This window comes from Pararhizobium sp. DWP1-1-3, from assembly GCF_049896125.1.
Classification (GTDB): Bacteria; Pseudomonadota; Alphaproteobacteria; order Rhizobiales; family Rhizobiaceae; genus Pararhizobium.
This window is the reverse complement of the sequence record NZ_JAFCTR010000004.1, coordinates 218,765-275,362: the sequence shown is the minus strand read 5'-3', so window position 1 is coordinate 275,362 and position 56,598 is coordinate 218,765. Positions and strand designations below refer to the sequence as shown.

Here is a 56,598-nt window from a genome sequence, read left to right as displayed (position 1 = left end):
ATCTTCAGCAGCCTTCTGCTCGGCTGCCTGCTGTTCCTGCTGGCGCAACTGCTCGGCTTCCTGCGCAGCCTGTTGCTCGGCGGCCTGTTGCTCGGCGGCGGCCCTTGCAGCTTCTTCGGCCTGCTGTTGCTGCAGCCGCAGCAGTTCCTCTTCGTTCGACTGTCCTTCGCCCTGCGGCGCTTCCTCTGCCTGCGCGACCTCGAACGAGGCAGCGAGGTTAGCCGCCAACGCCGGATGCACAACGATCGAAGCCGCCAGCACGGGCATGGCGACAGTGGCGAAAAGTTTGGATCGGATGCTCATATATTTCCTCCTTCAGAGGTCCCGTTTTGTTGTTTTTCGACCGGAATCACGCCCGGTCCTCCACTTTCGTCTGTTTGGACAGATCGAAGCGGTGAAAAGAAGGCGCATTGGCCCAAATCAATGAGAGACGATTATCGAAACCTGCATTAACTCAGGATGAATGTTGCGTTCATCTTCGCCAGACATAGGCCTGTTTCCGCGTGGAACCAGTGTAAACGCATCAGGATGTGCAGACTTTTCATCAGGCAACCCATGCTTTCCTGTTGATTTTTTCATTTAAAGCGTAGGAATATCCCCCCAGCCCGATCGCAACGACGGTCGGCGTACCGGCGGCCGTAAAGAACAAGAAACCGGCTGACCGCCAACAGAGAGGATCACAATGCGTATTTCCAGACGTCTCGCCATGGCCGCTTCGGCTGCCGTTTTCGCGCTGATGGCAGGCACTGCCATGGCCGATGGCGAAAAAATCGTCATCGGGACGGAAGGCGCCTACCCGCCCTTCAACAATCTTGAAGCCGACGGCACCCTGACGGGGTTTGATGTCGATATTGCCAAGGCGCTCTGCGTCGAGATGAAGGCAGAATGCACCTTCGTCACCCAGGATTGGGACGGCATCATTCCGGCTCTGGTTTCCAAGAAATTCGATGCCATCATTGCGTCGATGTCGATCACGCCGGAACGCTTGGAAAAGGTCGATTTCACCAACAAATATTACAACACGGGACCGGCCATCGTCGTTCCGAAGGATTCGCCAATCACCGAAGCGACGGAAGCTGGCCTTGCCGGCAAGTCGCTGGGCGCGCAGGCATCGACGACTCATTCCAATTATGGCGAGGCCTTCTTCAAGGAATCAGAACTCAAGCTCTATCCGACCCCGGACGAATACAAGCTTGACGTCGCTAACGGCCGCGTCGATGCCGTCATCGACGATGTCGTTGTTCTGACCTCCTGGCTGAAGACTGCAGACGGTGCCTGCTGCAAACTTCTGAAGGCCCTCAAGCCCGATCCGGTCATCAACGGCATCGGCGCCGGCATTGCTGTCCGCAAGGGCGATACGGCCTTGAAGGACAAGTTCAACACCGCCATCGCGGCGATCCGCGCCAACGGCAAGTACAAGGAAATCAACGACAAGTATTTTGAGTTCGACGTTTACGGCGATTAATCTTTACCTGTTGCTGAAATACGATGGCGGAAGGCTTGCCCTTCCGCCATTCTTGTCTGACACACAGAATAACAATAAGCGCACCAAGACGCCGTACCGGGGAAATTTGACGCATGCAGGCTGCTTTTGCTGCCCTCTCTTCCGCTGTCTCGTGGTTTGCCGGCATGATCGATCCGATGTGCGGCCCAATCGGCATCTTCCGGCTTTTTGCGCAACACACGCTCTTGTCCTGCGGCGACACAGGTTGGGGCGACGAGATCGCCTACGGCTTCCTGATCACCGCCAGCTTGGCGATCTGCACCTTGCCTATCGGACTTTTCGTCGGTTTTTTTATCGCGCTGGCAAAGCAGTCCGAAGAAAAATCACTGCGGCTGGCCACCAACATCTACACCACCATCTTCCGCGGGCTGCCGGAGCTTCTAACGCTGTTCATTGTCTATTACGGTCTGCAGATCGTCGCGCAGCGGGTGATGGCAGCCGTCGGTTACGAGGGCCCAGTTGAGATCAACGCCTTCATCGCCGGCATGGTCGCACTGGGCGTCGTCTTCTCGGCCTATTGTTCGGAAGTGCTGCTGTCCGCCTTCAAGGCCATTCCGCGTGGGCAATATGAAGCCGGCGACGCGCTCGGCCTTCACCGAGGCAAGACCATGCGGCTGATTATCCTGCCGCAGCTGGTGCGCATTGCCCTGCCCGGCCTTGGCAATCTCTGGATGGCGCTGTTGAAAGATACAGCGCTCGTTTCGGTCATCGGGTTGCCGGATATTCTGCGCCAGACGGGTATTGCCGCCCGAGTTACAAAAAATGCCTTCGAATTCTTCTCCATCGCCTGCCTGCTCTTCCTGATCCTGGCAATGCTTTCCTCGCTGGTGTTTTCCGCACTTGAGCGTTGGACCAAACGTTCGGAGACCGTCCGATGAGCCACGCTGAAACCATGCTCCCGGCACTGCCGGCGCCGCCTGAAGCGCTGAAGCGCTACACGTTTTCCCGCCTGATCGGTCATGTCCTGCTCGGTGTGTGGCTCGCCGCATCCGTCGGCATTTTCATGTTCGCCGTCGATTCGTGGAGCCCGGAAAAATTCGCCAAATACGGCCCGAGTTTCCTGTCCGGTCTGCGCGTCACGCTGACGCTGGTGGCCATCTCCGTCGTGCTTGGCGGCATTCTCTCCCTGCCGATCGCCTATGGCCGGATGACCAAGAACAAGGTGCTCTCCTGGATCGCCTATGGCTACGTCTACTTCTTCCGTGGAACGCCGCTGATCACACAGCTCTTCCTCGTGTATTACGGCCTGGGCAGTTTCCGTCCCTACCTTGAGGCAGCCGGGCTGTGGTCGCTGTTCAAGGAGGCTTGGTTCTGTGCGCTCTTCACCTTCACGCTTAACACCGCCGCTTACCAGGCCGAGATCCTGCGCGGCGCAATCGAGAGCGTGCCACGCGGCCAGCACGAAGGGGCGGCGGCCCTTGGCCTTCCCAAGGCTGTCGCATTCTTCAAGATCATCCTGCCGCAGGCAATGATCGTCGCCCTTCGCCCCTATGGCAACGAGATCATCCTGATGATCAAGGGCTCGGCCATCGTTGCGATCGTCACCGTGTTTGACCTGATGGGTGAAACCCGCCGCGCCTTCTCGCGTACCTATGATTTCCAGATGTATCTCTGGGCAGCCGTTCTCTACCTCATCATGGTCGAAATACTGCGCAATCTCTGGGCGTGGATCGAAACCCGGCTGACCCGCCACCTCAAACGCTGATCTGCGAACGAGTTTGGCAGCACTCGATGTGCATTGCTGCCAAACCTTTGTTTCTGAACGATATTTTGTTTTCGTGTGAGATATTGTTAATATCGCATTAAGCATTCGCGTGCTTCAATTGCAGGGACCATCATTGAACAAAATGAGGTCCGACATGACAAACGAAATGGAACTGCAGCTCAAAGGATACGGTCTGACAACGGCACAGATTCTCTACCGGATGCCCGATCATCCTGCCTTTCTGCAAACCTATATCTGGCAGCACTACGACCTGGCGCCGGAGTTTCCGGAAATGAAGAGTTTTCTAAAATTCTGGCAGGAAAAGCTGGAAGGTCCGCTGCATTCGGTACGCTATGTGCACCGCACGCTGATCTCGGCAACGGACTGGCGCGCGTTGAAGGGCGAGTTCATCATCAATTGATGCCTCGCCCCCACGCTTTGGAACTCACACCGACCGGGTGATGCCGCCATCGATGCGGATGTTCTGGCCGGTGATGTAACCGCCGCGGTCGGTCGCCAGGAGCGCCACCAGTTCGGCCACTTCCTGCGACGTGCCGTAGCGCGCCATCGGGATGCGCAGGCGCCGCTCCTCGGTCTCCGGCAGGCTGTCGATGAAGCCCGGCAGGACATTGTTCATGCGGATGTTTTCGGCAGCGTATTTGTCGGCAAACAGCTTGGTGAAGGCGGCAAGCCCAGCACGGAAGACGCCGGATGTCGGAAACAGCGGGTCGGGCTCGAAGGTGGCATAGGTCGAGATATTGACGATGCTACCGGATTTCTGCTCCAGCATGATCGGCGTCACCAGCCGGGTCGGGCGAACGACATTGAGGAAATACACGTCCATGCCCTTGTGCCAATCGTCATCGCTGAGATCAAGCACGGCCGCGCGCGGCCCGTGGCCGGCCGAATTGACCAGCGCATCCACACGGCCCCATTTGCCATAGGCCGCATCCACCAGCCGCTTCAGGTCGTCATTCGACTGGTTCGATCCGGTGACGCCGATACCGCCGAGTTCCTGCGCCAAGGCTTCACCCTTGCCGGACGAGGAGAGGATCGCGACGCGATATCCTTCCGCCGCCAGCCGCCGCGCCGAAACGGCACCCATGCCGGACCCGCCCGCCGTGATGATTGCAACCTTCTGATCCGTCATTATCGTCTCCCTCATGTCAATGAAGGCGCGATAAGACCAGCAGCGGGAAAAGATCACAATCAAGAAATCCTGTATATGCCATCAGCGCACCTGTTTTAAGGCCGCAAACCCACGGCCGCGCACCGCCAGCCTGCCCCGGCTGCCCGCGCGCCCTGTTGTTGCTGTGGCGGATGGAACGTGCTGCCTCCATGCGCGATGACCACGACATGGGATGGTGCTACGCTGATGAAAGGCCGATGGCTGGCAGCCGCGGGTTCCGGCGACAGTTTCGCCACGGGGCTTCTTTTCCGCTTGCGGCCGGAAGACCATGATGTCGGGCGAAAGTTTTGTTGGCGACCCCTGCAGGGCTCGAACCTGCGACAACCTGCTTAGAAGGCAGGTGCTCTATCCAGCTGAGCTAAGGGGCCGCTTGAAGGAGGGTTCCCTCCTTGAACCGGCAAACCCGGATCAATGCGTCCAGGGCTGCGTGCGGCTAAACCGGAAATTATCGCTGTAGGACACGCTCTTGCGGGTTGGTTCCTTGGGCGCGATGACGCGGTACTCGATACCGTTGCGCTCGGCATAGGCAACAGCCTGTTCTGCCGTTTCGAATGTCAGCTTGACCTGCTGGCGCGTGTCGGCAGAGCTCGTATAGCCCATGATCGGGTCGATGGTGCGCGGCGTTTCCTGATCGAACTCAAGAACCCACAAATTCGTCTTGGCCTTGCCAGACTGCATGGCGGTTTTTGCGGGTCGATAGATTTTCGCGGACATCTTTTGGGCGGCTCCACCATGGTTCACTGCTGACGGCGGCGCAATGCGCTGCCGGTCTCTGCGCACTGCCATAGCGCAGAACGAATTAAAACGAAATGACCTTGCAGCGATATATCCGCCAATTTTGCCGCTTGTGCCATTTCGCCACGGAAAGCCGGCGCACCAAGCCGAGCACGTTGCCCCGAAAAGCATGAGCTTCGTTCAATATTGATGCCGTAGAATTGGGAAAGTCGATGGTCGGAGTGGAGAGATTCGAACTCCCGACCCTCTGGTCCCAAACCAGATGCGCTACCAGGCTGCGCTACACTCCGTGACCCGTCGATGTCGGGGAGATACACGCTTCCCCCTGCCCCTGCAACACTTAAATTGAACAATTCCACAGACGCAGCGAAAGGAATCGATCCCGCAATCAAGGCTTCAAATCGGAGATGCGGGCGCTATCGACAATATCACCCGGCGCGATGCCGAGGCGGTTCACCGTTCCACCGTTCAGTTCGAGAACGAAAGCGACGGGAACGCGGGAATCGATGATCGATTCCGACAGCGGGACGGCATTCTCCCGAATCGTTTCGATCTTGCCATCCTTGGCGATGAACAGCATATCGAGCGGAAGATAGGTGTTCTTCATCCACATCATCACCTGACGCGTCACGCCGAAATCAAACAGCATGCCGTGATCGCGCGCCATATGGCGGCGGTTCATCAGGCCTTGCGATCGTTGATCATTGTCCACCGCCAGCTCGACGGTGAATTTATGCACCTTGCCGCCGGTCGCAATGATCTGCAAAGGCGCCGTTTCGAAGGTGACGTCGGCAGCGGCGGCCGAAAAGGGTACAAGCCACAAAAAAAGCGCCACGAGGGCGCTTCCGGCGAGGCGCGGGAGATGCGCCGCGCTCATCAATGCGCCCTGCCCACCGGAGCCGGCACGTCAGGATGGATTTCCGCAGCCATCAGCCCCTTGTCCCCATCGCCGAAGCGCACCAGAACGGTCTGCCCGGGACGCAGCTCGGTAAGCCCGAAACGACGCAGCGTTTCCATATGGATGAATATATCCTCGGTACCATCGCCCCGTGTCAGGAAGCCGAAGCCCTTGGTGCGGTTGAACCACTTGACCAGGCATCGCTCCAGCCCGCTGGTCGGCGTCACCTGAACATGGGTCTTGACCGGTGGAAGCTGAGAAGGATGGATCGCCGTCGACTGGTCCATGGAGAGGATGCGGAAAGCCTGATAACCCCGGTCGCGGCGTTGAATGAGGGCAACCACGCGAGACCCTTCCAGCACGGTCTGATAGCCGTCGCGGCGCAGGCATGTCACGTGTACGAGGACATCCTGCATGCCATTGTCCGGGATGATGAAACCAAATCCCTTGGCAACGTCGAACCATTTGATGACGCCGGTGATTTCAACCAGATCGAGTGCGTCGCTGGCAAAATCGTCATCCGGCGTGACGCCCTTCGCTGAAATTCTGTCCGCCATTGCCTGTCCAGCCCCTCGATTACGCGTCACATCATTACGGTTAACTGATTCTTGACGATCAGAATAACATCGTCCCGCCGCTTATGTGCAAGCCCCCGGATGAAATTTGCTGTCGAACCAAACTAGCCGTTGAGCCTTGCCTCAGGCTGGTTGTCGGCTAAATATAATCCATCTTCCGCAAAACAAGGATATACCAATGCGTTATCTGCACACGATGGTTCGCGTCAAAGATCTGGACGCTTCGCTTCACTTCTGGTCCAAGCTGTTCGGCCTTGTCGAAATTCGCCGCTACGAGAATGAAAAAGGCCGGTTTACCCTGGTTTTCCTTGCCGCACCCGGTGATCTCGATCACGCCAAGACCGCGTTATCGCCTTGCCTGGAACTCACCTACAACTGGGACACCGAGGATTATACCGGCGGCCGCAATTTTGGCCACCTCGCCTACGAGGTTGATGACATCTATGCGACCTGCCAGCATCTGATGGACAACGGTGTCACCATCAACCGGCCGCCGCGCGATGGCCACATGGCCTTCGTTCGTTCGCCGGACGGCATTTCGATCGAAATCCTGCAGAAGGGCGAGAACCTCGCGCCGCAGGAACCCTGGGCTTCGATGGGCAACACCGGCGCCTGGTAAGCTCCGCACAATGCGATCGGGCGATATCTGGTACGGCTTTTCAGCGCCGGTGGTGGCTGAGCTCCAACAATCGCCTGCGTCAGCGCAGGTTTACAAATAACCGGACGTTCTTTAATGTTTGAACGAAACGTTATTGGGATGCAGGTGCAGAATGCGTCACGCTGGCGAGCACCCTTTCCCGGTTGAACCGGTCAAACCGCATTGGAGGACGCGTGGCAATCCCTGAAAAGGGGCTACGCCGATTGTGCGGTTTGTCACGTCTGATGAAAGGCCATGACGGCAAATGCCGTCCGGCCCGCATAGAGTGGGGATCCAACGTTGCGTCCTATTTTGCAGAAAGCGGCGATGATTCGCGGCCTTGGCTGCTTCCTTGCGCTGAGTGTTTCGGCGATGATATTGTCGGGTTGCGTCACCGCCGCAAAGGACACGGCGGACGCAGCATCGGCTGCAGACGCGGTGGTCCCGGAAATCGCCGGCGCGGCCCAAGCGGCGCCCGGTTCCCATGAGGATCGGCAGGTCTCTGCCGTTGGCGTCAATGGGCAACAACAGGCTGGAGCCCAGGCAAACGCAATGATGCCTGCACCCAACAACGGCCAGCCGTCATCACTGACAATGCAGAGCACCGGCCTCAACGCCACGTCGAACAGCATCTTTGCGGTCCAAAGGCCGAACCCGGTGCCGGTTCAGGGGCACGCGACGGTCTCAGGCACCGCGCCGCTGCCGGCCGGCCAGGCAACCGGCGTCAATCCGGCGACAAATAGTCTTTTCAACCGCGGCCAGCCGGCAGCCAACCAGCTGCAATTGCCGCTCGAAGGCGCGAGCAATGCCGATAGCGCGGCGGCCGCCCAACAGGTGGCAAGCGCCGAAATCGGCACGGACGGCACGCCGCTGCCCGTTGCCGTGCCGATTCCTTCAAGCGGGGACAGCTTGCGCGGCGGTGATACCCAGCAGTCTGCCGCCGTTCAAACCGCGTCCACGCAAGGTCTCAACAGCGCGACGGCAGTGGTACCCGGTTCCGGAAATTCGCAAAATGACCAGAATAAACCGGAAGAAGCGGAAAAAACTCTGACGCTTGCCGGTCTGTTCGCTGCCAAACGCAAGAACCGGAGCCAGTTCGACAAAGACCGGTTCGCCAAGACGCCGGCGAAAAAGTCACTTTCAAGCGACCTGAAACCGCAACAGATTGCTGCGCTCGGTTTCACCGCCCTGCCCGGCGTGCGCACCACGTCGATGTTTGCCACCGTCGATGATTCGCAACCGGGACACGACGACGATAGCGCTACCGTCGAGATGGCATCGCTGCCCGGCCTTGCCCGTCTCGCACCGAACGGGCTCTGGCTGCAAACGGAGAAAGTTGAAACGGGCTGTTTCGAACCGGAACTGTTGCAGGTCCTCAAGGTCGTGGAAACCCATTACGGCCGCAAGATCATGGTGACATCAGGCCTGCGGGACCTGAAACACAATGCAAGCGCCGGCGGAAGCAAGCATTCGCTGCACACGACCTGCCAGGCCGCCGACATTCAGGTGCCAGGCGTCAGCAAATGGGAGCTTGCCGAATATCTACGCACCATTCCGGGCCGCGGCGGGGTCGGAACCTACTGTCACACGGAATCGGTTCATATCGACACCGGAGAGTCCCGTGACTGGAATTGGCGTTGCCGGCGCCGCAAAGGCTGAACGCAACCAGCTGTTTTAATTGATTAATTCATCAAAAAACTGAAAACTGCGCTTTACCGGAACTTTTTTACAGGAAAATGAACTTTGCCGCTTGCGGTATTCAAAACCCCTGACTATAAGACGCCCACACAACGGCTGCGCCCTTCGTCTATCGGTTAGGACACCAGATTTTCATTCTGGGAAGAGGGGTTCGACTCCCCTAGGGCGTACCATTGTGAACCTCCCCGACAGCAAAAATATGCCCCATTCGCCCGCGAAAACGCTTCGGCGCGGGCCGGTTTGAGCGACATAAACTCCCTTTGTTTTACTGCTGTTTTTACTGCGAAAAATCCTTGAAAAAACGTGATTTAGCGCTTGCAGCATTCGGCATGTCTGACTATAAGACGCCCACACCACTGATGCGCCCTTCGTCTATCGGTTAGGACACCAGATTTTCATTCTGGGAAGAGGGGTTCGACTCCCCTAGGGCGTACCATGGTTCTCCAATTTCCCGACATTCAACTATAGACGTGAGACGCCGGTAGCGGACGCTCAGAACGCCTTTGCTGCGTCGATGACCCGCAACTGCACGCGGCGCGTTCCCTGCCACATGTCCGCCGATATCGAGGCTGCCACATGCAGCGACATGCCACGTTCAGACAGCAATAGGTCACCCAGCGGCGTTTCCAGCGCCCGGAATGCGATGCCTTCGATCCTTGAGCCATCCTGGCCTTCCAGCGTCACCTTCACATGGTTGACGCCAACCTGGCGCGAATCGCGCAAGCGATGCGCCGGCAGTGCAAAGATCGGCTGCGGATGCCCTGCCCCATACGGGCCTGCCTGCTCAAGCTGGTCGATCAGCGCCAGATTGGCACCGGCAGCACCCAAAGCGCCATCGATCTTCAGCGTTTCGGCCGAGACGAGGTCCTTGACGATATTCTGGGCCTTCTCGTCGAAGAAATGCCGCAGCTTGCCGAGATTGGCGCGCTCGACAGTCAAGCCTGCCGCCATCGCATGACCGCCGCCCTTGATCAGCAGGCCGTTATCAACAGCCGCGCGAACGATCTTGCCGATATCGAAGCCGCTGATAGAGCGCCCCGATCCCGTTCCCTTGCCGTTGGCATCGAACGAGATCGCAAAAGCTGGACGGCGAAACTTTTCCTTCAGGCGCGCAGCCAGAAGGCCGACAATGCCGGGATGCCAGTTCTCGCGGGCCGTGACGATGATCGAGGCCGATTCACCGGTGCCGTATTCCGCCAGCGCTTCGGCTTCCGCCTCGGCCAGCATCGCGACTTCCATCACCTGGCGCTCGCGGTTCAGTTCGTCGAGTTTTGCGGCGATTTCTTCGGCAGCGCCTTCATCCTCCAGCGTAAGCAGGCGGCTACCAAGTGCGGCATCACCGATACGTCCGCCCGCATTGATTCGCGGGCCGATCAGGAAGCCGAAATGATAGGGCGTCACCGGCCCGCCAAGGCCTGCCTTGCGAAACAGCGCCGACAGGCCCGGGTTCTGCATATGCCGCGCGGCGACCAGTCCCTTGACGACATAGGCTCTGTTCAGGCCCTTGAGCGGCACCACGTCGCAGACGGTTGCCAGCGCCACGATGTCGAGCAAGGCGAGCAGATCGAACGAGGCAGCGCGCTTGTCACCGGCTTCTCGCAGTTGGCGCACGGCGTTGACAAGAACAAGGAAGACGACACCAGCCGCGCAGAGATGCCCCTGCCCCGACAGATCATCCTCGCGGTTTGGATTGACCAGCGCCACGCAGGGCGGCAGTTCCGCGCCGACCTGATGGTGGTCGATGACGACGACATCGATGCCGCGCGCTTCGGCAGCAGCCAGCGATTCGTGGCTGGTCGAGCCGCAATCGACCGTGACGATCAAGCGGGCGCCATTGTCGATCAGTTGATTGATGGCCGTGGGGTTGGGGCCGTAGCCTTCGAAAATACGGTCTGGAATATAGATTTCCGCATCGACGCCGAGATGACGCAGGAACCGGAACATCAGCGCCGACGACGCTGCCCCATCAACATCGTAGTCGCCGAAGATGGCGACCTTTTCTCGCGTCTTGATGGCGGTGATGATGCGGGCTGCGGCCTTGTTGCAATCGGTCAGCGTATCGGGATCCGGCATCAGCGAGCGGATGGTCGGATCGAGGAATGCCACCGCATCGTCCATCGTCACGCCGCGCCCGGCCAGCACACGGGCGATGAGATCGGAAAAGCCGTGAACCTGGCTGATCGCCAGCGCGCGATTCTGCCCGGCCTGATCCAGCCGCGACACCCAGCGCTGGCCGGTGACCGAACGCTCCACATTGAGAAACGCCCGCTGGACGGGATCTGGCACATCACTCATCGTACACCCATGACTTTTGACCGTTCGTACGCGGGTTTTGCATCAGGCGCAAACCGCAACGAAAACGGCCCCACCCGGAGATAAGCCGGATGGGGCCGCAAGACATTCATCTGCGATTTCGGATCAAGCCGTCTTCGGCCGTTCGATCCGGATTACCTGCGGTTCGCCGACCAGATAGCCCTCGCCCTTGATCGAGGCGACGGCCTTGCGGACCGAATCCTCGGTCGTTGCATGGGTGACAAGAATGATCGTCTGCGGACCGTCGGTATCGACAGGCTGCTTGGAATGCTGGACGATCGATTCCAGCGAAATCCGGTTTTCCGCCATGCGCGTTGCAATGCTTGCGAACACGCCGGTCTTGTCGAGAACCTTCAGGCGAATGAAATATCCGCCCTCATGGCTCTGGATCTGCGCCTGCTTGTAAGGCAGGAGCGCGGTGACCGGACGGCCGAACGCTGGCACGTGCTGGGCGCCCGGACGGCTCTTGGCAATATCGGCGATGTCGCCAAGCACTGCGGATGCCGTTGCGTTGCCGCCGGCGCCTGGACCGACCATCAGCAATTCGCCGAGAATGTCGGATTCGATTGCCACCGCATTGGTGACGCCATCGACCTGCGCAATCACCGAATCGAGCGGCACCATGGTCGGGTGCACGCGCTGCTCGATACCGCTGTCGGTGCGCTGGGCAACGCCGAGCAGCTTGATGCGGTAGCCGAGATCGGCGGCTGCGTGGATATCGTCGATCGAGATATTGGTGATGCCTTCGAGATAGATGTCATCGGCAGCGATCGCCGTTCCGAAGGCAAGGCTGGTGAGGATCGACAGCTTATGGGCCGTATCGTTGCCCTCGATGTCGAAGGCCGGATCGGCTTCGGCATAACCCAAGCGCTGCGCCTCTTTCAGGCAGGCCTCGAACGACAGGCCTTCCTTTTCCATCTTGGTCAGGATGTAGTTGCAGGTGCCGTTCATGATGCCGTAGACACGCGAGATCGTGTTGCCCGTCAGCGATTCTCTCAGCGCCTTGATCACCGGAATGCCACCGGCGACCGCAGCTTCGTAGTTCAACAGCGCGCCATGCTCTTCAGCCAGACCGGCCAGTGCAATGCCGTGGGAGGCCAGCAGCGCCTTGTTGGCAGTGATCACATGCACGCCGCGCGACAGGGCAGCCTTGACGGCGGAGAGCGCCGGTTCGCCAGCACCGCCCATCAATTCGACGAATACGTCAATATCGGCGGTCTGTGCTAGCGAAAGCGCATCCTCATGCCAGTCGATGGCGGAAATATCGACACCGCGATCGCGGTTCCGGTCACGTGCGGTGACAGCGGTAATTTCGATGGCCCGGCCGCATGTCGTCGCCAGCGCCTCGTGACGCTCCTGGAGGATGCGCACGAGCGAGGCACCAACAGTTCCCAAGCCCGCAATGCCGATTTTAAGGGCATCTGCCATACAATATTTCCTAACATATCGAGAGCGCTCCGCCTGAAACGGCGGAGCAGATTGAGGGGTACCGGAAAAATCCGGTGCCTCAGCGGTGAGCGTTCAGCGAGATGACGTTGTGCAACGTATCGTCGGCTGTCGAGAGAAACTTCTTGAGGCTACGGGCGGCCTGACGAATCCGGTGTTCGTTTTCGACCAGCGCGATGCGGATATAGTCATCGCCCTGCTCACCGAACCCGATACCAGGTGCCACGGCGATATCGGCCTTTTCGACCAGAAGCTTGGAGAATTCCAGCGAACCGAGATGACGGAATTTTTCCGGAATCTTTGCCCAGGCAAACATCGTGGCTGCCGGCGGCGGCACGTCCCAGCCGGCCTTGCCGAAGCTTTCGACCAGCACGTCGCGGCGGCGCTTGTAGATGTTGCGGACTTCGGCAATATCCGAGCCATCGCTGTTCAGCGCATGGGTCGCCGCCACCTGGATCGGTGTGAAGGCACCGTAATCGAGGTAGGACTTGACCCGCGTCAGGGCGGCGATCAGGCGTTCGTTGCCGACGGCAAAGCCCATGCGCCAGCCGGGCATGGAGAATGTCTTCGACATCGAGGTAAATTCGACCGTGTTGTCCATCGCGCCTGGAACTTCCAGAACGGACGGCGGCATCACGCCGTCGAAATAGATTTCCGAATAGGCCAGATCCGACAGGATGACGATGTCATGCTTCTTGGCGAAGGCGACGACTTCCTTGTAGAAATCCAGCGTTGCCACATGCGCCGTCGGGTTGGACGGATAGTTGATGACCAACGCGATCGGCTTGGGGATCGAATGGCGGATCGCCCGCTCAAGCGGCGGGAAGAAAGTGTCATCCGGTTCGACCGAAATCGAGCGGATGACGCCGCCGGTCATCAGGAAGCCGAAGGCATGGATCGGATAAGTCGGGTTCGGGCACAGGATCACATCGCCAGGTGCGGTGATCGCCTGCGCCATATTGGCGAAGCCTTCCTTGGAACCGAGCGTCGCCACAACCTGGGTATCGGGATTGAGCTTGACGCCGAAACGGCGGGCATAATAGGCGGCCTGCGCGCGGCGAAGGCCCGGAATGCCCTTGGAGGACGAATAGCGGTGGGTGCGCGGGTCCTGAACGACTTCACACAGCTTATCGACCACGGATTGCGGTGTCGGAAGGTCCGGATTGCCCATGCCGAGGTCGATGATATCAGCTCCACCCGCTCGCGCGCTGGCTTTCAAACGGTTGACCTGTTCGAAAACGTAAGGCGGCAGACGCCGGACTTTGTGAAACTCTTCCATTTCTAAACCTCGTCTTGCGCCGTCCCCGTGCAGGATTCATGCGTGCAAGGAAACGCGCGCGGTGCAATCAGGCCCACGCGGCCATGAAACGCTTTGCGTCCAAATCAGCCGAAACGCAAGCGCTATTTCTGTATCTGCTTCAGCGTATTGGCACCGTGATTGGCGGCCAGCTGCTGCAGCTCCTTCAGGCGGCGCTGATATTCCGCTTCGGAGATTTTTCCCGACGAGCGGGCAGCCCCAAGCGCCGTCAGCCGCGCCGATTGGCTTGCAGCCTCTTCATTGCTCATCTGGGGGCCGGCAGCCGGCAGTTTTCCTTCGATGACGGGATAAACATCCGTGGGAATGGGTTTGGCCATGGTGGCGGAATAGATCGACGGCTGCTCTTCGACTTTTGCCGAGCTGCACGCGGCAAGAGCAAGCACCAAACCTGCCATTCCAAAGGCCGTCACCATCCGCGTCATCACTGCTTTCCCCGACTTCGTCATCTCGCCCCTGCCCGGCACTTTGGTTGAACTCTAACCGAAACCGGCGGACAGCCAATGTGCCCCGAGTCCAACATGCGCTGGCACTTGTAATCATTTTAAGGCAGAATGTAAAAAGACAAAACAAACAAACATCTGTGGAGGAAACTGGGTGGCAGAAGACAGGAAGGCCGAGGGCCAGACCGGCGCCAGCACGGATGGTTTTCCCGGTTTCGACCCGAAATCCGTCGATCCCTACATCGTCAAGGACCCTGAAGCCTTTACGATCAATCTCGCCCGCACGGTCGAGCAGCTCGGCAAGGCGGCGTCCGCCTGGCTTGCGCCCCGCGAAAGCGGCGAGAAGATTAACATGGCCGCCGACCCGATGGTCGACATGGTCAAGACCCTCTCCAAAGTCTCCGAATATTGGCTATCCGATCCGCGGCGCACGCTTGAAGCCCAGACCTACCTGATGGGCAGCTTCTTCTCGATGTGGACCCGCACCCTGCAAAGAATGGGCGGCGAGACGGTCAGCGATCCCGACGACGTACCGCGCAATGACAAGCGGTTTTCCGATGCCGACTGGGTCGCCAATCCGTTCTTCGATTTCCTGCGCCAGGCCTATTTCATCACGTCCAATTGGGCGGACAAGATGGTGCGCGACGCCGAAGGCCTCGACGACCACACCAAACACAAGGCCGCCTTCTATGTGCGGCAGATTTCCAGCGCATTGTCGCCGGCCAATTTCGTCACCACAAACCCCCAGCTTTACCGGGAGACCGTCGCCTCCAGTGGCGCCAATCTGGTCAAGGGCATGCAGATGCTGGCCGAGGACATCGTTGCCGGCAAGGGCGACCTGAAACTGCGCCAGACCGATGTCAGCAAGTTTGCGGTCGGCGAGAATATCGCGATCACACCCGGCAAGGTCATCGCCCAGAGCGATGTCTGCCAGGTGCTGCAATATGATGCCGCGACGGAAACCGTGCTGAAGCGCCCGCTATTGATCTGCCCGCCATGGATCAACAAGTTCTATGTGCTGGATCTCAACCCGCAAAAATCCTTCATCAAATGGGCGGTGGATCAGGGCCACACCGTCTTCGTCATCTCCTGGGTCAATCCGGATGAACGCCACGCCGGCAAGGATTGGGAATCCTATGCCCGCGAAGGCATCGGCTTTGCACTCGACACTATCCGCCAGGCGACCGGTGAAGAAGAGGTGAATGCGATCGGTTACTGCGTCGGCGGCACCCTGCTTGCCGCAACGCTTGCCCTGCATGCGCAGGAAGGCGACACGCGCATCCGCTCTGCCACCCTGTTTACCACCCAGGTCGATTTCACCCATGCCGGTGATCTCAAGGTGTTTGCCGACGAGGAGCAGATCACCCAGATGGAAGAAAAGATGAAGGAGACCGGCTATCTCGATGGCTCGAAGATGGCGATGGCCTTCAACATGCTGCGAGCGTCGGATCTCATCTGGCCCTATTTCGTCAACAACTACCTGAAAGGCCAGGAACCCTCGGCCTTCGACCTGCTCTACTGGAATTCCGATTCGACCCGGATGCCGGCGGCCAACCATTCCTTCTATCTGCGCAATTGTTATCTGCAGAACAACTTGACAAAGGGCACGATGGTGTTGGCGGGCAAGACGATCTCGCTCGGTGACGTCAAAATCCCGATCTACAATCTCGCCACCAAGGAAGACCATATCGCCCCGGCAAAATCGGTATTCGTCGGCAGCCAGTTTTTCGGCGGCGACGTTACCTATGTGATGTCCGGCTCCGGCCATATCGCTGGCGTCGTCAATCCGCCGGACAAGGGAAAATACCAGTTCTGGACCGGCGGCCCGGCTACGGGCGATTTCGACGACTGGGTGAAGACGGCCAGTGAAACGCCGGGGTCCTGGTGGCCTCATTGGCAGTCCTGGATCGAAGCGCTCGACGGCGATCGCGTCCCGGCACGAAAGACGGGCGGCAAACTCAACTCTCTGGAAGAAGCGCCGGGCTCCTATGTCCGGGCACGCGCCTGATCAAACAACGGACACCGACACTTCATGCTCTTCGACAGGCCACTGGTGCCCGCCGTCCTCATTCAGCGCTACAAACGCTTTCTCTTTGATGCCGTACTTGAGGATGGGCGCGCCATCACCGGCTCCTGCCCCAATACCGGATCGATGCGCGGGCTGACGACACCCGGTTCGCGGATCTGGCTTTCCGAGCATGACAGTCCGACGCGCAAATACCAGCACATGTTCGAAATGGTCGAGGTCGGTGGCACCGTCGTCGGCATCAATACCGGCTTGCCGAACAGGCTGGCCGAGGAAGCCATCAAGGCGGGACAGGTCGGCGACCTTCATCTCTATTCGACGGTCCAGCGCGAACAGAAATATGGCCGCAATTCCCGCATAGACATGCTGCTCAGCGATCCCGAACGCGGCCGTGCCTATGTCGAGGTCAAGAACGTGCATTTCAGCCGCACACCCGGCTTGGCCGAATTTCCAGACAGCCCGACGGCACGCGGTGCAAAACATCTGGAAGAACTCGGCGACATGGTCGAGGCGGGCCATCGCGGCATCATGCTCTACCTGATCCAGCGGGACGACTGCGCCAAGTTCAGCATATGCCGCGATCTCGACCCGGTTTATGCAAAGGCTTTTCGGCGGGCGATGCAGCGCGGGGTTGAGACCTTCGCCGTCACATGCCGGGTTTCGCCGCAGCAAATTGCGCCTGGCGGGCTGATCCCGATAGACGAACCCGCCTGTGCTGATCTATGACATTGATCAAAGACAACTGAAAGTATTGTAATGGTCACCTATATCGAGGCAGCGTCAGCGCCCTACAAGAATACCGGCGTTATCCGCCTCTATACGCCCGAGGATTTTGCCGGGATCAAGCGCGCCTGCCAGATCACGGCACGCTGCCTCGACGAACTGGCAAGCCGCGTCAAGCCGGGAGTAACCACCGACGAGATCGATCGTTTCGTGTTCGACTTCGGCATGGATCACGGCGCCCTGCCCGCGACACTCAACTATCGCGGCTACACCAAGTCGTCCTGCACATCGATCAACCACGTCGTCTGCCACGGCATTCCCAACGAAAAGCCGTTGCGCGAAGGTGATGTCGTCAACATCGACGTCACTTACATTATCGACGGCTGGCACGGCGATTCCAGCCGGATGTATCCGGTCGGCGAAATCAAGCGCGCCGCTCAGCGTCTGCTCGAAGTCACCCATGAATGCCTGATGCGCGGCATTGCCGCCGTCAAGCCTGGCGCGCGTACCGGTGCCATCGGCGAAGCCATCCAGACCTTTGCCGAAGCCGAACGCTGTTCGGTGGTGCGCGATTTCTGCGGCCACGGCGTCGGCCGGCTGTTTCATGATGCGCCGAACATCCTGCACTATGGCCGCGCCAACGAAGGCCCGGAAATGCGCGAAGGCATGATCTTTACCATCGAGCCGATGATCAATCTGGGGCGCCCGCATGTAAAGGTTCTGGCCGATGGCTGGACCGCCGTCACCCGCGACCGGTCGCTGTCGGCGCAATACGAACATGCCGTGGGCGTTACCGCCACCGGCTGCGAGATTTTCACTCTATCGCCTGGCGGTCTCGACCGTCCGGGCCTGCCGGCATAAGGTTTGCGATGACAAAGCTCCCTTTTTCTTCCGAAGGCGATCACTCGCAACCGGCTGATGAAAGGGGCTTTTTCGCCGAACAGCAACCCAAACGCTCCAGCCTTGGCATGCCCACCGTTCAACAGGACGATGCACACTATCATGGCCATCGCGACCGGTTGAGAACGCGCTACAAAGACCATGGCGACACGGCGCTGGCCGACTATGAAATCCTCGAACTGCTGCTGTTCCGGCTGATACCGCGCCGCGATACCAAACCGATCGCCAAGGCGTTGCTTGAACGCTTCGGAACGCTCGCCGGTGTGTTCGGCGCCTCGCCTGCCTTGCTGCAGGAGGTGAAGGGCATCGGCGAGGCCGTGGCCTTTGATCTGAAGCTGATCTCGACCGTTGCCCATCGGACACTCAAGAGCGAGCTCAAGGGCAAGCAGGTCCTGGCCTCCTGGTCATCGGTGATCGACTATTGCCATGCAGCCATGGCGCACGAGACCCGCGAGCAGCTCCGCATTCTCTTCCTCGACAAGCGCAACGCGTTGATCGCAGACGAGGTGCAGCAGACCGGAACAGTCGATCACACGCCGGTCTATCCGCGTGAAGTTGTCAAGCGGGCGCTCGAACTGTCCGCGACGGCCCTTATTCTCGTGCACAACCATCCATCCGGTGATCCGACCCCTTCCCGGGCTGATATCGAAATGACCAAGATGATCGTCGATACGGCAAAACCGCTGGGGATCACCGTTCACGATCACATCATCATCGGCAAGGATGGTCATGCCAGCCTCAAGGGGCTGCGCCTGATCTGATCGCCTACAGCGCCGCGCGTCATTTATGGCGCGCAAAGGTCGCTGTAGCACTTTAAATTTTCTGCATAATTTTCCCTGAAATCGATTCCGATTTAAGGAATCATGCAGTACCGGCTTAGAGCCACTTCGCCCGCCGGAACATGCGGTAGAGCATGCTGCAGACGATGACGATGAGCGCCAGAACAACAAAATATCCATACTTGAACTTCAGTTCGGGCATGTCGTCGAAATTCATCCCGTAGATACCCGCAATCGCCGTCGGTACAGCGAGGATCGCGGCCCAGGATGCCAGCTTTCGGGAAATTTCGGTCTGTTCCGACTGACCGATCATCAAGCTGGCTTCGAAGGTAAAGGCCAGCACCTCCCGCAAGGTGTCGATATCCTCCTGCACCCGCCGGACATGATCGGTCACATCACGGAACAGCGCGTGCAACGTTGCGTCCATGCCGGGCAGATCGAGATGCTCATGGCGCCGGCAGACATCGACAAGCGGCACCACGGCATTGCGCAGGCGCAGCAGGCTTCGACGCAGGAAATAGAGGCGTTCGATATCCTTCTTGTTTAGCCGGTCGCGCAGAACCCGTTCTTCCAGTTCCTCCACTTCCGTATGGATTCCTTCAACGACGGGCATGTAGTTGTCGACGATGAAATCGAGAATGGAATAGAGGATGTAGTTCTCGCCATGCGCCAATGCGGCAGGCGACGCTTCGCAGCGTTGCCGGACAAGGTTGTAGGATGTTGACGGTCCGTGGCGGACTGAGACGACATAGCCGCGGCCGACAAACAGATGCGTTTCACCAAAGACAATCTCCTCGCCCATCATGTGTGCGGTGCGCGCGACGACGAAGATGGCATCGCCGTAGATTTCCAGTTTCGGGCGCTGATGGGCATGGCCGGCATCTTCTATGGCCAGTTCATGCAGACCGAACTCGGCTTGGACCTCACGCAACAGGGCCTCATCCGGCTCATGCAGGCCGATCCAGACCACCGCCTTGTCGCGGCCTTTCCATTCGTGTGCGTCCTTGATCTCGATATCGAGGATGCGCTGACCATGTTCATAAACGGCAGCCGCAACGACACCGGGACGGCTGCGTGGTTTTGCAGGCGGCGCCTCGACCATGTCAGGCGACGCATCGGTCTCGCTTTCCTGCCGATCCTCTACATCCTGCAAAGCCATGACAAATCCTCCGCCCCAAACCGCAGTCAGTCTCACCTGTCGCTGAAAGCGCGCTCCTCGCCGCAAACAGCGGATTGCCCGATACAATATAATCGCTTTTCATAAAATAAGCACCGGTAAGCCTGGGCTTGTTCCCAAGGCTTTATTAAACTGTAAGATTGACGTTATAGACGCTTGCGGGCGACATTTGCCGCAACGCACAATGATTCTCCTCCATCATCGGAAACGCGTCATGAACCAGTACGATCTCGTGGTTGTCGGCAGTGGACCTGCAGGGCGCAGAGCCGCAATCCAGGCCGCCAAGCTGAGCAAGAAGGTTCTTGTCATCGAACAGGGAAAGCGTGTCGGCGGCGTCTCTGTGCATACCGGAACCATCCCCTCCAAAACCCTTCGCGAAACCGCACTCAATCTCACCGGCTGGCGCGAGCGCGGCTTTTACGGGCGGGCCTACCGGGTCAAGGAAGAAATCAGCGCCGAGGATCTTCGCCGCCGCCTGTTGATCACCCTCGATCACGAGGTCGAGGTGCTGGAACACCAGTTCGCCCGCAACCGCGTTCAGCATATCCGCGGCAAGGCCAGCTTCATCGACCCGCAGACAATGCAGATCCTCAAGGAAGACGGCGAAATCATCCAGGTTTCCGCCACCAGCATCCTGCTTGCTGTCGGCACGAAGCCTTTTCGCCCGGACTACATACCGTTCGACGGAAAGACGGTGCTCGATAGCGACGAGCTGCTTGAAATCCAGGACCTGCCCCGCTCCATGGCCGTGATCGGTGCCGGCGTTATCGGCATCGAATATGCGACGATTTTCAGCGCACTGGATACGCAGGTCACGTTGATCGATCCGAAATCCACCATGCTCGATTTCATCGACAAGGAAATCGTCGAGGACTTCACCTATCAGCTGCGCGACCGCAACATGAAGCTGCATCTCGGCCAGAAGGCCGAAAAGGTGGAGCGGATGGCGGACGGCAAATGCTCGATCAAGCTTGATAGCGGCCGCGTCATCATCTGCGAAATGGTGCTGTTTGCCGCCGGCCGCATGGGCGCCACCGATTCGCTCAATCTGGAGGCCGCTGGTCTTCAGGCCGACAATCGTGGCCGCCTCAGCGTCAACCCGGAGACGTTCCAGACATCGGTTCCGAACATCTATGCCGCCGGCGACGTCGTCGGCTTCCCGAGCCTTGCCTCCACCTCGATGGAACAGGGCCGCATCGCAGCCCGCGTTGCGGTCGGTGCGATCGCCAAGGAACCGCCGAAATTCTTCCCCTACGGCATCTATGCTGTCCCGGAAATTTCGACCTGCGGCCTGACGGAGGAAGAGGTCAAGGAGCGCGGCATTCCTTATGAATGCGGCATCGCCCGTTTTCGCGAAACATCGCGCGGCCACATCATGGGACTTGATTCAGGGCTCTTGAAGCTGATCTTCTCGCTGAAGACCCGGCGCCTGCTCGGCGTCCACATCGTTGGCGAAGGTGCGACCGAACTCGTCCATATCGGCCAGGCGGTACTCAACCTGAAGGGCACTGTCGAATATTTCGTCGAGAATACCTTCAACTACCCGACGCTGGCCGAAGCCTACAAGATTGCCGGCCTTGATGCCGGTAACCGGATGGGCGAGGTTGCCCCGAAAATATAGGCGGCGTGAGGGCGCTTGCCGCGTTGCGGATATTGCAGCCGACACGGCTTTCAAGACCGATGAGACAGGGAGATGGCGGCTCGTGGCCAACTCCAGCATGCTGCCGGCGCCTTAGCGGCTGAACACGCCCAATCGACACTTCGTCACAATCTGATGTGCCCGGTCCCGGGTTACGTTTCCGGCAAACTCATTACTGAAACCTGCTGTTACAGAACTTTTCAACGCGTCCTGATCCCGCCCACCGGTAATGGCTGGATGGGTTAGGTTAAGCCAAAACAAATCTCCCTGCCCCGCAAATGGAAAAAGCCGCCCCTCTCGGGACGGCTTTTTCAAATCATGCAACGATGCGCGAGCTTATTCGGCGCTGTCGTCGGCAGCCTTCTTCTTGGCCGGAGCCTTCTTCTTCGGTGCAGCGGCTTCTTCGCCTTCCGCAGCGTCGGCCTTGGCAGCCTTCTTCTTCGGGGCCTTCTTCGTGTCCGAAGCGCCTTCCTCGTCGTCGGCCATCAGTTCTTCCTTGCTGACGGTCTTGTCGGTGACCTTCACTTCGGAGAGCAGGTGATCGACGACCTTTTCTTCGAAGATCGGGGCGCGCAGCGAGGCGGCGGCACCCGGGGTCTTCTGGAAGTAATCAATGATCTGCTTTTCCTGGCCCGGGAACTGGCGAAGCTGTTCGAACAGCGAACGCTGCATTTCTTCGTCGGTTACCGTGACGCCGGCCTTTTCGCCGATTTCAGATAGAACGAGGCCGAGACGAACGCGGCGTTCAGCCAGCTTGCGGTATTCACCGCGGGCTTCTTCTTCCGTCGTGTCTTCGTCGGCGAACGTCTTGCCAGCCTGTTCCAGGTCGGTGTTGATCTGGCGCCAGATGTTGTCGAACTCAGCATCGACGAGGCGCTGCGGCGTGTCGAACTGGTAGAGTTCGTCCAGCTGGTCGAGAATCTGACGCTTGACCTTCTGACGGGTCATCGAGCCGTACTGGCTTTCGATCTGGCCGCGAACAACTTCCTTCAGCTTGTCAGCCGATTCAAGGCCGAGCTTGGTGGCGAGGTCGTCGTTGATTTCGACTTCAGCAGCGGCAGCGACGTCCTTGACGGTGATGTCGAAAGTGGCGTCCTTACCAGCGAGGTTTGCAGCCGGGTATTCGGCCGGGAACGTCACGTTGATGACCTTCTCGTCGCCAGCCTTCAGGCCAACGAGCTGTTCTTCAAAGCCCGGGATAAACCGGTTGGAACCGAGAACCAGCTCAGCGTCTTCGTCCTTGCCGCCGTCGAACGCTTCGCCGTCGACCTTGCCGAGGTAATCGATGGTGACGCGGTCGCCGTTGGCGGCCTTGCCCTTCTTGGTTTCATACGTGCGGGCATTTTCAGCGATCTTGAGGATCTGCTCGGTCACTTCGGCTTCGTCGATATCAACGACTTCGCGGGTCACCTTGATGCCGCTGACGTCCTTGAGTTCGATCGCCGGGATAATTTCGTAAGCGACTGTGAATTCGAAATCTGCTTCGGCGCTGAGGATCTTGTCCGCTTCGGCTTCGTCCTCGGTCATCGCGATTTCCGGCTGCGTCGCAGACTTTTCGCCGCGCTCGGACAGGATTTCGGTCGGCTTTTCGCGAACGAGCTCATTGACGAGCTCAGCCATGATCGACTTGCCGTACATCTTCTTCAGATGTGCGAAAGGCACCTTGCCCGGACGGAAGCCGTTGATACGGACCTTGTCCTTGGTTTCGGCGAGACGCTCGTTCATACGAGCTTCCATGTCCTTGGCCGGGATAACGACCTTGAGTTCGCGCTTCAGCCCTTCAGCGAGCGTTTCGATAACCTGCATGTTCAAACCTTCATTTCACGTTGACAGGGCTCTGTCGGTGTTCTTGTACACGAGCACTTGAGCCGATCCATTTGCCGGGAGTGGCTTTACGCAAATCAGTCACCGTTTTGCAAGCAAAATGGCGCCGTCCTCTCGATCGACGCCAAGGCAAGCCCTGGACGTCCCTTTATTCTGGTGCGGGTAGAGAGACTTGAACTCCCACGCCTTGCGGCACCAGAACCTAAATCTGGCGTGTCTACCAATTTCACCATACCCGCGTTCAGAAAACCGCAGCGCCTGCTCGCATCGGCGCAGAAAAGTCTTCGGCGACAACGCCTGTGACAGACCTGCACCGGGTTCAGGGCGTTCCCGAGCGCGGCGTCTCTATATCACCCGTTTCCAAGGGATCAAAGGAAAAATGGGGATCGAAGGAAAAATGCGGTTTTTGTCGTGTTCCTGTCACCTGCCGGCCAAGAAACCGCTTCTCGCCGTCAATAAAGCGGCTCCTCATAGAGCGGCTTGCCATCGACGGCGATCAGACGGATCTGCATTCGTCCGTCGTCATCGACCCGTGCGGTCACCGACAGTGCGCTGGCATTGCGCGCCTCCTCCAGAACCTTGCCCTCGCCTTCCGGCACATAATAGCGCTCGATACCGTAATCGACATTCAGCGAAGCCTGCTGGCTATCCGACGCCGGATAGAAGTAGAACGGCGCACTGCGGGCAATGACACTGCCCTCTCTTGGCGCAAGAGTGCTGAAGGACGCTTCCGCAACACCCCAAAAACCGTCCGGCTGTTTTTCCAGACGCACGGAGAGCTGTGCATCGGTAGCCTCGGTGGGAAAACCGCCCGTTACCTTGTCGGCCGGAATGGCCGAGATATCGTAGGATAAAATGACATAGTCGCCGCGCAGCAAGTCGCGCGGATCGACGGGAACTGTCTTCAGCACCACATCGACACCGTTGCGCAGGATCGAGGCCCGGCTTTCGATCATGTAGCCGAGGAAGGCAGTCTGCAGCAGAGCGACCAGGATTGCCGCGAACAAGGGCCTCATCAACGGATTGTTGCTCATGCCGCGCTCCCTTCCACCGTGGTTTTGGACGAAAGCCGTTTTTCCAGCCGGATGACCAGCCAGGCGATCAAGGCGATGACGACCCCGGCGATCAGGAAGAAGCCGGATGTGCCGAGGATACTGCCCAATGTCTCGGAGGCCAGATATAGGGTCTCTGCCGCAAAAACCGCGTAGCCGAGAAATCGGACAGCGCCGTTCAGCCGGCCGGCGATGGCAATGCCGCCCAATGCCACCGCAAGCGTCGTTGCACCGATCGCGATCTCCTGGCCAAGACCATCGACCTCCGTATGCAACGCGGCCAGCCCCATCACGGCAGGCGCGAAGCTATAGAACGCCGGTGCGGCTCCCGCATCGCGTGCAAAACGATAGAGCGGCGACAGGGGAAGGCTCGCTACCAGGAACGCCACGAGGCCGGCCCCGAACAGAAGACCCGCGACCCAAACCTCCGTTAGCTCGATGTAAAACCATCCGAGCCAGGCCAGGCCGAGAAGATATGCAAGATGCCGGGCAATGCCGGCATTGGTGTAACGCACCAAGCCGATAACGATAACGATCAGCATCGGCACCAGGTAGATATAGCCGTTCCCCTCGAAAGACGTATCATTATCGATCACCAGTTCTCCGAAAACAGCCCAGGCCAGAAAACCGCAGAGCACCGCAAGCGCGGCAGAGCGAAAGGCGGCCGCGGCGACGCAGGCTGCGGCAAACCAGACGAGCAGCGCATCCGTCGCATCGCCCGACAGGTGATACATCTGCCCCACCAGCGCGATCCCACCGCCAAACGTCATAGTCGCCAGCACCAGCAGCGCGGTACCCATTGCCTTGAGCCCGTGGCCAAGGCAGGCGGCACCTGTGAGATAAAAGACCCAGATGAGGGCAACGATACCGGCGACGCGCAGGAGGCGTGGGATCGCTTCCCAATTGGCCGCAACCAGCAGCAGGATAGCCGCCGACAGCAGGATGGCAGCCAGAACCAAAAGCACCCTGCCAGCACTGAAGACGGTTTCGCGGGCATCGTATTCGCCGAGCATCGCCTTTGCGGCTGCGGGGTCCAGCATCCCCTTTGAAACCCATGTGTTGAAGTCTTTTTCGATCCGCCCCCGGTACATGACCGATCTCCTTGCATGCGCTTATTGCGCAACACATATCATAGGCATCGGCAATTCCTAGAGCAGCAGCGCTCGTGCAGGGGTAACAGTAGGCCGATAAATTCCTTTCGAATCAAAAGCTCCGCTCGCCGCTGCGCAGGTCACCGCATCCTTTCCAGTACCGTTTAAGAGAAATTTTGAAGGGTGATCATCGTTAACGAAGCATGAAGGTTTGCATGCGATCATTCCTCATCCAACAGACCGAAGGCGAACAGTTAACGTCATGCATAATCTGCATATCATCCATGATAATATTGCACTGCACAAATGACAGGTCCGCAGCTATATTGAACTCAAGAAGACGGAACGAGATCAGCGAAAGCGATCGGGGCCGTCAGCGGCAAGGCCAGCCGCTTCCGCTCAGAAGTGGAAAAGGCCAGCGGACTGAAAGGTTCGCTTCATAGAATTCGGACTGGCGCACTCCTCCTCCCAGCGCCATTCCGATCCGATGGGCAACACTCCTCCTCCCAGTTGCTCATCCCCTTAAATGACGCCCGCTGGATCTCCTCCCCCAGCGGGCGTTATTCGTTTCAGCCTCTTCAGAAAAACCTATGTTTTCTGGGCTTTGTTGAGCGCCGGGTTGGCACTTGTCGAAAATTTGATCAGGCCGGCGCATTGGAATGTCGCCAGCTATGCACCTTCCACATGGGTGCCATTCGGCATTGTCGCTACACATTCTTACTAGCAGCAATTATCTTGAATGCAGCTTCAGGGCAGCGCACTCCTCCTCCCAGCGCGCCCTGATGGGATCGGCAACACTCCTCCTCCCAGTTGTCGATCAGAACAAGCAACGCCCGTCGGACCTCCTCCCCTGACGGGCGTTGTTTTTTGTTCAAACTCTCTTTTGAAAATCAGGCCGCCCTTATCTAATTCTGTCGCTTTCGCACAGAATTTGGTCAGGTGATGTCAATCGTGACCTTGAGGCGTGCAAGAAGCGCATGGGTGCGATGCAGCATTGTCTCTGTAATTTCAGCGCCGAACGGCCTATATTCCAACCATCAGATGAGGGCCAGCACGGTGCTGGCAAACCTAGAAAGGACCAGCATCATGAACATCGCTCGCTCGTTCAACAATTGGCGCAAGTATCGTCAGACCTGCAACGAACTCGGCCGCATGACCGACCGCGAACTGAACGACCTCGGCATCGGCCGTGGCGACATCCAGTACGTTGCCCGCCAGGCAGTCAAGTAAGTCTCGCAACCGGCCGGTTCTTCCAGCCTAATGCGCAGCGACCAAACGCCCTCCGGCTCAAACCGGCGGGCGTTTTTTTTCGTCCAGATTCCGCCTGCAGGGTTTGAACGGCCTGACGGACCATCGCAGCGCCCAATCACAGATCAACCACAGCTTTCGACGCAGTGCAGCATATCAGCGAATGCCTATTTTCGTTGCAGCGGCATGCTTACCGCGCCTATCCGTGCAATCTGGCTCGCAGCTCGTATCGCCACATAATTTCGCCACAAAAAACACACCTAAAAAACAAATGGTTAAATGGATTCAGGTTTCGCTGGCCGCACCGTTAACCTATGGCTTCTTTTTCATCAGCCTCCCAAAATGCCCAGAGAAAAAGCATCGCATTGCACAAACGCATAGCAGATGCATTTTCTTTGCACTCCATCTTTTCCGGCGAAAGGCGTACAAGGATGTCAACGAAGCAGGCAATCACTGCACTGCTCATTTGTATGTCTCAAGGAAAAGATCATGAACCCGATTCGTATCGCAAAAAGCTGGATCAACTACCGCCGCACCGTTGCTGAACTTGGCAACCTGTCCAACCACGCCCTGACGGACATCGGTATCACCCGCTTCGACATCCGCAATATCGCTTCGCGTTCCTTCCGTTAATCGGACCAGTCCGTTGACCGGGCCGGGAATGTCGAGGAACTAAAAACGGCACCATGGAGTGCCGTTTTTGATTCCGGGCTTTGCAAAATCAACAGCACGGAACCGGTTTCCTTCCTGCCCGCCTTGCTCTAATAAACGGCGCATGACAGATACATCTTCGCACTCCCCCATCCACGTTATCGGCGGTGGCCTCGCAGGCTCAGAAGCCGCCTGGCAGATCGCCGAGGCAGGCATTCCGGTTATTCTCCACGAGATGCGCGGCGTCCGTGGCACGGATGCTCACAAGACCGACGGCCTTGCCGAACTGGTCTGTTCCAACTCCTTCCGCTCCGATGACGCCACCAGCAATGCCGTCGGCGTCCTGCACGCAGAGATGCGGCTTGCCGGTTCGCTGATCATGTCCTGCGCCGACAAGAACCAGGTTCCGGCAGGTGGAGCGCTTGCGGTTGATCGCGACGGCTTTTCGGACGCGGTGACTGCGGCAATCGACGCCCACCCACTAATCACCGTCATGCGCGAGGAAGTCAGTGGCCTGCCGCCGAAGGAATGGGATCTGGCTGTCATCGCCACCGGCCCGTTGACGGCGCCTTCGCTTGCCAGCGCCATCCAGGCTGAAACCGGCGCCGACGCGCTGGCCTTCTTCGATGCCATCGCGCCGATCATCCATACCGAGAGCATCGATATGGACATCTGCTGGTTCCAGTCCCGTTACGACAAGGTCGGGCCGGGCGGCACGGGCAAGGACTATATCAACTGCCCGATGGACGAGGCGCAGTACAATGCCTTCGTCGATGCGCTGATTGCCGGCGACAAGACCGGCTTCAAGGAATGGGAAGGCACACCCTATTTCGACGGTTGCCTGCCGATCGAGGTGATGGCAGAGCGCGGCCGCGAAACCCTGCGGCATGGCCCGATGAAGCCGATGGGCCTCACCAACGCCCATAACCCGACCGTCAAGGCCTATGCCGTCGTGCAACTGCGCCAGGACAATGCGCTTGGCACGCTCTACAACATGGTCGGTTTCCAGACAAAACTGAAATATGGCGCCCAGGCGGAAGTGATCCGGATGATTCCCGGGCTGGAAAAAGCCGAGTTTGCCCGCCTCGGCGGCCTGCACCGCAACACTTATATCAATTCACCGGTGCTGCTCGACAGGTCGCTGACGCTGAAGTCACGGCCGGGACTGCGATTCGCCGGCCAGATCACCGGCTGCGAAGGCTATGTCGAAAGCGCCAGCATCGGCCTGCTTGCCGGCCGTTTTTCTGCTGCAGAGCGCAAGGGCCAATCCCTGCCGCTTCCTCCGGAGACCACCGCCTTCGGCTCGCTGCTCAACCACATTACCGGTGGCCATATCGTTTCGGATGACGAACCGGGAAAACGCTCGTTCCAGCCGATGAACATCAATTTCGGCCTGTTCCCGCTGCTGGAGCCGGGGGCGATCGTCAAGCCCGAAGGCGTCAAGCGCTTTCGCGGCAAGGACAAGACGGTGATGAAGAAGCAACTGGTGGCGCAGCGGGCGCTCGACGATTGCGCAGCCTGGCTGAAGACGATCCAATCCGTCTAAAGAGCCGCAAGTTCCGATTGCGGGCTGAAACTGCCGAGCAGCCAGAGGGAAACCTCGGCTGCTATTTCCGGGCTGGCAAACTCATAGACACCGTCGAGATAGGAAAAATCGGTGAAGTGCACCTTCAGGCCGCGTCCGCTGTCGGCGTTGCCGACGTTGACCTTGCCGGCTTCGATCAGATGGCAGACGAAATGCGTGCCATGTGCTGCCATGAAACCAGCCTTGCCGTCATGCAGGCGGACGAAATAGGCTTTCTCATCGGCCGTCGCGTGAATGGCCCGGATCGCTTCGTCAGGAAAGGCCCGTCCAAAATCAAGGATCGCCACACCGGCATCAGGTTCACGCCGGTCACTTTCGGCACGCGCCTTCATCCGCATGTAGAAAAAACCTGCGAGCACAATGCAGATGATGACGATCGGCCAACCCATAGCGCCGGTTCCTCTTCACACCGTTCAAAACGATACCACGGATGCGACCCTAAAAGGCGAAGCTTGCGCCAATGTGCCCGCGGCATCGCGCAACAGCGTTGACGACTATGAAAGACGCCGCCTGCGTTTCACCATCTGCCGCTGCGTGCGGCTTTCCACATCCACCACTGCCGGCGCCATTGCGGCGGTACGATCGAATGCACGAAGAGTTTTGCCCCGGCACGCTCGGCGCGATCGAAAACCGGTTCGGCCAGCGCCAGCGCGGTGAATGCGTACCGATTCGCAGGCGAAATGGAACCGGCCGCTGCCCGGGCCTTGGCAAGGTGCTCGCGGCCAAGACCGGCAAATGCACGGATTGCCAGGGTTACGGACTGCCCGTTCTCGCCGGACAGGAAACTGTCGCGGTCAAGCCCGGTCGCGGCCAGAAGTTCGCCCGGAAAATAGACCTGCCCGCGCCGTCGATGCAGCGGCAGGAGCAGAAGAAGACCGGCAATCGCCTGGGCAACACCGGCATGGCCGGCGGCCGACGCCGAGTTTTGCGCCTCTGCGGGATCGAGAATCAGGCTTGCCAGCTGAATGAGCGCCGACGCGGTTTCACCGGCATAGCCTTCGAGCGACGCCCGGCTTTCCATCGGATCGTCATAAAGATCGAAGATACGCGCATCGATCATGTTCTGCAGCACCGGAACCGGCAGATCGTGGCTTTTCACGCAGGCAAGCAGCGCCTCGGCCAGCGGGTTGCCCTCGCCGCTTGCACCGGTTGGGTCATCGAGCACATCGCGCCACCATTGCAGCCGGATTTCACCGGGCAGCGGCTCGCGCACGAGATCGCGGACACGGGCAATCTCCGCATGGAACGCATAGAGTGCCGAGAGCGGACCGCGTCTGTCCTGCGGCGACAGGAGGCAGGCGAGATAACGATCGCGGTCGCTGTCGCGCAACGCAGCCAGGCTGAAGTCGTAGACGGGCTGCTGAAGAATGGCAGTATTTTCTGGCATATTTATCGGTCAGACGACAATGAAGGCGGCGGCGACGGCGCGTTCTTCGGCAAGCATGATGTTGTAGGTTCGAATGGCTGCACCCGTACTCATCGGATCGGATGAAATCCCGTGTTCCTTGAACACCGCCTTCAAAGCGGCCGGTAATGGCCTGATATCCTTGCCCGTTCCCACAAGAAGAACCTCGATATCAGCCGCCTCTTCCAAAACCCTCTGGAAATTGTCGGCTGTCAGCGGATCACCTTCCACCATCTCCCAGCCATAGATGCCCGAAGGCAGCATCAGCAGCGAGCCACGATGGGACATTTCGGCAAAGCGGAAGCCGCCATTGCCGTAACTGTCGATCGGCGCCCGGCCCGGAAAATGAGCTTTCCGGATTTCGATGGGTTTTCGCATGTTATTGCGCTCCCCCGGCCGGTTGCACAGCAATGCCGCCGGTTTTTTCAGCATCGCCGGGGGTTCCGTGCCGCAGCTTGAACAGGATGAGAACCGGACCCGCAACATAGATCGACGAGAACGTGCCGACAGCCACACCGAACAGCATCACGAACGCAAAAGACTGGATCGCTTCGCCGCCGAACAGGCACAAGGCTGCCAGCGCCAGCATCGTCGTGGCACCGGTGAGCACGGTGCGCGACAAGGTTTGGTTGATCGACGTGTCCAGCAGGATCGGCAAGGGCATGCGCGGATATCGCCTGAGATTTTCGCGAACGCGGTCATAGACGACAACGGTATCGTTGAGCGAATAACCGACGATGGTCAAAAGGGCTGCGATACTCGTGAGGTTGAATTCCATCCCGGTCACGACAAACAGGCCGATGGTCAAAAGCACGTCATGCAGCGTTGCGACGATGGCGCCTGCAGCAAACTGCCACTCGAACCGGACCCAGATGTAGATCAGGATCGCCAGCAGCGAAGCCAGCACGCCGATGGTGGCCGCCGTGGTCAGGTCGCCGGAAACCGACGGCCCGACGACTTCGACCCGGCGGAACTCGTATTGATCCTCAAGCTCGCCCCGGATCATGATCACCGATGTCTGCTCGGCATTCTCGCCGCCATCACGCGAATGCACCCGGACCACCACATCCTGCGGCGAACCGAACGGCTTTACCGTGACGTCACCGATGTTGAGTTCGTAGAGGCGGCCGCGAATATCCTCGATATCGGCATTGCCCTCGCGGGCTTTCAGCTCGATCACCGAGCCGCCGGAAAAATCGATGCCGAGATTGATGCCGAGCGCGCCGAACAACAGCATGCTGACGACGGATAAAAGCGCGGTCAGCGAGAAGACATAGTTGCGGATCGCCATGAACCGAAGTGCGGCACCATCAAATATGCCGGTGCGAATGCCGTCCGGCAAAGCCGTCGGCCGGCGGCGCGAGACCCAGATTTCCAGCATGACCCTGGTCAGGGTAAAGGCGGTAAAAAGCGTGGTGACGATACCGATGGCAAGCGTCACGGCAAAGCCACGGACAGAACCCGTTCCGAGAAACAGCAGGATGATCGCTGCAATCAGGGTGGTGATATTGGCATCGACGATGGCAGCAAAGGCGCGTGAGAAACCATATTGCAAGGCTTCGCGCACCGAACGGCCCTGGCGTACCTCTTCACGGATGCGTTCGTAGATCAAGACGTTCGAATCGACCGCCATGCCGATGGTCAGCACGATCCCGGCAATGCCCGGCAGCGTCAATGGGAGCCCGGTGGCGGTCAGAACGGCGATGATCATAACGGCGTTGAGAGCAACGGCAAGGCTCGCCACTGCGCCGAACAGCCCGTAAAAACCAACCATAAAGGCGATGACGAGCACGGCGCCGATTGCGCCGGCCGTCACGATCGAATGAATGGAATCAGCGCCGCGCCCCGCTCCGATCGACCGTTCCTCAACAACGGTCAGCTGCGCCGGCAAGGCTCCGGCGCGCAACAGCAGCGCCAGATCGTCTGCGCCTTCCGGGCTCATGTCCGCGACAAGCTGGACGGTTCCGTCGGTAATCGCCTTGCGCACCAGGGGCGTGGCAATCACCGCTCCGTCCAGAACGATGGCGAGCGTCGTGCCGGAATTATCGGTCGTCGCCTGAGCAAACCGCGCGGTGCCTTCGGCTCCAAGCCGCAGGTTGACGACGGGATTGCCGGATTGCGCGTTGATCGCCGATTGGGCATCGACGATGTCGGCGTTGTCGATGATGGGCTGGCGGCGCAACAGGTAGCCGATCGGCGGGTCGTCGGCAGAATAGAGGATTTCGGAATTGAGCGGCGGCTGGCCGTTGACCGCATCCTGGACCGGCATCGACATATCGATGCTGCGAAACGACAATGTTCCGGCCTGACCGAGGATGTACTTGATCTGCTCGGGATCATAACGCCCGGGGATCTGGACAATGATCCGGTCGCCACCCTGCCTGCGGATCTTTGGCTGCAGGGAGCCGAGCTCCGTCAGGCGGCGATGCAGAACCGTGATCGCGCTGTCGAGTGTGGCAGAAATCCTGTGGTTGATGCCGTCATCCGTGACGGCGATAGACAAGCTGCCATCGGAGGAGTTCCCGACCGTAACCTCGCTGAAGTCGGTCTTCGTCAGGCCGGTGGCCTTGACGGGATCGCTCAGAGGCTTCAAGGCCGCCCGCGCAGTATCGGCCTGTGCTGGGTCGCGAAGGCGAAGCTGGATCCCCTGCCCGGTGCCGGACAGTCCGGAATAGCCGATGCCGGCAGCGCGAAGGCGCGTGCCGACATCATTGATAACAGCCTGAAGGCGGGTCTTGACGACATCTTCCCGTTCGACCTTCAGCGTGATCTGCGATCCGCCCTGAAGGTCGAGGCCGAGCATCATCTGCTTCTTCGGAAGCCAGTTCGGCAGCGTATCCAGCTTGGCGGTCGATACTGCGTTCGGCAGGGCGACCAGAATGCTGAACAGCACGACGAGCCAGACGATGATGGTTTTCCAGCGGGAAAAATACGGCATGAAGCTCTCAAAGATATGTCGTTACAAGGTGACCAGTGTGCCCGGCCTCCCCCGCAAGCTTATTCCTTGACAGGTTCGCCCTTCACCCGGACTTCGGATACACCACTGCGTACCACACGAATCTTCACGCCGTCAGCTATTTCGACTTCGAGTTCACTGTCATCGACGACCTTCGTCACCTTGCCGAGAATTCCACCACCGGTGACGACCTGATCGCCGCGACGGATGTTCTTCAGCAGTTCCTCGCGGCGCTTCATGTTGGCGCGCTGCGGACGGATGATCAGGAAGTACATCACGACGAAGATCAGCAGGAACGGCAGGATGGACATGAGAATATCAGCGCCGCCGGCGCTTGCGCCGGGTGCCGTCTGGGCGAATGCCTCGGTAATGAACATCAATCACTCCTTGAATGCAGTTTGGCGGACGGATGCCCGCGTTTCGGATCGCCGGAATATAGGAAATGCTGATTTCAATGCAACAACAGACCAACCGGCTTCTGCCTTCAGCCTCATACATGAAATCGGCCCGAGGAGAAGCTCTTTCTACCGGATTTCACGCCTTTTACCGTTAGATCAGCCATGCTACCGGACAGGTTGGCCCCACAGCCAAAATCCTAGTCATCATCGGGGAAGCTCTCATGCAGGACACAAAAATAGACCTTCTGATTGCCGAAATGCGCAAGCTGTCGGCTGCCATCGAGCGGATCGCCGGTCCAGCCCCTGCCGTCAACGACTGGGATGCGGCTGAATGCTTCGTCTGGTCGCCCCAGCGCCTGCATCTCCAACCGGTGAGCAAGCCGAACCGCGTCGAACTCAAGCTGATCCAGAGCGTCGACCATGTCCGCGATATCCTGTTCGACAATACGCTTCGGTTTGCGCAAGGCTTTCCGGCCAACAACGTGCTGCTCTGGGGGGCGCGCGGAATGGGCAAATCCTCCCTGGTCAAGGCGGTTCACGCCAGCGTTTCTGCAGATGCCGGCATCCGCCTGAAACTGGTCGAGGTGCACCGCGAGGATATCGCCACGCTGCCGACCCTGATGGAAATCCTGAAAGCTGCCCCTGTTCCGGTCATCGTCTTCTGCGACGACCTCTCGTTCGATCACGACGACACGTCCTACAAATCGCTGAAAGCCGTACTCGACGGCGGTATCGAGGGGCGGCCCGCAAATGTGCTGCTTTACGCAACATCCAACCGGCGCCACCTTTTGCCGCGTCACATGATGGAAAACGAGCAATCGACGGCGATCAATCCGTCCGAGGCAGTCGAAGAAAAGGTCTCGCTGTCCGATCGCTTCGGGCTCTGGCTCGGGTTCTACAAATGCAGCCAGGACGACTATCTGGCGATGATCGACGGTTATGCCGCTCATTTCGGCTTGGAGGCCGACCCCAAGCAGCTTCACGCCGACGCACTGGAATGGAGCACGACGCGCGGCGCGCGCTCCGGCCGTGTCGCCTGGCAATTCATCCAGGACCTCGCGGGCCGCGCTCACAAGAAAATCGATCTGGTCTGAACGCAAAAGAAAAGCCCCGAAACGGGGCTTTTCTTTTAATGATCGATGGCAGCCCCGAACTATTCCAGGAACGTCGTCGGGTTGACTGCGCTGGCGTTCTTGCGCACCTCGAAGTGTACCTGCGGCTGCGTTGCCGTGCCGCTCATGCCGGATGCTGCCAGCGTCTGGCCCCGCTGGATCTTCTGGCCGCGCTGAACCTTCAGTTCCGACGCGTTGCCGTAGACGGTGACCGTGCCGTCGTCATGGCGAACCAGGACGGCATTGCCGAGTTCCTTGAGGCTGCTGCCGGAATAGATGACCACACCGTTTTCGGCGGCCTTGATCGGCGTGCCCTCGGGAACCGAGATGTTGATGCCGTCGTTGCGGTTGCCTTCGACATTGGCGCCGTATCCGGCAATCACTGCACCGCGAACCGGCCAGCGATACTTGCTGATGCCTGTGGCTTTCGGCGACGCCTCAGTCGTGTCTTCTTTCGATGCGACTTCCGTCACCGACTGCTTGGCGACCGGCGCCGTATATTCGGCCGGCTTCGTGCCGTCTGCCTTGGCAACCTTCGCGTCGGCCTTCTTCGGAACAGAAGCCGTGACGACCTGATCTGCACCCGAAGCATTGCCGCCCGGAATTTTCAACGTCTGGCCGATGCGGATTGCAGCACTGGTCAGGCCGTTTTCCTTGCGTAGTGCATCGACCGACACGCCGTTTGCCTTGGCAATCCGGTTGATGGAATCACCTGCCTTGACTGTGTAGGCCCCGCCCTGACCGTTACCATCGCCGGAAACCGGCTGCTTACCGGCAGCCATATCGGTGCGGTTGACGCCCTTTTCACGGGACTGGGACTGGCCGGGCAGGATTGCCACGTCGCGGCTGTCCGGCTGGACCGGAACATTCTTTTGCTTATCGACGTCGAGGCTGGCCGCCGCGTCCGATGCGGACGCCTTGGCGGCGCTGCCGGCAACGCCGAAGGTTGGGATCAGAATGCGCTGGCCCGGCTCCGCCTGGGATGAAGACGTCAAGCCGTTAGCCTTGAGAATTTCCTTCTCCGGCACGCCAAACCGCTTGGAGAGCGTAGCGACCGTATCGCCCTGACGCAGCAGGACGGCAGGCGCATTCGTTGTAGACCAGCCACCCTTCGATGTCGTCGCCGTCGTGATCGGATCAGCATTGAGATTCTGGCCGGCCTTTGCGGTTTCACGCACCGCTGGGAATGGCTGGGAGAGCGAGGTGTCGCGGGCCTTTGCCGTAGGATCAGCAAGGACCCCGCGCTGAACGTTGATCGGCGTCGAAGCTTCCCGGGCACGAGAGACCGGCGCCGATGCCGTATTGACCGGATCCGGGAAAGGCTGACTGACCGCCTCTTGGCGATTGACCTGCCCCACTGGGGCCGCCGCCAGACCTCCACCCTGCACATCACTGCGCGGAATTGGGACATTGCTGCCGGATATCGAGCTGGTCGTTAGATTATCGGACTTCGAAAAAAGCCCGCCAAAGCGGCTTGCATCGGAGCTGCATCCTGTCGCTACGCTTGCCAGCAATAACGCCGCAAGCAGGCGAACAGCGGATTTTCCCACACTCGACGAAACTCTAATACGCATGACACTTTACCCACTTGGAACACAACTCGGTGTGAAATGATTAAAACGCATTAGAGTTACCGCACGGTTAAAACCGATATTAGCGTCAACTTTTTTTGATGAATTGATAACCATGATGATTATGGCACGCCATATCGAATGGCAGATCCTGGCCAGCACAGGCCGAAACGCAGGCGCGCAAGCGCGCCGTCTCGATTTGTCAAAGCCCTTGGCCTTGACCGGGACGTGATGGCTTCAAGGCAAAAAACCGCAAATTACGATTTTAAGGGGGCGTTTTGGCTTAGAAATTTTCGCGATAGAACTGTTCTATTCCGGACACAAGGCTGCGTGTCTGCGTGACATCCTCGTAACTGATAGTCCCGGTATCCCAGCCGAACATATCGCCGGTTATCATTCCGCCGCTGTCCCTCGGTCCGGTCAACTCGGACTGTACCTTGTCGGCGTCCAGCAGGACGCTGACGAGCGTCTGGAATGTCGATCCGCAGGCTATGCCGCTTTCGTCGCTGTAAGCGACGGAGCGAGCCCCCGCGATGGCCGCATCCCTGGTGCCGAAATAGCGAAGGCTGTTCTGATCTTCCGGACGCAAGTTGTCGTAGTACTCGATGAAGGCGCGGTAATAGGCCTTGTGGTCACCAGTCTCGCCATATTTTCCGAAAGCTTGATATTCGCGGGCGGCGAGTTGCGGTGAAAGCGTGTTGCTCCATTCGTCTTTTGTCAGTGGCGGGTATTTTTCCTGCACCCGCTTGGTTCGGCCAAGGAATAGAAGAGCTTCGGCGGACAGCGAAACACGCGAGGACGGATCGTAGCCGCCCGCCGGCAATGCGGGCGCGGCGCCGTCTTCCCGGGCGCCGGAAGCACCTTGCGCTGCAGCCCGGCCGGCAAGATTGTTCAGGCCGTCTCCGGCAGCTGCCGAGGTCAGTCTGTTTGCGATCTGCATCTGCCGTCTCCTGCGTTTTGGCGCCTGGAATGGAACTGACACATACGCTTCCGGTCAGAGGTCAGCTCATCTGCATGTTCGGTTATGCCCCGAGGCTTGCGTCAAACTGACCAAAATTAACGGAAAATTAACAGTCTGTTTTTGCAGCAATAAACCCCTTAACAAGCAAAGAGGAATGCACGCAGGCGCGCTACACGGCCGCAACAAACGACGGAATCGGTGCTCTCTCCTGACGATTTTCGGGTCCCACCCGAAAAATCATGCTGTCAAAACAGAACGTTTCGGAACTCAGAGAAAGGACGCGACCTGCGCAACGAACGGCAGATAAGGCGCCTCGAACAGATCTTCGCGGTCAAAACGGCTGCCGGTGCGCGTCAACCGGACGATCCGGCATTCGGTTTCGCTCATCATGATCGGTACGATGAGAACGCCACCCGAGACGAGGTGATCGGAAAACACCCGCGGCAGGCTGGAGAATGCGGTGGTTACCAGGATGCGGTCGAAGGTTCCCTCGCCCGTCGGCCCAATACTTCCATCCGCTTGGCGCACGATCACGTTGCGGATACCGGCCTTTTCGAGGTTTCGCTGGGCGCCGGTCGCAAGAGTCTTGTAACGCTCGATCGTCAGCACCCGCTCGGCCATCCGTCCCATCACGCCGGCCGTAAACCCGCTGCCGGTGCCGACTTCAAGGACGCGCTGCCCCGCCTTGATATTCAGGCAGTGCAAAAGCCGCACGGCAAAATCGAAGCCTTCCATGAAGGCGCCGCACTCCAGCGGAACGAGCCGTGAGGAATAGGCATTTTCCTGATATTGCGGCGGGGTGAAAATGGACCGTGGCGTCTGCTCGACAGCGTTGAGCAGCTCCTTGTTGGAGATGCCCTCGGCCCGCAGGCGCAACACCAAGGCGGCAAACCCCTCCTGCTCGACGACGCGCGGGCTCAATCGCCCTCTCCATCGAGAAGCGCGCGGGCAACACGATCCTGTACGGCATAATCGGTCAGGTCGAGCTTCAACGGGGTCACGGAAATCTTGTGCTCGCGGATCGCATGAATATCGGTTCCAGCCCTGAAATCACCGAAGCGCTCGCCGAAACGAAGCCAGTAGTATGGATGGCCTCGCCCATCGGAGCGCTCGTCGATCGACAGGCCGAAATCAAGCTTGCCCTGGCAGGTGACCTCGGTACCGGTCACCGCATCAGCCGAACAGTTGGGGAAATTCAGGTTGAGGAAGGTCCCGTCCGGCAGATCGAGCGGTATCAGCTTCTTCAGCAGTTTTGGCGCATGGGTTTCCACGACGTCCCACGGCACGATGCCGCCATCCGCATGACGAAAAGCCTGGCTCAGCGCAAACGAACGGATGCCCTGCAGCGTGCCTTCGATGGCGCCGGCGATCGTGCCGGAATAGGTGACGTCATCGGCCATGTTGGCGCCGACATTGACCCCGGACAAAATCAGGTCCGGCTTGATATCGAGAACCTTGCGCACGCCCATGATGACGCAATCGGTCGGCGTGCCGCGCAGGGCAAAGTGCTTTTCCGAAATCTGCCGCAGCCGCAACGGTTCCGACAAGGTCAGGGAATGCGCAAGGCCGCTCTGGTCCGTTTCCGGCGCCACCACCCAGACATCGTCGGAAATCGTCCGGGCGATCCGTTCGAGCACGGCAAGGCCTTCGGCGTGGATGCCATCGTCATTTGTCAGCAGAATTCGCATCTCAACCCCTGCCGCAAGACGCGGCTCAACCGGCCTTTTCGATCTTCGTGAGGCCGCCCATATAGGGCAACAATACGTCCGGGATGGTTACCGAACCGTCTTCATTCAGATAGTTTTCGATGACGGCGATCAGCGCGCGGCCGACAGCGGTACCAGAGCCGTTCAGCGTATGAACGAACTTCAGGGCCTTGTCGTCCTTGACCCGGTAGCGGGTGTTCATCCGCCGCGCCTGGAAATCGCCGCAGACCGAGCAGGATGAAATTTCGCGATAGGCATCCTGCCCCGGCAGCCAGACTTCCAGATCGTATGTCTTGCGGGCGCCAAAACCCATGTCGCCGGTGCAGAGCGTCATGACGCGGTAGTGCAGGCCGAGGCGCTTCAAGACTTCTTCTGCACAGGCCGTCATACGCTCATGCTCATCGATCGAGCTTTCCGCATCGGTAATCGACACGAGTTCGACCTTGTTGAACTGATGCTGGCGCAGCATGCCGCGAGTGTCGCGGCCAGCGGACCCGGCCTCCGAGCGGAAGCAAGGCGTCAAAGCCGTAAAGCGCAACGGCAAAGTATCGGCGTCGAGGATCTGTTCGCGCACCATATTGGTGAGCGGCACTTCGGCGGTTGGAATGAGCCAGCGGCCATCCGTGGTCTTGAACAGATCCTCGGAGAATTTTGGCAACTGTCCCGTGCCGTACATGGCTTCGTCACGCGTCATCAGCGGCGGCTGGACTTCGAGATAGCCGTGTTCGCTTGTGTGCAGGTCGAGCATGAACTGCCCGAGCGCCCGCTCAAGACGCGCCAGCTGACCCTTGACGATGGTGAAGCGCGAACCGGCGATTTTGGCGGCACCCTCGAAATCGAGCCAGCCGAGCTCTTCGCCGATTTCAAAATGTTCCTTCGGCTTGTGATTCCAGCCCGGTTTCTGGCCATGGCTGTGCTTGACCACGTTGCCATGCTCATCGCTGCCGACCGGAACATCGTCGAGCGGAATGTTGGGAATGCTGGACAGCGCCTCGATGAGAGCGGCATCGGTCAGCCGGTTTTCCTCTTCCAGCGCAGGCATGGTGGTCTTCAACTCGGCCACTTCCGCCTTCAGCTTGTCGGCGAGATCGCTGTTCTTTTGCGCCATCGCAGCACCGATCTCCTTGGAAGCGGCATTGCGGCGCGACTGCATGTCCTGCAGCGACTGAACGAGGAAACGGCGCTTTTCATCGAGCGAAATCAGTGCAGCCGACAGGGGCTCGGCGCCGCGCTTTGCCAGTGCGGCGTCCAGGGCTTCGGCATTGTCCCTAATCCATTTGATATCAAGCATGGTCGTTCAGGTCCTGATCGGTCTTGGTAAAAACTGAGACCCGAACGCATCGGCGGATACGGCTCGCGTATCAGCCGACGTTTTCTTCCGCCTCGGCAACCGCGCGCGCAGCAGCGTCGCGCGCCCGTTGCCGCTCGATGAGTCGGGCCGTGTAGATGGAAATCTCGTAGAGAAGGATGGCTGGCAGAGCAAGGCCGATCTGGGACACCGGATCCGGCGGCGTCAGGATGGCTGCAGCGATAAAAGCGATGACAATCGCGTATTTCCGCTTTGCCTTCAGGCCGTCCGCCGTCACGAACCCAACGCGCGCAAGCAACGTGGTGATGACCGGCAACTGGAACACCAGGCCGAACGCGAAGATCAGCGACATAATCAGGCTCAGATATTCAGACACCTTGGGCAGAAGCTGGATCGACACCTGCCCTTCGCCGCCATCCTGCTGCATGGCCAGGAAAAACCACATGACCATCGGCGTGAAGAAGAAATAGACCAGACACCCGCCCAGGATGAACAGCAGCGGCGAGGCAATCAGAAACGGCAGGAAAGCCGCCCGCTCGTTTTTATAGAGCCCTGGCGCCACGAACTTGTAGACCTGCGAGGCGATCACCGGAAACGCGATCACCAGCGCGCTGAACATCGCCACCTTGATCTGGGTGAAGAAAAACTCCTGCGGCGCGGTGTAGATCAACTCAACCGAACCGTGATTGAGACCAGCCCAGTCCACGGCCCATTTGAAAGGCTGGACCAGAATGTTGAAAATACCCTTGGCAAAATAGAAGCAGACAAGGAACGCCACGAAAAACGCCCCGACAGCCCACATCAGGCGCGCGCGCAATTCGATCAGATGCGCCATCAGCGGCTGGGGCTTGTCTTCGATATCGCCGCTCATGCGTCACCTTTTTTCTTCGTAGTCTTTGCAGCCGGCTTGCTGACGGCCGGCTTCACGTCACCGGAATAGACCACTTTCGCCTTTTTCGCCGGCGCCTTTGCAACTGGCACAACAGCAACTTCGGCTACCACCGTCTTCGGCTTGGCAACGCGCTTGGCCTTCGGTTTTTCGGCCTCGGCGGCACGGTCCATCTGCTTGGCTGCGGATGCGATAGCGGCAGCGGCAACCGGATCGACCTTGGGCTGGTCGGAAGGCACGGCGGCCTCTGCGGAAACAGTGGCCGGAGGCACGGTGTCCTGCGCCTTTGCTGTTGAATCAGCGGCGGTCGCCTTTTGCAAATCGGCCTTGATATCGTTGCCCATCTGCCTGAGCGGGTTCATCGCCTCGCGGATGGTGTGGGCCGGGTTGAGCTTTTGTGCGTCGCTCAGCGTCTTTCGCACGTCGTCGAGGTCCGCTTCCTTGAGAGCTTCGTCGAATTGCTGGCGGAAATCGTTTGCCATGCCGCGCATCTTCGTCATCATCTTGCCGAAGGTTCGCAACATTGGCGGCAGATCCTTCGGACCAACCACGATGATCAGAACGATGGCGATAACGACAAGCTCGGTCCAGCCGACATCAAGCATTCTCAGGAACTCCACAAAACCGAAGGCGACAGGGCCTGCCCGGACAGGTCAGGCCCTGAACAAAATGCATGATCAGCGGACTTCGTCGGATTTGTGTTCGACCGTCTTGCCATCGACGCCCTTATCGGCGGTCGCCGCCGTCTCGTCTTCGGTCATGCCCTTCTTGAAGCTCTTGATGCCCTTGGCAACGTCGCCCATCAGTTCCGGGATCTTGCCGCGGCCGAACAGAAGCAGAACGACGACCAGAACGATCAGCCAATGCCAGATACTAAACGAACCCATATTCTTACTCCCTTGAAGCCTGTAACCCCGATTTAAGATGTTCAACCATCTTTTTCAAACAGCAATCCGTTTAGTGGGTTAGCGGAAAGGCGCCCGTCGCGCAATCCTTACACCGAGACTGCGGCGGAGATACAGCCAACTGTATGAATAACCGGACTTTCCAGCGCATTGTTCACGAGGACGTGACCAGATAAGCCAGCGAATGGAGAGGATATTGACGTGGCCCTAATCGCCGTCTCCGCCCGTCGGCGGCAGGAGGCCGAGCTCTTCCAGGTCGAGCTGGGTAATCGGATCTTCGTCCTCGCCAAAACCGTCGTCGCCGAGCGGTACCGGGATCTGGAAATTGGCCGGAATGCGGCCGGACAGCAATCCTGCCCCCTTCAATTCCTCAAGGCCCGGAAGGTCACGCAGCTCCTCCAGCCCGAAGTGATCGAGGAATTCCCGCGTGCTGCCGAATGTCACGGGCCTGCCGGGCGTGCGCCGGCGGCCGCGAAAGCGGATCCAGCCGGCCTCCATCAGCACGTCGAGCGTGCCCTTGGAGGTCTGGACACCGCGAATATCCTCGATTTCAGCCCGCGTCACCGGCTGATGGTAGGCAATGATTGCCAGCACTTCGAGGGCCGCACGCGACAGTTTGCGCACCTCGTTTTCATCGGTCTGCACAACGAAGGAGAGATCGGCTGCGGTGCGGAACGCCCAGTAATCGGCAACCTGCACCAGATTGACACCGCGCCCGGCATATATGGATTTCAACCGCATCATGATGCGCCGGACGTCTGCCCCCTGTGGCAGGCGCGCCGCAATATAGCCCTCGGAGACAGGCTGGGCCGAGGCGAAAACCAGTGCCTCGGCGATCCGCTCGGCCTCCAGTTCAATCCGTGGGTCAATCCGGAGTGTGGTTGTCTCTGCGCCGTCCTCTTCCTCGTTCGTTCCCGGCAGGCGCTCTTGCGGATCAATCACGCCCCGCCTCCATATCCGCCAACACGTCGGCGGTGAGTGGATTTGGTCCCTGGCGAAGATAGATCGGCGCAAATGCGCCGTCCTGGCGGATTTCGAGACGCCCCTCCCGCACCATTTCCAGCGAAGCGGCAAAGGAACTGGCAATCGCCGTGGCGCGTTCCTTTGGGCTCGTCATGTAGCGTAGCAGAAAATGATCAAGCGCCGTCCAGTCGACCATATCGCCGATCAGCCGGGCAAGCAGAAGCCGCGCGTCGGAAAGTGACCAGACCTGCCGCTTCTCGATCGTCACCTGCATCACCGCCTCGCGCTGGCGCAACGACGCATAGGCATGGAGCAGATCGTAGAGCGAGGCCTCGAAGGCGGATTTCTTTTCGACCGGAATATGTTCTGGCGCGCCACGGGCAAACACGTCACGGCCAAGCCGGTTGCGGTTGATCAGCCGGGTGGCCGCCTCGCGCATGGCTTCGAGACGCTTGAGGCGGAATGCCAGAGCCGAGGCCATTTCCTCGCCGGACGGCCCCTCGTCCTTTGCCTGCTGGGGGATCAGCAGGCGGGACTTCAGGAACGCAAGCCACGCCGCCATCACCAGATAATCTGCTGCAAGCTCAAGCCGGATGCTGCGGGCGCGCTCGATGAAGGCGATATACTGTTCGGCCAGCGCCAACACGGAAATACGGGCAAGGTCCACGCGCTGATTGCGGGCAAGATGCAGGAGAAGGTCGAGCGGACCTTCGAAACCGGCTATATCGACGACCAGCTCTTCCTCGTGCAGGCCGCGATCGGAAGGCTCATCCTGCCACAGCGGGTCCATCGGCGCCCGTGTCGCCGGTTTCTTCTGCATGTCGCCGGCGTTGCTCACGATTACCCTGCCCCTGGAATCAGTTCATGCGATAGTCAGCATGCCGTTAAACTCGTCGCGCAACGCCGCCTCGTCCGAAGCGTCGGGCTTGGCAAAACCAGCCTCAACAGCCTTCACACGGCGCAGCCTGTCTCCGGAAATGACCGGTACGGCCCGCGCTACCTGATGCATTTCATCCATGATGCCATGGCAATGCAACACCAGATCGAGCCCTGCTGCAATAATGCCGCGCGCCCGCGCCTCGATATCGCCCGCCAGCGCATTCATCGAGACGTCGTCCGACATCAAAAGACCGTCGAAACCGATATGGCCGCGAATGACGTCGTGTACCACCTTGGCCGATGTCGTTGCCGGATTGTCCGGATCGATGGCAGTGAAAACGATATGAGCCGACATGCCCATCAGTTCGTCCTTCATTGCCACGAAAGGCAGAAAGTCGCTCTTGGTCAGTTCGTCGAAGGAAACATCGACCACCGGCAGCTTGTGATGTGAATCGACGAACGCCCGCCCGTGCCCCGGCATGTGCTTCATTACCGGCAGCATGCCGCCGGCCTTCAGACCTGCAGCTGCCGCAGCGCCGATCTCCGCAACAGCGCGCGGATCGTAGCCATAGGCACGGTTGCCAATGACGTCGCTGCTGCCCTCGATCGGCACGTCCAGCACCGGCAGGCAATCGATATTGATGCCGAACCGCATCAGGTCAAACGCATGCAGGCGCGACATCAGCCAGGCGGCGCGCAAACCCTGTTCGCGATCGCGGCGGTAGATTTCGCCGATGGCCGCTCCATTCGGATACTGCGCCACGATCGGTGGGCGGATGCGCTGGACGCGGCCGCCTTCCTGGTCGATCAGCACCGGAGCATCGGGATTGCCGATACTGTCGCGCAAGGACGCCGTCAGATCGGCGATCTGGTTGGCTTCGCCGATATTGCGTCCGAACAGGATGAAGCCCCACGGACGCTCGTCCGCAAAGAATGCCTTTTCGTCCGGGGTGATGGTCAGGCCTTTGCAGCCTGAAATGAATGCTTTTGATTCGGTCATACCGCATGATAGCCGCAGCGCTCGGCAAGGCGAAAGCCGGTTTCTCGTCTTGCCTCACCATTCCCAGCTGTTGCGGCAAGGTCCGGACATGCAAAAGGCGCGGCCGTTGGGCCGCGCCTTCAAAAGCTTGATGGCTGGACGAGATTATCGCGTCACAAGGCAGCTGCCGCCGGCGCTCTTGTACTGCGCGCACATCGCGTTGGCGGCGTCGCGGGAGCCAGCCGGAATACGAACCCGGTAATAGGTCCCCTTGCCCGCAATCTCAGCCTTCTTGATATCGACACCCTTGCCGCCGATGACACTGCCGAACTTACCGGATAGCGTCTTGTAGGACGTCTGGGCTTCGGCTTCAGACGGCAGCGATGCGATCTGGATCACATAAGTACCGGGCGCAATCGAGGCGGTCTCCACCGGTTTCACTTCGGCAGCTGGCTGCGTTGCAGCGATGTCGGACTTGAACGTGTCGACAACCTTCTGTTCAGCAACCGGGCGCGTCTGCGGTACTGGATTGGCCTCGGCAACATCCGTCGTCTTGACGGCGCGGACCGGGGCGGTTTCATCGACCGTTACGGCGGCAGCTTCGGCAAGCGCACTCTTCTGCCCCTGCTCGGCAAGTTGTTCCACCACCGGCTGCGATTTCGGCGTGGAGGCCGTCTCAATCGGCTTGGTCAAAGTCGTCGTCTTCACGACATTGACCTGGGGATCGCCGTTATTGGCGGCAACATTCGTCTCCGGCTCCGGCTCAGCCACCGGCTCCTCGCGGGCGACTAGCGTACCGTCCGGCTTGACGATCATCGTGCGAACCTTGCGCGGCGACACCGCAGGCGACTGTTCCGCATCGGCTGCCGCACTGTCCGCTGTCTGTCCATCCGGCAACAGCCGGGTGCTACCGTCTTCATCCACCGGGATCACGCCGGGAAGGTCGTCATCGGCACCTTCATTTGGCAGATTTTCCGGGGTCAGCGTCCGCTGAACCACATCCATCGGCTCTTCTGTGGAAGAAACCAGCGTACCTTGCTGAGGCGTGGTGTCCTGCGCACCGGCAACACGGTCGTAAACGGCCTTGTCCTGGTTCGGAACGGTTTTTCCGCCCTTTTCAACCGGCACCATCTTTACCGGCGACTTGTCCGCCAGGATGATTTTCGGCTCGCCGCCGGACAGCGCCGAACCGGTACCGCCCATGAAGGCATAGACGCCGACGCCGCCAAAAATCGCCAGCCCGGCAACGGTCGCTGCCAACAGCGCCAGGCGCCGCCGGCCCGAACCGCGGCGCTCGTCATCGTAATCGTTGCTGGCGGCATAGCCGGAGCCGACGGCAAGGCGGTCCGAAGACGGGTCATTGTTCTGTGGCTGGTTGAGCGACCGGCGGAAGTCCTCTTCCATGGCTTTTTCAAACTCGTCGAAATCCTCTTCGACGCGAGCACCGGACGGCTGAACAGGCGCAGCAGGCTGCGCTGCGCTGGCGCCGTGATCGACGCTCTGTGCATTGCGGCCAGGTGCGGCAAAAAGCTGGGCCATTTCAGCATCGATGTCGAGATCGTAATCCGGGTGATGAGCAGCCGGACGTTCCTGCTCGACAACAGGCAAGTGCGGAACGTTGAGATCGGCAATCGCCGTCAGGCTTTCTTCCGTTTCCGAAATCATCGACGGATCGAAAGCCAAGGCGCTTTCCGGCTCCTCGCGAACCTCTTCAACGGCCTCCGGAATGTAGCGTTCAGGTGCGGCTACAGGAATAATCGGCACGGCAGCTACCGGTTCGGCGGCCGCGAAGCCAATCTCTTCCACTGCCGGCTCAAACTCCGAAGGGTCGATATCCAAGTTGATATCGATATCGGAAAGATCCAGTTCGAACGTATCGAGATCGAAATCCGGCTCCGCGTTGACGGGCGGCTTCAAGGTGGCGGCAGCTTCGATCACCACCGGATCGGCGGCCAACGCCGCCGGTTGATAAGCGGCCTCGACGACAGCCACCGTCACCGGCGCAGCCACAACGGCAGCAGCCAGCGGCGTCGCATACGCCTTTTGCGACGAAGGCCCGCCATTGGTAGCGACGGGCGTCGCACGGCTGAACGTCGGCGTAAACGGATAGTTGACCTTGCGGGCGGCTTCGGCCGGAGTGGCGGCCTTCACCTCCGCTTTAGACGGAACCGGAAAGCGCTCGATATCGGCCAGAAGCGCATCGATGCCATTTGCATTCGCCGGCGAGATAACGATGTCGCCAGATACGGGCACTGGCTCGTCTTGCCATTCTGGCAATTCGGACTGCATCGAAGCTTCGGGCTCGATGACTGGCTGTGCGCTTACGGATGGGGAGTAATCTACAGGCTCGGGAGCAACCGGCCTTTCGAACACGGGTGATGCAACACTTGGCTGAGCCACGCCTGCAAAGGCCGGCGCAGAAAAATCCTGTTCCGGCTCAAGGTGGGAGTTCGGCACCGGATGTGTTTCGACGTGCGGCGCTTGGACCTGCGCTTCGTCGTAGCTGATCGAAAGTTCGAGCTCGCGCTCCAGATCCGCGCCGTCAAAAACCGGCTCGCTCCATTGCTCGACTGCCCAGCCGTTATCCGCTTCCGGGATAGTGCCGGCTACCGGCGCCTCAGGCTCCTGTGACCATGAACTTGCCAGAGAATTCTCTGGCGCACTCACCTCGAACGCAACGTCCTGCTGCGAAACCGGCTCGACGAAAACTGGCTGTTCGTCGGCAACCGGCTCGATGCTTTCGGCTGACGTCACCGCGTCAACAACCGGCGCGGCCATTTCTACAGCATGGGGCTCGATGACAGACTGCTCTGCAGCATACGCATCGGCAGCATGATATTCTTCGGCAAGCGGCGCGAAGGACACAGGCTCTTCGAGGTAGACCGGCTCGGGAGCATGAACTGCAGGAGCAACCTGCGGCGCGTCGTAGACATCGAATTCGCGCAGGAGCTCGTCTTCGAGATCGAGAACCGGCTCGGTGAACACAGGCTCCCTGCTCACCATCTCGCGATGGCGTTCGAGTTCCTGCAGCTGCTGGACCGCAGGCCGATTGTCGTAGCCGACAATGCGGGCAAGTTCTGCCAACGGATCATCGTCCGCCAAAACGCCGAAATCCGCAGTACCGCTTCGTGCCAATTGTTTGTCTGCCATACGCTCCACTCACAACTACTAGCCTGTCATTGCCAGTGCATTGTGGGTAAATGGTGACAATACTATCGCATCTCATCCGGTGCAGCGGTACCTGTAATAGACAGGCCCGATTTCAACACCGAGGCGACAGCACGCACCAGCCCAAGTCTGGCAATAGTCAATTCTCCATTTTTATCGTTAACAAAACGTAATTCTGGAGACTCTTTACCTTTATTCCAGTGCGCGTGGAAGGCGCTGGCAAGATCGTAAAGGTAAAATGCGATCCGATGAGGCTCCTGGGACAGTGCCGCGGCCTCGATAATACGCGGATATTCTGCCAGTTTGGCAACCAGCTGAAGCTCGTTCGAATCAGAGATGTTGCCGTCGATGGCACCAGCGAGATCGACGGTGGCGAAATCGATATCCGGAAACGCCGCGCTCGCCTGGCGAAACACCGACATGCAGCGCGCATGGGCGTACTGCACATAAAACACCGGATTATCCTTCGACTGTTCTGTCACCTTGGCAAAGTCGAAGTCCAGCGGCTCAGAACTCTTGCGGTAAATCATCATGAAGCGCACCGAATCGCGGCCGACCTCTTCGACGACATCCCGCAGCGTGACGAAATCACCCGACCGCTTCGACATCTTCACGGGTTCGCCATCGCGGGAGAGCTTGACCAACTGGCACAGCAATACTGTCAGTTTCGAAGCGCCGCCGGATACAGCCCGCGCCACAGCCTCCAGCCGCTTGACGTAGCCGCCATGGTCAGCGCCGAGAACATAGATCATCTCGTTGAAGCCGCGATCGAACTTATCCTTGAAATAGGCAACGTCGGCAGCGAAATAAGTATAGGAACCGTCCGACTTGATCAGCGGCCGGTCGATATCGTCGCCAACTTCGGTCGAGCGGAACAGCGTCTGCTCGCGGTCTTCCCAATCTTCTGGCAACTGACCCTTCGGTGGCGGCAACGTACCCTTGTAGACGTGGCCCTTGAAGGTCAGGTCGTTGATGGCGTTACGAATGCGCGTTGCACCGTCCGCATGTAGCGTGCGTTCGGAGAAGAATACGTCATGGTGCACGTTGAGAGCAGCCAGGTCCTCGCGGATCATCACCATCATCGCAGCGATGGTACGCTCCTTGACGAGCGGCATCCACTTGTCTTCGGGCATGATCCGCAGGCTTGAGCCGTATTCAGCGACCAGCGCCTCTCCGACCGGCACGAGATAATCGCCAGGGTAGAGCCCCGCCGGAATCTCGCCGATCTTTTCGCCCAGTGCCTCGCGATAGCGCAGAAAGGCGGAGCGGGCGAGCGTGTCGATCTGCGAGCCGGCATCGTTGATGTAATATTCCTTTGTCACCTCGTAACCGGCGAACTCAAGCAGGTTGGCAAGCGTGTCGCCGACAACGGCGCCGCGGCAATGGCCAACATGCATCGGGCCGGTCGGGTTGGCCGAGACATATTCGACATTGACTTTGCGGCCGGCCCCAACAGCACTCTTGCCGTATTCGGTGCCTTCAGCGACCATCACGGTCAGCAGCTTTTGCCAGTAAGCGACCGAAAGCTTGACGTTGATGAAGCCAGGGCCAGCGACAGAAACGCCGATGACTTCCGGGTCTTCCTGCAGCTTGGCGACGATCTGGTCAGCCAGTGCGCGCGGATTGGTGCCGAGCGGCTTGGCCAGCACCATCGCGGCGTTGGTCGCGACATCGCCATGGCTGGCATCGCGTGGCGATTCCACACTGATTCGGCTGAAATCCAGCGCTGATCGGTTTTCACGCACGATATCAAGCGCTTCCAAAACGTTTTTAATTCTTGATCCGAAGTCAGTGAAAAGATTCATAACACCCATCCGCTCAGCTTCGCCCGAAGGCGCAAGGCCGCGTTCCTATCGTTCACATCAACGGCAGCCCGATATGCTTGATGCTGCCGCCAACCGGCGCGGTGACTACCGCAAATCAGGGGTATGGTCAAACAAACGCCTGTGCACGGAAATTGCGTAAGTATCGGTCATCCCAGCCAGGTAGTCGCCGACATGGCGGGCCTTGGCCGGTTCCGCCATGCCCGGGATCTGGTCAATCCAGTAGTGTTTCTGCATCTCACGCGGATCGGCCATGAAAGCCCTGTAGAGATCGGTGACGATCAGCGCAGCGTCCTTGCGCACCCGCATGACATCGGGATGGCGGTATATCCGCGTCATCAGCATTGTCTTGATCTGCTTGTCCGTTTCCGCCATGGAATGCGAGAAGGTCGCAATCACCCTGCCGGCATTGCGCACGTCGGCAGCACTTTGTGGGCGAATATCCTTGAGATTGTCCTGCGCAACGGTGATCACGTCCTCGACCATCGCAGTAATCTGCCGGCGCATGATTTCATGGGTGAAGCGGCTGGCTTCCAGCCCTGGATAACGATCGCCGACCTCGCGCATCAGCCCGGCGAGAAACGGTATCTCCTCCAGCATCTCGAACGTGAGGTAACCCGAGCGCAGCCCATCATCGATATCGTGGGTGTTGTAGGCGATATCGTCGGCAATCGCGGCGACCTGAGCCTCTAGGCTGGCAAAACTGGCGAGTTCCAGATCGTGCAGCGCGCAATAGTCGAGAATGGGCTGAGGTACCGGACCGCGCGTCCCCTCGCCGTTCGCGGCCACCAGCGGGCCGTTGTGCTTGACCAACCCTTCCAGGCTTTCCCATGTCAAATTGAGGCCATCGAACTCGGCATAGCGGCGCTCCAGTTTCGTGACGATCCGCAGCGACTGCGCATTGTGGTCGAACCCGCCATAGGGCGCGAGCATCTCCTGCAGCGCATCCTCGCCGGTATGACCAAACGGGGTGTGTCCGAAATCATGAACCAAGGCGACGCCTTCGGCGAGATCTTCGTCCAGCCGCATGGCTCTGGCCAGCGCGCGGGCGATCTGCGCCACCTCGATCGTGTGGGTCAGCCGGGTGCGATAGTGATCGCCATCCGCAGCGATGAAGACCTGGGTCTTGTGCTTCAGCCGGCGGAAAGCCGTCGTGTGAACAATGCGGTCGCGGTCGCGCTGGAAATCGGAGCGCGTCGGGCTGCCGGCTTCAGGATACAGCCGGCCGCGGCTGGCCCATGGATCCGAGGCAAAAATCGCGCGTTCACCGGCACCGAAACCAAGCGCATGTCTATCCAATGTCATTTCCCGTTCAGCATCCCATTGACGCGGTATTAAAGCCTTCATACCTATAGTGGGCGCTGCAGGAAAGCACCGAGTGGAAATCGCTCGTGACCTCGTATAAAAACAAGGATTTGCCGCGCAACTGGCCCTTCCCGTCCGTCGGCACAACTTAGACAACGGGTGACGTAAACAGCGAATCTCTCCGGTTCTTGACCCCGGTAGGAGGTAGATATGACTATAGATACCGTAACTCTCTCGGACTCGGCGGCAAAACGCATTGCCGTGATCCTGAAATCGGATGCCGAGAAAAAGGCCATGCGCGTTTCCGTCGAAGGCGGCGGATGTTCCGGCTTTTCCTACAAGTTCGACCTGGTCGGCGATGCCGACGACGACGACCTTATCCTCGAAAAGGGCGAGGCCAAAGTTCTGATCGACAGCATGTCGCTGGTCTATATGAGCGGCTCCGAAATCGATTTCGTCGATAACCTGCTCGGCCAGTCGTTTCAGATCAAGAATCCGAACGCGGTTGCAAGCTGCGGATGCGGCACGAGTTTCTCGGTCTGACGGCCAGATCTCGCCTTAGAGATAGGGCGACCCCAGCCAGAATATCTTGTTGAGCAAGCGTGTCGTAAACGGCTTGGCGCGCAGACCTGCCAGCGTCACAGGCTGGGCGTTGCTCAACACTGCCTGTAGTCTGTGCCCGACGGCGCCAGCAAATCCGGCGTCCAGCACCTCCAGATCGATCTCGAAATTGAGCCGCAGCGAGCGTGGATCGAGATTGGAAGAGCCGACATAGGCCCAGCGGTCATCGACCGTCATCAGCTTGGAGTGATTGAAGGCACCCGTGGAACGCCAGATGCGGCAGCCGCCCCTCAAGGTCTGGTCGAACTGCGCCGTCATCGCCCGATCCACCAGCACAAGGTTGTTGACGGCAGGCACGATGATATCGACCTCGACCCCGCGCATCGCCGCTGTCACAAGCGCGCTGATCAGTTCCCGGTCAGGCAGGAAATAGGGCGACATGATACGGATGTTGCGCCTGGCGACGGAAAAGGCCCCCATCATCATCTTGTGATTGGATTCGTTGGCACGGTCCGGTCCGGAGGGTACGGCCCGTATCAGCACGGTGGGTTTCTGCAACGGCGGCGCCACCGAGATTTTCCACGCTGGCCCATCCAGCGCTTCGCGGCTGGAAAACCGCCAGTCTTCGGACGCCACCTGGAAAAGGTCGGCGACGACCGGACCCGACACGCGAAAATGCGTGTCGCGCGCCTGCCCTTCTCCGGCAAACTCGCCGGTAAAACCCGAGCGGATGTTCATGCCCCCGGTAAAGGCGACCGAGCCATCGACGACGAGGATCTTCCGGTGAGTCCGCAGGTTGGCATAGGGCAACCGCAGCCCCATGATGATGTTGCCGTTGAAGACTTTGACGGTGACGCCGCCTTGCTGCAGGTAACCGACAATGCTTGGCACCGAGTAGCGCGCACCGACGGCATCGATGAGCACCCGAACGGCGACACCGCGTTTGGCAGCCGCGATCAAGGCATCGGCGAATCGCAAGCCGATCGGATCGCGATCGAAAATATAGGTTTCGAGAAGGATGGAGCGCGCCGCGCCACCGATCTGCTCCAGCATCATCGGATAGGCGATATCGCCGCCCTCCAGCATCGTGATGCCGTTGCCGCCGCACATGCGATGCCGGCTGACACGATCCCCGAGCAGTTTCATCGCCCCGAATCGCTGCCCGAACCGCTCGGCAACCAGCGCGCTGGAAATATCGAACTTGCCCATGGCGTCCGGTCCGCGCTCGCGGAACAGCGACCGCTGCTGTCCGATCGACGAGCGGCGGATGCGGTTGATGCCGGCAATCGCGTAGATCAACGCACCGATGATCGGCGACAGCAGAATGACGCCAACCCAGCCAAGGGCCGAGCGCACCTCGTCCTTGGTCATCGTTGCGTGAATGGCAGCCGGCACGCCAAGGACAATGGAAAGCGCCGCGAGGATGTGCGGCCAGTAGGTTGTGAGCAAATCGATCATGCACAGACTATAACGGGCCGGGATCAGGAAGCAATTAGGGGGCACTCTACACGTCTTTCTGCCGCATCGGGTTTGTGAAAAAGCTGCACTGGCGCTAAAAGCAGAACAGGCGCTGCGCCGTCAGCCGAAAGGACGTCATCCGTATGAAAATCGTTACCTGGAACATCAACGGCGTTCGGGCCCGCATCGACGTCCTCGTGGCCTGGCTGAAAGAATCGCAGCCCGATATCGTTTGCCTCCAGGAAATCAAGACGATGGACGAAGGCTTTCCACGCGCCGAGATCGAAGCGCTTGGCTACCATGTCGAGACGCATGGCCAAAAAGGCTTCAACGGCGTCGCCATCCTGTCGAAGCTCAAGCCGGACGAAATCAATCGCGGCTTGCCGGGCGACGATACGGACGAGCAGTCCCGGTTCATCGAAGGGGTATTTTCCGTCAAGGGCGGCGCAATCCGCGTCTGCTCGCTCTATCTGCCCAACGGCAATCCGGTCGAAACGGAAAAATTTCCCTATAAACTATCCTGGATGGAGCGGCTGAACGCCTTTGCGCAAAGCCGGCTCGCGCTGGAAGAGCCGCTGATTCTCGCCGGCGACTACAATGTCATTGCCGAGCCGCACGATTGCTGGGACGTCAAGGTCTGGCAGAACGATGCACTTTACCAGCCGCGTAGCCGTCAGGCGTTCCGACGGCTCGAAAATCTGGGATTTGCCGACGCCGTCCGTTCAACAACAGATGCTGCGCCGCTCTATACGTTCTGGGATTACCAGGCCGGTTGCTGGCCAAAGAACTTTGGGATCCGTATCGATCACCTGATGCTGTCGCCGGAAGCGGCGGACAGATTGATCTCGACAGATATCGAGAAGCACGTGCGCGCCTGGGAAAAGCCATCCGATCACGTTCCGGTGGCGGCGCAATTCAATTTTGCTGCTTGAAAAGGGCTGACGCCTTTAAGGCTCAATCGCTGTCGCTGTCGAGATGAATGCTGTGCGACATGGCGACGGCCTTGCGGCGATCGTCTTCGGCAGCAATCGAGAAGGCCTGCTCCTGCAGGGCTTGCAGCCAGGGCCTTTCCTTGGGGGTACACTGGTCAAGTGCTGCGGTCATGTAGGCCAGCCCACGCGCCGTCTGGCCTTCCTGGAAGATCACATTGCCGAAAACACCCATGGCACCGGCGTGACCGTTCTTGCGGGCACGGTTAAGCCATTTCTTCGCCTGCTGAACATTGACGCTGCCGCCGTCGCCGGACAGAAGCATCTTCGCAAGCTGGAACTGTGCCTCGGGAACACCGAAGGTGGACGCGGCCTGAAAATAAAGCTGGCGCGCCTGGCTGAGATCGCTTTTTACGGGGCTGTCCGGAATGCCGCGACGATAATAACCGGCCAGCGAAATCAGCGCATTGACAAAGTATCCGGTGTCCTCGGAACCCGGCTCGACGCCCTTCTCGGCAATCTCGTTATAGATCTTGAAGGCTTCGAGGTCGTTTTCAGCCACGCCGTCGCCATAGGCATACATATTGGCAAGTGCCCAGCGGGAGCCCGTATGGCCCTTTTCGGCAGCATAGCGGTAAGCTTCGACCGCCTCGTCCTTGCGGCCATTCTTATAGGCGGAAAAACCGAACTTGAAGAGGGCGAAAGGTCCCGATTCCTTGGTGATTCCGGCGTTGGGATCGAACGCATAGGCCATGCGGTGCTCAGCGGCCAGCGTGAGCGCTACACTCAGAACAAGAAACGTCAACGACCGGTAAGCGCGTATCAGCATGATAGTCTATTTCTTCCGTTCAAACCCGAGATCCGGTCCACAAAAGTTCCCAATGAGCCCCTGCCGAAAGCGCCGCACAGACTGGCATCTCCAAGACAGTACCCAGCGTTTCCGGCAAGAGTGCGGCCCATCCCGGCCGCACCATCCGTCTCACAGATACCTACCCTGCCAAACAGCCAATAAAAGCTGCTTCGAAGTTTCGTAACATCATGGGAGACATGGATTTTTTCGAAAACGCGATGACTCATCTACCCTCAAACGCCGCATGCTCAAAACCTACCGGCGCATTTGTCAAGTCCATCGGTGCTCCCAGTTTGTGGCGGGAAATAGACACAATCGCCAGCCAGCAGGCTGTCACAGAGTATAGAAAGAATGTGTTGCTGAATCGTCACAAAACGTGATGCCGGAAACACAGAATTGTCCGTGAGCGCCATTGAAATTAATGGTCACGAAACCCGGGTTAGAGGCACGCTCTGCGGTCCATTCCGCGCAGATGCAAAACGCATGAGCGCTGAAGTCAGGGACACATCTTTCTTCACGAATGCCAGCGCATACCAAAATGGCCCGATGCGAGCATCGGGCCATTGTTTTACTCTGTTTCCAACGATCAGAACTTGACCTTCAGCGAGGTCGAAATGGCGGTCACGATGTCATTGCCAAAATCGTATTTCACATCTTCACCGACGGAACTGCCGCTGGTGAGAAGGCCGACTGCGCCCGCGAGACGCAATTCGACGTTTTCGGTCGGCGAATAGGATACGCCGGTTCCAAGCGTCCAACTGTCAGTCTGGTTGCCGTAGCCATGGCTGGTACCACGGTCCCAGGTCAGGCTGGCCGCACCGCTCCACTGATCGTTGAACTTGTGACCAACACCGCCGGTCACTGTCCAACCGTCGCGATAGAGAAGAACAAGGCTGGTTGGAAGGTTGCGCGGATCAACGGTGCTGTTCGGAGTGACCTGAATGACCTGCAGTTGGCTCCAGTCGGTCCACTTGACCGATCCGAAGACGAGCCAACCTGGGGCTACACCGGATTGAACCTTGAGTTCCAGAGAGTCCGGCATCGATGCAAAGCTGGATACGTCGTACTTCGTGCCTGGAACGGTACCGATAACTGCGCCGCCAGCGTTGCGGACCGGCAATCTAACTCCGGTGAGATCGACTGTACCGCCCAGATCGTCGAGATCCACCGCACTGTTGTAAACGAGGCTCGCACGAAATGCATATTCGGGGATTTCATATGCTGCACCAGCGCGCCAACCCCAGCCGCTCCCATCCAAATCCAATCGGCCAACGCCGTCAAACCCTGGAGCCACGAAAGGGCTGACAAAGCGTTCCTT

Annotated in this window: 53 protein-coding genes and 5 tRNA genes (2 of these 58 only partly in view); 19 read left to right on the top strand and 39 right to left on the bottom strand. The window is 59.1% G+C overall.

Annotated elements, in window-relative coordinates; translation table 11 throughout:
* Positions 1 to 303, bottom strand: partial view of an OmpA family protein gene (locus ACP7BS_RS12385; protein WP_426238340.1) — the start only. 1,944 nt of this gene lie to the left of the window's left edge; only the first 303 of its 2,247 coding nucleotides appear in the window; it begins with the start codon at positions 301 to 303; the stop codon falls past the left edge of the window.
* Between the two features lie 379 nt (positions 304 to 682).
* Here ACP7BS_RS12385 and ACP7BS_RS12380 point away from each other — a divergent pair, with 379 nt between their 5' ends.
* The 4 genes from ACP7BS_RS12380 to ACP7BS_RS12365 all read left to right on the top strand — a co-directional run bounded on the left by ACP7BS_RS12380 (position 683) and on the right by ACP7BS_RS12365 (position 3,630).
* Complete coding sequence (locus ACP7BS_RS12380; RefSeq protein WP_426230257.1) at positions 683 to 1,465, top strand: ABC transporter substrate-binding protein; 783 nt, start codon at positions 683 to 685, stop codon at positions 1,463 to 1,465.
* Between the two features lie 113 nt (positions 1,466 to 1,578).
* Complete coding sequence (locus ACP7BS_RS12375) at positions 1,579 to 2,382, top strand: ABC transporter permease (protein ID WP_426238339.1); 804 nt, start codon at positions 1,579 to 1,581, stop codon at positions 2,380 to 2,382.
* The gene (locus ACP7BS_RS12370) at positions 2,379 to 3,209 is read left to right on the top strand and encodes an ABC transporter permease (RefSeq protein ID WP_426238338.1); all 831 of its coding nucleotides are present in this window, start codon (positions 2,379 to 2,381) and stop codon (positions 3,207 to 3,209) included. The genes ACP7BS_RS12375 and ACP7BS_RS12370 overlap by 4 nt, the downstream gene beginning before the upstream one ends.
* 154 nt (positions 3,210 to 3,363) lie before the next feature.
* Positions 3,364 to 3,630: an usg protein gene (locus tag ACP7BS_RS12365; protein ID WP_426238337.1), complete on the top strand. Its 267-nt coding sequence runs from the start codon at positions 3,364 to 3,366 to the stop codon at positions 3,628 to 3,630.
* Between the two features lie 24 nt (positions 3,631 to 3,654).
* Here ACP7BS_RS12365 and ACP7BS_RS12360 read toward each other — a convergent pair whose 3' ends face one another.
* The 6 genes from ACP7BS_RS12360 to ACP7BS_RS12335 form a co-directional block, all read right to left on the bottom strand.
* Positions 3,655 to 4,359, bottom strand: a complete 705-nt coding sequence (locus tag ACP7BS_RS12360) for an SDR family oxidoreductase (protein ID WP_426238336.1) — start codon at positions 4,357 to 4,359, stop codon at positions 3,655 to 3,657.
* A 330-nt stretch (positions 4,360 to 4,689) separates the two neighbouring features.
* A tRNA-Arg gene (locus ACP7BS_RS12355) sits at positions 4,690 to 4,766 on the bottom strand.
* Positions 4,767 to 4,806: 40 nt separating this feature from the next.
* Positions 4,807 to 5,112 (bottom strand): ETC complex I subunit, encoded by a 306-nt coding sequence (locus ACP7BS_RS12350; RefSeq protein WP_113243634.1) that lies wholly within the window; start codon positions 5,110 to 5,112, stop codon positions 4,807 to 4,809.
* Positions 5,113 to 5,346: 234 nt separating this feature from the next.
* Positions 5,347 to 5,423 (bottom strand) — tRNA-Pro (locus ACP7BS_RS12345).
* 98 nt (positions 5,424 to 5,521) lie between these two features.
* The gene (locus tag ACP7BS_RS12340; RefSeq protein ID WP_426230251.1) at positions 5,522 to 6,010 is read right to left on the bottom strand and encodes a DUF192 domain-containing protein; all 489 of its coding nucleotides are present in this window, start codon (positions 6,008 to 6,010) and stop codon (positions 5,522 to 5,524) included.
* A complete protein-coding gene (locus ACP7BS_RS12335; protein ID WP_426238335.1) occupies positions 6,010 to 6,588 on the bottom strand; it encodes a cold-shock protein in 579 nt (192 codons plus the stop codon). The genes ACP7BS_RS12340 and ACP7BS_RS12335 overlap by 1 nt, the downstream gene beginning before the upstream one ends.
* Positions 6,589 to 6,784: 196 nt before the next feature.
* Between ACP7BS_RS12335 and ACP7BS_RS12330 the strand changes: the two genes are divergently transcribed.
* From ACP7BS_RS12330 to ACP7BS_RS12315, 4 genes are all read left to right on the top strand, one after another.
* Positions 6,785 to 7,225, top strand: coding sequence for a VOC family protein (locus tag ACP7BS_RS12330; RefSeq protein WP_426238334.1), 441 nt, complete (start codon positions 6,785 to 6,787; stop codon positions 7,223 to 7,225).
* Positions 7,226 to 7,543: 318 nt separating this feature from the next.
* Positions 7,544 to 8,902, top strand: coding sequence for a D-Ala-D-Ala carboxypeptidase family metallohydrolase (locus tag ACP7BS_RS12325; RefSeq protein WP_426238333.1), 1,359 nt, complete (start codon positions 7,544 to 7,546; stop codon positions 8,900 to 8,902).
* Positions 8,903 to 9,039: 137 nt separating this feature from the next.
* A tRNA-Glu gene (locus tag ACP7BS_RS12320) sits at positions 9,040 to 9,114 on the top strand.
* A 188-nt stretch (positions 9,115 to 9,302) separates the two neighbouring features.
* Positions 9,303 to 9,377, top strand: a tRNA-Glu gene (locus tag ACP7BS_RS12315).
* 56 nt (positions 9,378 to 9,433) lie between these two features.
* Here ACP7BS_RS12315 and recJ read toward each other — a convergent pair.
* From recJ to ACP7BS_RS12295, 4 genes are all read right to left on the bottom strand, one after another.
* Positions 9,434 to 11,236 (bottom strand): single-stranded-DNA-specific exonuclease RecJ, encoded by a 1,803-nt coding sequence (recJ, locus tag ACP7BS_RS12310; RefSeq protein WP_426238332.1) that lies wholly within the window; start codon positions 11,234 to 11,236, stop codon positions 9,434 to 9,436.
* A gap of 123 nt (positions 11,237 to 11,359) precedes the next feature.
* Complete coding sequence (locus ACP7BS_RS12305; protein ID WP_426238331.1) at positions 11,360 to 12,682, bottom strand: homoserine dehydrogenase; 1,323 nt, start codon at positions 12,680 to 12,682, stop codon at positions 11,360 to 11,362.
* A 79-nt stretch (positions 12,683 to 12,761) separates the two neighbouring features.
* Complete coding sequence (locus ACP7BS_RS12300) at positions 12,762 to 13,979, bottom strand: LL-diaminopimelate aminotransferase (protein ID WP_113315759.1); 1,218 nt, start codon at positions 13,977 to 13,979, stop codon at positions 12,762 to 12,764.
* Between the two features lie 122 nt (positions 13,980 to 14,101).
* Positions 14,102 to 14,440 (bottom strand): SHOCT domain-containing protein, encoded by a 339-nt coding sequence (locus ACP7BS_RS12295; protein ID WP_426238330.1) that lies wholly within the window; start codon positions 14,438 to 14,440, stop codon positions 14,102 to 14,104.
* A 172-nt stretch (positions 14,441 to 14,612) separates the two neighbouring features.
* Here ACP7BS_RS12295 and phaC point away from each other — a divergent pair, with 172 nt between their 5' ends.
* Genes phaC through radC form a run of 4 tightly spaced genes read left to right on the top strand, consistent with a single transcriptional unit; the run spans position 14,613 to position 18,868 of the window.
* Positions 14,613 to 16,466 carry a poly(3-hydroxyalkanoate) polymerase subunit PhaC gene (phaC, locus tag ACP7BS_RS12290; protein ID WP_426238329.1) on the top strand — a complete coding sequence of 618 codons (1,854 nt, stop codon included), beginning with the start codon at positions 14,613 to 14,615 and terminating at the stop codon, positions 16,464 to 16,466.
* Positions 16,467 to 16,490: 24 nt separating this feature from the next.
* The gene (gene sfsA / locus ACP7BS_RS12285; RefSeq protein WP_426238328.1) at positions 16,491 to 17,210 is read left to right on the top strand and encodes a DNA/RNA nuclease SfsA; all 720 of its coding nucleotides are present in this window, start codon (positions 16,491 to 16,493) and stop codon (positions 17,208 to 17,210) included.
* 30 nt (positions 17,211 to 17,240) lie between these two features.
* Positions 17,241 to 18,068 carry a type I methionyl aminopeptidase gene (gene map, locus ACP7BS_RS12280; RefSeq protein WP_113315756.1) on the top strand — a complete coding sequence of 276 codons (828 nt, stop codon included), beginning with the start codon at positions 17,241 to 17,243 and terminating at the stop codon, positions 18,066 to 18,068.
* Between the two features lie 8 nt (positions 18,069 to 18,076).
* Positions 18,077 to 18,868: a RadC family protein gene (gene radC / locus ACP7BS_RS12275; protein ID WP_426238327.1), complete on the top strand. Its 792-nt coding sequence runs from the start codon at positions 18,077 to 18,079 to the stop codon at positions 18,866 to 18,868.
* A gap of 115 nt (positions 18,869 to 18,983) precedes the next feature.
* Here the strand turns inward: radC and ACP7BS_RS12270 are convergent, their stop codons facing one another.
* A complete protein-coding gene (locus ACP7BS_RS12270) occupies positions 18,984 to 19,988 on the bottom strand; it encodes a magnesium and cobalt transport protein CorA (protein ID WP_426238396.1) in 1,005 nt (334 codons plus the stop codon).
* Between the two features lie 289 nt (positions 19,989 to 20,277).
* On the opposite strand from ACP7BS_RS12270, the gene sthA reads away from it, so the two are divergent.
* Positions 20,278 to 21,684 (top strand): Si-specific NAD(P)(+) transhydrogenase, encoded by a 1,407-nt coding sequence (gene sthA / locus ACP7BS_RS12265; protein WP_426238326.1) that lies wholly within the window; start codon positions 20,278 to 20,280, stop codon positions 21,682 to 21,684.
* A gap of 354 nt (positions 21,685 to 22,038) precedes the next feature.
* Here sthA and tig read toward each other — a convergent pair whose 3' ends face one another.
* From tig to ACP7BS_RS12245, 4 genes are all read right to left on the bottom strand, one after another.
* Complete coding sequence (tig, locus tag ACP7BS_RS12260; RefSeq protein ID WP_426238325.1) at positions 22,039 to 23,508, bottom strand: trigger factor; 1,470 nt, start codon at positions 23,506 to 23,508, stop codon at positions 22,039 to 22,041.
* Positions 23,509 to 23,680: 172 nt separating this feature from the next.
* Positions 23,681 to 23,765, bottom strand: a tRNA-Leu gene (locus ACP7BS_RS12255).
* 213 nt (positions 23,766 to 23,978) lie between these two features.
* Complete coding sequence (locus ACP7BS_RS12250; protein ID WP_426238324.1) at positions 23,979 to 24,560, bottom strand: GDYXXLXY domain-containing protein; 582 nt, start codon at positions 24,558 to 24,560, stop codon at positions 23,979 to 23,981.
* Complete coding sequence (locus ACP7BS_RS12245; protein ID WP_426238323.1) at positions 24,557 to 25,669, bottom strand: DUF2157 domain-containing protein; 1,113 nt, start codon at positions 25,667 to 25,669, stop codon at positions 24,557 to 24,559. Before ACP7BS_RS12245 ends, ACP7BS_RS12250 begins: the two co-directional genes overlap by 4 nt.
* A gap of 1,086 nt (positions 25,670 to 26,755) precedes the next feature.
* On the opposite strand from ACP7BS_RS12245, the gene ACP7BS_RS12240 reads away from it, so the two are divergent.
* Positions 26,756 to 26,899, top strand: a complete 144-nt coding sequence (locus ACP7BS_RS12240) for a DUF1127 domain-containing protein (RefSeq protein ID WP_018325257.1) — start codon at positions 26,756 to 26,758, stop codon at positions 26,897 to 26,899.
* A 325-nt stretch (positions 26,900 to 27,224) separates the two neighbouring features.
* Here ACP7BS_RS12240 and ACP7BS_RS12235 read toward each other — a convergent pair whose 3' ends face one another.
* Complete coding sequence (locus ACP7BS_RS12235) at positions 27,225 to 27,383, bottom strand: hypothetical protein (RefSeq protein ID WP_426238322.1); 159 nt, start codon at positions 27,381 to 27,383, stop codon at positions 27,225 to 27,227.
* A gap of 23 nt (positions 27,384 to 27,406) precedes the next feature.
* Between ACP7BS_RS12235 and ACP7BS_RS12230 the strand changes: the two genes are divergently transcribed.
* Together ACP7BS_RS12230 and trmFO are read left to right on the top strand one after the other, a co-directional pair.
* Positions 27,407 to 27,550 carry a DUF1127 domain-containing protein gene (locus tag ACP7BS_RS12230; protein ID WP_081927849.1) on the top strand — a complete coding sequence of 48 codons (144 nt, stop codon included), beginning with the start codon at positions 27,407 to 27,409 and terminating at the stop codon, positions 27,548 to 27,550.
* Positions 27,551 to 27,692: 142 nt separating this feature from the next.
* On the top strand, positions 27,693 to 29,114 hold the full coding sequence (trmFO, locus tag ACP7BS_RS12225) for a methylenetetrahydrofolate--tRNA-(uracil(54)-C(5))-methyltransferase (FADH(2)-oxidizing) TrmFO (protein WP_426238321.1): 1,422 nt from the start codon (positions 27,693 to 27,695) through the stop codon (positions 29,112 to 29,114).
* Here the strand turns inward: trmFO and ACP7BS_RS12220 are convergent.
* From ACP7BS_RS12220 to yajC, 5 genes are all read right to left on the bottom strand, one after another.
* Positions 29,111 to 29,542 carry a hypothetical protein gene (locus ACP7BS_RS12220; RefSeq protein WP_426238320.1) on the bottom strand — a complete coding sequence of 144 codons (432 nt, stop codon included), beginning with the start codon at positions 29,540 to 29,542 and terminating at the stop codon, positions 29,111 to 29,113. The genes trmFO and ACP7BS_RS12220 overlap by 4 nt on opposite strands.
* A gap of 128 nt (positions 29,543 to 29,670) precedes the next feature.
* The gene (locus ACP7BS_RS12215; RefSeq protein WP_426238319.1) at positions 29,671 to 30,540 is read right to left on the bottom strand and encodes a phytoene/squalene synthase family protein; all 870 of its coding nucleotides are present in this window, start codon (positions 30,538 to 30,540) and stop codon (positions 29,671 to 29,673) included.
* A 9-nt stretch (positions 30,541 to 30,549) separates the two neighbouring features.
* Positions 30,550 to 30,936: an Mth938-like domain-containing protein gene (locus ACP7BS_RS12210; protein ID WP_426230234.1), complete on the bottom strand. Its 387-nt coding sequence runs from the start codon at positions 30,934 to 30,936 to the stop codon at positions 30,550 to 30,552.
* Between the two features lies 1 nt (position 30,937).
* Complete coding sequence (secDF, locus tag ACP7BS_RS12205) at positions 30,938 to 33,496, bottom strand: protein translocase subunit SecDF (RefSeq protein ID WP_426238318.1); 2,559 nt, start codon at positions 33,494 to 33,496, stop codon at positions 30,938 to 30,940.
* Between the two features lie 59 nt (positions 33,497 to 33,555).
* Positions 33,556 to 33,891 (bottom strand): preprotein translocase subunit YajC, encoded by a 336-nt coding sequence (gene yajC, locus ACP7BS_RS12200; RefSeq protein ID WP_113243607.1) that lies wholly within the window; start codon positions 33,889 to 33,891, stop codon positions 33,556 to 33,558.
* A 242-nt stretch (positions 33,892 to 34,133) separates the two neighbouring features.
* Between yajC and ACP7BS_RS12195 the strand changes: the two genes are divergently transcribed.
* A complete protein-coding gene (locus ACP7BS_RS12195; RefSeq protein ID WP_426238317.1) occupies positions 34,134 to 35,006 on the top strand; it encodes an ATP-binding protein in 873 nt (290 codons plus the stop codon).
* A gap of 59 nt (positions 35,007 to 35,065) precedes the next feature.
* Here ACP7BS_RS12195 and ACP7BS_RS12190 read toward each other — a convergent pair whose 3' ends face one another.
* The 14 genes from ACP7BS_RS12190 to ACP7BS_RS12125 form a co-directional block, all read right to left on the bottom strand.
* The gene (locus ACP7BS_RS12190; protein WP_426238316.1) at positions 35,066 to 36,598 is read right to left on the bottom strand and encodes a peptidoglycan DD-metalloendopeptidase family protein; all 1,533 of its coding nucleotides are present in this window, start codon (positions 36,596 to 36,598) and stop codon (positions 35,066 to 35,068) included.
* 280 nt (positions 36,599 to 36,878) lie between these two features.
* Positions 36,879 to 37,535, bottom strand: coding sequence for a biotin biosynthesis protein BioC (locus tag ACP7BS_RS12185; protein WP_426238315.1), 657 nt, complete (start codon positions 37,533 to 37,535; stop codon positions 36,879 to 36,881).
* 288 nt (positions 37,536 to 37,823) lie between these two features.
* Positions 37,824 to 38,477 (bottom strand): protein-L-isoaspartate(D-aspartate) O-methyltransferase, encoded by a 654-nt coding sequence (locus tag ACP7BS_RS12180; protein ID WP_426230229.1) that lies wholly within the window; start codon positions 38,475 to 38,477, stop codon positions 37,824 to 37,826.
* A complete protein-coding gene (gene surE, locus ACP7BS_RS12175; protein WP_426230228.1) occupies positions 38,474 to 39,244 on the bottom strand; it encodes a 5'/3'-nucleotidase SurE in 771 nt (256 codons plus the stop codon). The genes ACP7BS_RS12180 and surE overlap by 4 nt, the downstream gene beginning before the upstream one ends.
* Before the next feature lie 25 nt (positions 39,245 to 39,269).
* Positions 39,270 to 40,553, bottom strand: a complete 1,284-nt coding sequence (serS, locus tag ACP7BS_RS12170) for a serine--tRNA ligase (protein WP_426238314.1) — start codon at positions 40,551 to 40,553, stop codon at positions 39,270 to 39,272.
* Between the two features lie 70 nt (positions 40,554 to 40,623).
* A complete protein-coding gene (gene tatC, locus ACP7BS_RS12165; protein WP_426230226.1) occupies positions 40,624 to 41,442 on the bottom strand; it encodes a twin-arginine translocase subunit TatC in 819 nt (272 codons plus the stop codon).
* The gene (tatB, locus tag ACP7BS_RS12160) at positions 41,439 to 42,065 is read right to left on the bottom strand and encodes a Sec-independent protein translocase protein TatB (protein ID WP_426238313.1); all 627 of its coding nucleotides are present in this window, start codon (positions 42,063 to 42,065) and stop codon (positions 41,439 to 41,441) included. The genes tatC and tatB overlap by 4 nt, the downstream gene beginning before the upstream one ends.
* A 72-nt stretch (positions 42,066 to 42,137) precedes the next feature.
* Positions 42,138 to 42,347, bottom strand: a complete 210-nt coding sequence (locus ACP7BS_RS12155; protein WP_426238312.1) for a twin-arginine translocase TatA/TatE family subunit — start codon at positions 42,345 to 42,347, stop codon at positions 42,138 to 42,140.
* Between the two features lie 225 nt (positions 42,348 to 42,572).
* Positions 42,573 to 43,286, bottom strand: coding sequence for an SMC-Scp complex subunit ScpB (gene scpB, locus ACP7BS_RS12150; RefSeq protein ID WP_426238395.1), 714 nt, complete (start codon positions 43,284 to 43,286; stop codon positions 42,573 to 42,575).
* Positions 43,287 to 43,299: 13 nt separating this feature from the next.
* Positions 43,300 to 44,148: a segregation and condensation protein A gene (locus ACP7BS_RS12145; RefSeq protein WP_426238394.1), complete on the bottom strand. Its 849-nt coding sequence runs from the start codon at positions 44,146 to 44,148 to the stop codon at positions 43,300 to 43,302.
* A gap of 42 nt (positions 44,149 to 44,190) precedes the next feature.
* Entirely contained in the window at positions 44,191 to 45,207 is a 1,017-nt protein-coding gene (nagZ, locus tag ACP7BS_RS12140; RefSeq protein WP_426238311.1) for a beta-N-acetylhexosaminidase, read from the bottom strand.
* A 144-nt stretch (positions 45,208 to 45,351) separates the two neighbouring features.
* Complete coding sequence (locus ACP7BS_RS12135) at positions 45,352 to 48,336, bottom strand: SPOR domain-containing protein (protein ID WP_426238310.1); 2,985 nt, start codon at positions 48,334 to 48,336, stop codon at positions 45,352 to 45,354.
* A gap of 62 nt (positions 48,337 to 48,398) precedes the next feature.
* Positions 48,399 to 50,159 (bottom strand): arginine--tRNA ligase, encoded by a 1,761-nt coding sequence (gene argS / locus ACP7BS_RS12130; RefSeq protein ID WP_426238309.1) that lies wholly within the window; start codon positions 50,157 to 50,159, stop codon positions 48,399 to 48,401.
* 105 nt (positions 50,160 to 50,264) lie between these two features.
* A complete protein-coding gene (locus tag ACP7BS_RS12125) occupies positions 50,265 to 51,482 on the bottom strand; it encodes a deoxyguanosinetriphosphate triphosphohydrolase (protein ID WP_426238308.1) in 1,218 nt (405 codons plus the stop codon).
* Between the two features lie 210 nt (positions 51,483 to 51,692).
* On the opposite strand from ACP7BS_RS12125, the gene erpA reads away from it, so the two are divergent.
* Positions 51,693 to 52,025: an iron-sulfur cluster insertion protein ErpA gene (gene erpA / locus ACP7BS_RS12120; protein WP_113243592.1), complete on the top strand. Its 333-nt coding sequence runs from the start codon at positions 51,693 to 51,695 to the stop codon at positions 52,023 to 52,025.
* A gap of 15 nt (positions 52,026 to 52,040) precedes the next feature.
* On the opposite strand, the gene ACP7BS_RS12115 is transcribed toward erpA, so the two are convergent.
* Positions 52,041 to 53,501: a phospholipase D-like domain-containing protein gene (locus ACP7BS_RS12115; protein ID WP_426238307.1), complete on the bottom strand. Its 1,461-nt coding sequence runs from the start codon at positions 53,499 to 53,501 to the stop codon at positions 52,041 to 52,043.
* 143 nt (positions 53,502 to 53,644) lie between these two features.
* Between ACP7BS_RS12115 and xth the strand changes: the two genes are divergently transcribed.
* Positions 53,645 to 54,433, top strand: coding sequence for an exodeoxyribonuclease III (gene xth, locus ACP7BS_RS12110; RefSeq protein ID WP_426238306.1), 789 nt, complete (start codon positions 53,645 to 53,647; stop codon positions 54,431 to 54,433).
* A 22-nt stretch (positions 54,434 to 54,455) separates the two neighbouring features.
* Here the strand turns inward: xth and exoR are convergent, their stop codons facing one another.
* Positions 54,456 to 55,259 carry an exopolysaccharide production regulator ExoR gene (exoR, locus tag ACP7BS_RS12105; protein ID WP_426230217.1) on the bottom strand — a complete coding sequence of 268 codons (804 nt, stop codon included), beginning with the start codon at positions 55,257 to 55,259 and terminating at the stop codon, positions 54,456 to 54,458.
* A 607-nt stretch (positions 55,260 to 55,866) separates the two neighbouring features.
* On the bottom strand, positions 55,867 to 56,598 hold the 3' portion of the coding sequence (locus ACP7BS_RS12100) for an OmpP1/FadL family transporter (protein ID WP_426238305.1). It continues 510 nt past the right edge of the window; the window shows 732 of its 1,242 coding nt (coding positions 511-1,242); its start codon lies off the right edge, out of view — the gene reads right to left on this strand; it ends in the stop codon at positions 55,867 to 55,869.

Coding starts and splice junctions, on each gene's coding strand:
- tatB (WP_426238313.1), bottom strand. CDS start 42,065: ATGCTTGATGTCGGCTGGACCGAGCTTGTCGTTATCGCCATCGTTCTG.
- ACP7BS_RS12380 (WP_426230257.1), top strand. CDS start 683: ATGCGTATTTCCAGACGTCTCGCCATGGCCGCTTCGGCTGCCGTTTTC.
- yajC (WP_113243607.1), bottom strand. CDS start 33,891: ATGTTCATTACCGAGGCATTCGCCCAGACGGCACCCGGCGCAAGCGCC.
- erpA (WP_113243592.1), top strand. CDS start 51,693: ATGACTATAGATACCGTAACTCTCTCGGACTCGGCGGCAAAACGCATT.
- ACP7BS_RS12300 (WP_113315759.1), bottom strand. CDS start 13,979: ATGGAAGAGTTTCACAAAGTCCGGCGTCTGCCGCCTTACGTTTTCGAA.
- ACP7BS_RS12365 (WP_426238337.1), top strand. CDS start 3,364: ATGACAAACGAAATGGAACTGCAGCTCAAAGGATACGGTCTGACAACG.
- ACP7BS_RS12215 (WP_426238319.1), bottom strand. CDS start 30,540: ATGCCAGAAAATACTGCCATTCTTCAGCAGCCCGTCTACGACTTCAGC.
- sfsA (WP_426238328.1), top strand. CDS start 16,491: ATGCTCTTCGACAGGCCACTGGTGCCCGCCGTCCTCATTCAGCGCTAC.
- exoR (WP_426230217.1), bottom strand. CDS start 55,259: ATGCTGATACGCGCTTACCGGTCGTTGACGTTTCTTGTTCTGAGTGTA.
- ACP7BS_RS12235 (WP_426238322.1), bottom strand. CDS start 27,383: ATGAGCAGTGCAGTGATTGCCTGCTTCGTTGACATCCTTGTACGCCTT.
- tatC (WP_426230226.1), bottom strand. CDS start 41,442: ATGAGCGGCGATATCGAAGACAAGCCCCAGCCGCTGATGGCGCATCTG.
- secDF (WP_426238318.1), bottom strand. CDS start 33,496: ATGCCGTATTTTTCCCGCTGGAAAACCATCATCGTCTGGCTCGTCGTG.
- trmFO (WP_426238321.1), top strand. CDS start 27,693: ATGACAGATACATCTTCGCACTCCCCCATCCACGTTATCGGCGGTGGC.
- ACP7BS_RS12195 (WP_426238317.1), top strand. CDS start 34,134: ATGCAGGACACAAAAATAGACCTTCTGATTGCCGAAATGCGCAAGCTG.
- map (WP_113315756.1), top strand. CDS start 17,241: ATGGTCACCTATATCGAGGCAGCGTCAGCGCCCTACAAGAATACCGGC.
- ACP7BS_RS12270 (WP_426238396.1), bottom strand. CDS start 19,988: ATGGTCGAGGCGCCGCCTGCAAAACCACGCAGCCGTCCCGGTGTCGTT.
- ACP7BS_RS12190 (WP_426238316.1), bottom strand. CDS start 36,598: ATGCGTATTAGAGTTTCGTCGAGTGTGGGAAAATCCGCTGTTCGCCTG.
- ACP7BS_RS12145 (WP_426238394.1), bottom strand. CDS start 44,148: ATGCAGAAGAAACCGGCGACACGGGCGCCGATGGACCCGCTGTGGCAG.
- ACP7BS_RS12210 (WP_426230234.1), bottom strand. CDS start 30,936: ATGCGAAAACCCATCGAAATCCGGAAAGCTCATTTTCCGGGCCGGGCG.
- ACP7BS_RS12340 (WP_426230251.1), bottom strand. CDS start 6,010: ATGAGCGCGGCGCATCTCCCGCGCCTCGCCGGAAGCGCCCTCGTGGCG.
- ACP7BS_RS12185 (WP_426238315.1), bottom strand. CDS start 37,535: ATGCAGATCGCAAACAGACTGACCTCGGCAGCTGCCGGAGACGGCCTG.
- ACP7BS_RS12370 (WP_426238338.1), top strand. CDS start 2,379: ATGAGCCACGCTGAAACCATGCTCCCGGCACTGCCGGCGCCGCCTGAA.
- ACP7BS_RS12375 (WP_426238339.1), top strand. CDS start 1,579: ATGCAGGCTGCTTTTGCTGCCCTCTCTTCCGCTGTCTCGTGGTTTGCC.
- tig (WP_426238325.1), bottom strand. CDS start 23,508: ATGCAGGTTATCGAAACGCTCGCTGAAGGGCTGAAGCGCGAACTCAAG.
- xth (WP_426238306.1), top strand. CDS start 53,645: ATGAAAATCGTTACCTGGAACATCAACGGCGTTCGGGCCCGCATCGAC.
- recJ (WP_426238332.1), bottom strand. CDS start 11,236: ATGAGTGATGTGCCAGATCCCGTCCAGCGGGCGTTTCTCAATGTGGAG.
- ACP7BS_RS12115 (WP_426238307.1), bottom strand. CDS start 53,501: ATGATCGATTTGCTCACAACCTACTGGCCGCACATCCTCGCGGCGCTT.
- nagZ (WP_426238311.1), bottom strand. CDS start 45,207: ATGACCGAATCAAAAGCATTCATTTCAGGCTGCAAAGGCCTGACCATC.
- ACP7BS_RS12125 (WP_426238308.1), bottom strand. CDS start 51,482: ATGACATTGGATAGACATGCGCTTGGTTTCGGTGCCGGTGAACGCGCG.
- ACP7BS_RS12295 (WP_426238330.1), bottom strand. CDS start 14,440: ATGACGCGGATGGTGACGGCCTTTGGAATGGCAGGTTTGGTGCTTGCT.
- ACP7BS_RS12230 (WP_081927849.1), top strand. CDS start 27,407: ATGAACCCGATTCGTATCGCAAAAAGCTGGATCAACTACCGCCGCACC.
- ACP7BS_RS12240 (WP_018325257.1), top strand. CDS start 26,756: ATGAACATCGCTCGCTCGTTCAACAATTGGCGCAAGTATCGTCAGACC.
- argS (WP_426238309.1), bottom strand. CDS start 50,159: ATGAATCTTTTCACTGACTTCGGATCAAGAATTAAAAACGTTTTGGAA.
- ACP7BS_RS12305 (WP_426238331.1), bottom strand. CDS start 12,682: ATGGCAGATGCCCTTAAAATCGGCATTGCGGGCTTGGGAACTGTTGGT.
- ACP7BS_RS12220 (WP_426238320.1), bottom strand. CDS start 29,542: ATGGGTTGGCCGATCGTCATCATCTGCATTGTGCTCGCAGGTTTTTTC.
- ACP7BS_RS12155 (WP_426238312.1), bottom strand. CDS start 42,347: ATGGGTTCGTTTAGTATCTGGCATTGGCTGATCGTTCTGGTCGTCGTT.
- ACP7BS_RS12135 (WP_426238310.1), bottom strand. CDS start 48,336: ATGGCAGACAAACAATTGGCACGAAGCGGTACTGCGGATTTCGGCGTT.
- serS (WP_426238314.1), bottom strand. CDS start 40,553: ATGCTTGATATCAAATGGATTAGGGACAATGCCGAAGCCCTGGACGCC.
- radC (WP_426238327.1), top strand. CDS start 18,077: ATGACAAAGCTCCCTTTTTCTTCCGAAGGCGATCACTCGCAACCGGCT.
- ACP7BS_RS12335 (WP_426238335.1), bottom strand. CDS start 6,588: ATGGCGGACAGAATTTCAGCGAAGGGCGTCACGCCGGATGACGATTTT.
- ACP7BS_RS12250 (WP_426238324.1), bottom strand. CDS start 24,560: ATGAGCAACAATCCGTTGATGAGGCCCTTGTTCGCGGCAATCCTGGTC.
- ACP7BS_RS12350 (WP_113243634.1), bottom strand. CDS start 5,112: ATGTCCGCGAAAATCTATCGACCCGCAAAAACCGCCATGCAGTCTGGC.
- surE (WP_426230228.1), bottom strand. CDS start 39,244: ATGCGAATTCTGCTGACAAATGACGATGGCATCCACGCCGAAGGCCTT.
- ACP7BS_RS12245 (WP_426238323.1), bottom strand. CDS start 25,669: ATGTACCGGGGGCGGATCGAAAAAGACTTCAACACATGGGTTTCAAAG.
- ACP7BS_RS12360 (WP_426238336.1), bottom strand. CDS start 4,359: ATGACGGATCAGAAGGTTGCAATCATCACGGCGGGCGGGTCCGGCATG.
- ACP7BS_RS12330 (WP_426238334.1), top strand. CDS start 6,785: ATGCGTTATCTGCACACGATGGTTCGCGTCAAAGATCTGGACGCTTCG.
- sthA (WP_426238326.1), top strand. CDS start 20,278: ATGAACCAGTACGATCTCGTGGTTGTCGGCAGTGGACCTGCAGGGCGC.